This is a genomic window from Meiothermus sp. Pnk-1, from assembly GCF_003226535.1.
In the GTDB taxonomy this organism is placed as follows: domain Bacteria; phylum Deinococcota; class Deinococci; order Deinococcales; family Thermaceae; genus Allomeiothermus.
On sequence record NZ_QKOB01000008.1, the window covers coordinates 53632 to 107097 of the forward strand.

Annotated in this window: 61 protein-coding genes and 1 tRNA gene (2 of these 62 cut by a window edge); 27 read left to right on the top strand and 35 right to left on the bottom strand. The window is 64.9% G+C overall.

Annotated features, from left to right (window positions below):
* A protein-coding gene (locus DNA98_RS12000) for an MFS transporter (RefSeq protein ID WP_110531015.1) crosses the window boundary here: on the top strand, positions 1-727 show its 3' portion. The gene continues 503 nt to the left of window position 1, outside the view; 727 of the gene's 1230 nt are visible here — the last part of the coding sequence; its start codon lies beyond the left edge, outside the window; it ends in the stop codon at positions 725-727.
* Positions 727-1131, top strand: coding sequence for a DUF2089 domain-containing protein (locus DNA98_RS12005; protein WP_174720020.1), 405 nt, complete (start codon positions 727-729; stop codon positions 1129-1131). Before DNA98_RS12000 ends, DNA98_RS12005 begins: the two co-directional genes overlap by 1 nt.
* Before the next feature lie 5 nt (positions 1132-1136).
* Here the strand turns inward: DNA98_RS12005 and DNA98_RS12010 are convergent, their stop codons facing one another.
* The 7 genes from DNA98_RS12010 to DNA98_RS12040 form a co-directional block, all read right to left on the bottom strand.
* Positions 1137-2564, bottom strand: a complete 1428-nt coding sequence (locus tag DNA98_RS12010) for a cell wall metabolism sensor histidine kinase WalK (RefSeq protein WP_110531017.1) — start codon at positions 2562-2564, stop codon at positions 1137-1139.
* 34 nt (positions 2565-2598) lie between these two features.
* A complete protein-coding gene (locus DNA98_RS12015) occupies positions 2599-3273 on the bottom strand; it encodes a response regulator transcription factor (protein ID WP_110531019.1) in 675 nt (224 codons plus the stop codon).
* A gap of 204 nt (positions 3274-3477) precedes the next feature.
* The gene (locus DNA98_RS12020; protein ID WP_110531021.1) at positions 3478-4104 is read right to left on the bottom strand and encodes a hemolysin III family protein; all 627 of its coding nucleotides are present in this window, start codon (positions 4102-4104) and stop codon (positions 3478-3480) included.
* Between the two features lie 58 nt (positions 4105-4162).
* Complete coding sequence (locus DNA98_RS12025; protein ID WP_110531023.1) at positions 4163-4411, bottom strand: metal-sensitive transcriptional regulator; 249 nt, start codon at positions 4409-4411, stop codon at positions 4163-4165.
* Positions 4408-5223: a TlpA disulfide reductase family protein gene (locus DNA98_RS12030; protein ID WP_110531024.1), complete on the bottom strand. Its 816-nt coding sequence runs from the start codon at positions 5221-5223 to the stop codon at positions 4408-4410. The genes DNA98_RS12025 and DNA98_RS12030 overlap by 4 nt, the downstream gene beginning before the upstream one ends.
* Complete coding sequence (locus DNA98_RS12035; RefSeq protein ID WP_110531026.1) at positions 5220-5591, bottom strand: rhodanese-like domain-containing protein; 372 nt, start codon at positions 5589-5591, stop codon at positions 5220-5222. The genes DNA98_RS12030 and DNA98_RS12035 overlap by 4 nt, the downstream gene beginning before the upstream one ends.
* Positions 5588-6271, bottom strand: a complete 684-nt coding sequence (locus DNA98_RS12040; RefSeq protein WP_110531028.1) for a thioredoxin family protein — start codon at positions 6269-6271, stop codon at positions 5588-5590. Before DNA98_RS12040 ends, DNA98_RS12035 begins: the two co-directional genes overlap by 4 nt.
* A gap of 79 nt (positions 6272-6350) precedes the next feature.
* On the opposite strand from DNA98_RS12040, the gene DNA98_RS12045 reads away from it, so the two are divergent.
* The 7 genes from DNA98_RS12045 to DNA98_RS12075 are packed head-to-tail and all read left to right on the top strand — an operon-like array spanning position 6351 to position 11412.
* On the top strand, positions 6351-7793 hold the full coding sequence (locus DNA98_RS12045) for an MBL fold metallo-hydrolase (RefSeq protein WP_110531030.1): 1443 nt from the start codon (positions 6351-6353) through the stop codon (positions 7791-7793).
* Positions 7794-7823: 30 nt separating this feature from the next.
* Positions 7824-8138 carry a rhodanese-like domain-containing protein gene (locus tag DNA98_RS12050; RefSeq protein ID WP_110531032.1) on the top strand — a complete coding sequence of 105 codons (315 nt, stop codon included), beginning with the start codon at positions 7824-7826 and terminating at the stop codon, positions 8136-8138.
* 13 nt (positions 8139-8151) lie between these two features.
* Positions 8152-8814, top strand: coding sequence for a rhodanese-like domain-containing protein (locus DNA98_RS12055; RefSeq protein WP_110531033.1), 663 nt, complete (start codon positions 8152-8154; stop codon positions 8812-8814).
* Complete coding sequence (locus tag DNA98_RS12060) at positions 8811-9152, top strand: rhodanese-like domain-containing protein (RefSeq protein ID WP_110531035.1); 342 nt, start codon at positions 8811-8813, stop codon at positions 9150-9152. The genes DNA98_RS12055 and DNA98_RS12060 overlap by 4 nt, the downstream gene beginning before the upstream one ends.
* 20 nt (positions 9153-9172) lie before the next feature.
* The gene (locus tag DNA98_RS12065; protein ID WP_110531138.1) at positions 9173-9943 is read left to right on the top strand and encodes a sulfite exporter TauE/SafE family protein; all 771 of its coding nucleotides are present in this window, start codon (positions 9173-9175) and stop codon (positions 9941-9943) included.
* A gap of 32 nt (positions 9944-9975) precedes the next feature.
* Positions 9976-10782 carry a polyphosphate kinase 2 family protein gene (locus DNA98_RS12070; RefSeq protein ID WP_110531038.1) on the top strand — a complete coding sequence of 269 codons (807 nt, stop codon included), beginning with the start codon at positions 9976-9978 and terminating at the stop codon, positions 10780-10782.
* Positions 10783-10788: 6 nt separating this feature from the next.
* On the top strand, positions 10789-11412 hold the full coding sequence (locus DNA98_RS12075; RefSeq protein ID WP_110531040.1) for a GNAT family N-acetyltransferase: 624 nt from the start codon (positions 10789-10791) through the stop codon (positions 11410-11412).
* Here DNA98_RS12075 and DNA98_RS12080 read toward each other — a convergent pair.
* Positions 11325-12227 (bottom strand): DUF1517 domain-containing protein, encoded by a 903-nt coding sequence (locus tag DNA98_RS12080; protein ID WP_110531042.1) that lies wholly within the window; start codon positions 12225-12227, stop codon positions 11325-11327. The two genes, DNA98_RS12075 and DNA98_RS12080, sit on opposite strands and share 88 nt — an antisense overlap.
* 349 nt (positions 12228-12576) lie before the next feature.
* Between DNA98_RS12080 and lon the strand changes: the two genes are divergently transcribed.
* From lon to hisH, 8 genes are all read left to right on the top strand, one after another.
* Positions 12577-14943: an endopeptidase La gene (lon, locus tag DNA98_RS12085; protein ID WP_370444449.1), complete on the top strand. Its 2367-nt coding sequence runs from the start codon at positions 12577-12579 to the stop codon at positions 14941-14943.
* Positions 14944-14983: 40 nt separating this feature from the next.
* Entirely contained in the window at positions 14984-16069 is a 1086-nt protein-coding gene (locus DNA98_RS12090; protein WP_233493202.1) for a tetratricopeptide repeat protein, read from the top strand.
* Between the two features lie 71 nt (positions 16070-16140).
* Positions 16141-16632 (top strand): DUF4384 domain-containing protein, encoded by a 492-nt coding sequence (locus DNA98_RS12095; protein WP_110531044.1) that lies wholly within the window; start codon positions 16141-16143, stop codon positions 16630-16632.
* Complete coding sequence (locus DNA98_RS12100; protein ID WP_110531046.1) at positions 16629-17843, top strand: hypothetical protein; 1215 nt, start codon at positions 16629-16631, stop codon at positions 17841-17843. Before DNA98_RS12095 ends, DNA98_RS12100 begins: the two co-directional genes overlap by 4 nt.
* A 25-nt stretch (positions 17844-17868) precedes the next feature.
* Positions 17869-18927 carry a histidinol-phosphate transaminase gene (gene hisC / locus DNA98_RS12105; RefSeq protein ID WP_110531048.1) on the top strand — a complete coding sequence of 353 codons (1059 nt, stop codon included), beginning with the start codon at positions 17869-17871 and terminating at the stop codon, positions 18925-18927.
* The gene (gene hisB / locus DNA98_RS12110; protein WP_110531050.1) at positions 18920-19504 is read left to right on the top strand and encodes an imidazoleglycerol-phosphate dehydratase HisB; all 585 of its coding nucleotides are present in this window, start codon (positions 18920-18922) and stop codon (positions 19502-19504) included. The genes hisC and hisB overlap by 8 nt, the downstream gene beginning before the upstream one ends.
* A 56-nt stretch (positions 19505-19560) precedes the next feature.
* The gene (locus DNA98_RS12115; protein WP_129865654.1) at positions 19561-20394 is read left to right on the top strand and encodes a hypothetical protein; all 834 of its coding nucleotides are present in this window, start codon (positions 19561-19563) and stop codon (positions 20392-20394) included.
* An 88-nt stretch (positions 20395-20482) separates the two neighbouring features.
* Entirely contained in the window at positions 20483-21079 is a 597-nt protein-coding gene (gene hisH, locus DNA98_RS12120) for an imidazole glycerol phosphate synthase subunit HisH (protein ID WP_110531054.1), read from the top strand.
* Here hisH and DNA98_RS12125 read toward each other — a convergent pair.
* From DNA98_RS12125 to DNA98_RS12145, 5 genes are all read right to left on the bottom strand, one after another.
* Positions 21076-22002: a carbohydrate kinase family protein gene (locus DNA98_RS12125; RefSeq protein WP_110531056.1), complete on the bottom strand. Its 927-nt coding sequence runs from the start codon at positions 22000-22002 to the stop codon at positions 21076-21078. The genes hisH and DNA98_RS12125 overlap by 4 nt on opposite strands.
* Before the next feature lie 264 nt (positions 22003-22266).
* The gene (gene rsmA, locus DNA98_RS12130; RefSeq protein WP_110531058.1) at positions 22267-23097 is read right to left on the bottom strand and encodes a 16S rRNA (adenine(1518)-N(6)/adenine(1519)-N(6))-dimethyltransferase RsmA; all 831 of its coding nucleotides are present in this window, start codon (positions 23095-23097) and stop codon (positions 22267-22269) included.
* A 2-nt stretch (positions 23098-23099) separates the two neighbouring features.
* Positions 23100-23591, bottom strand: a complete 492-nt coding sequence (locus DNA98_RS12135) for a CarD family transcriptional regulator (protein WP_110531060.1) — start codon at positions 23589-23591, stop codon at positions 23100-23102.
* An 8-nt stretch (positions 23592-23599) separates the two neighbouring features.
* Positions 23600-24358 (bottom strand): metallophosphoesterase, encoded by a 759-nt coding sequence (locus DNA98_RS12140; protein WP_110531062.1) that lies wholly within the window; start codon positions 24356-24358, stop codon positions 23600-23602.
* Positions 24355-25011 (bottom strand): Rad52/Rad22 family DNA repair protein, encoded by a 657-nt coding sequence (locus DNA98_RS12145; protein WP_110531064.1) that lies wholly within the window; start codon positions 25009-25011, stop codon positions 24355-24357. The genes DNA98_RS12140 and DNA98_RS12145 overlap by 4 nt, the downstream gene beginning before the upstream one ends.
* A 163-nt stretch (positions 25012-25174) precedes the next feature.
* Between DNA98_RS12145 and DNA98_RS12150 the strand changes: the two genes are divergently transcribed.
* Both DNA98_RS12150 and DNA98_RS12155 read left to right on the top strand, forming a co-directional pair.
* Positions 25175-25558 (top strand): hypothetical protein, encoded by a 384-nt coding sequence (locus DNA98_RS12150; protein WP_233493203.1) that lies wholly within the window; start codon positions 25175-25177, stop codon positions 25556-25558.
* A 46-nt stretch (positions 25559-25604) separates the two neighbouring features.
* A tRNA-Ala gene (locus DNA98_RS12155) sits at positions 25605-25680 on the top strand.
* A 152-nt stretch (positions 25681-25832) separates the two neighbouring features.
* Here the strand turns inward: DNA98_RS12155 and DNA98_RS12160 are convergent.
* Positions 25833-26162, bottom strand: a complete 330-nt coding sequence (locus DNA98_RS12160; RefSeq protein ID WP_110531068.1) for a tRNA-binding protein — start codon at positions 26160-26162, stop codon at positions 25833-25835.
* 66 nt (positions 26163-26228) lie between these two features.
* Here DNA98_RS12160 and DNA98_RS12165 point away from each other — a divergent pair, with 66 nt between their 5' ends.
* On the top strand, positions 26229-26528 hold the full coding sequence (locus DNA98_RS12165) for a hypothetical protein (RefSeq protein WP_110531070.1): 300 nt from the start codon (positions 26229-26231) through the stop codon (positions 26526-26528).
* A 15-nt stretch (positions 26529-26543) separates the two neighbouring features.
* Positions 26544-26981 (top strand): DUF420 domain-containing protein, encoded by a 438-nt coding sequence (locus DNA98_RS12170; protein WP_110531072.1) that lies wholly within the window; start codon positions 26544-26546, stop codon positions 26979-26981.
* Positions 26982-27047: 66 nt separating this feature from the next.
* Here DNA98_RS12170 and minC read toward each other — a convergent pair whose 3' ends face one another.
* Entirely contained in the window at positions 27048-27593 is a 546-nt protein-coding gene (gene minC / locus DNA98_RS12175; RefSeq protein ID WP_110531074.1) for a septum site-determining protein MinC, read from the bottom strand.
* Positions 27594-27682: 89 nt separating this feature from the next.
* Between minC and DNA98_RS17830 the strand changes: the two genes are divergently transcribed.
* Positions 27683-27820, top strand: a complete 138-nt coding sequence (locus DNA98_RS17830; protein WP_158531647.1) for a hypothetical protein — start codon at positions 27683-27685, stop codon at positions 27818-27820.
* A gap of 4 nt (positions 27821-27824) precedes the next feature.
* Here the strand turns inward: DNA98_RS17830 and DNA98_RS12180 are convergent, their stop codons facing one another.
* The 6 genes from DNA98_RS12180 to deoC all read right to left on the bottom strand — a co-directional run bounded on the left by DNA98_RS12180 (position 27825) and on the right by deoC (position 33420).
* Complete coding sequence (locus DNA98_RS12180) at positions 27825-29621, bottom strand: penicillin-binding transpeptidase domain-containing protein (RefSeq protein ID WP_110531076.1); 1797 nt, start codon at positions 29619-29621, stop codon at positions 27825-27827.
* Positions 29614-30093, bottom strand: coding sequence for a rod shape-determining protein MreD (gene mreD / locus DNA98_RS12185; RefSeq protein ID WP_110531078.1), 480 nt, complete (start codon positions 30091-30093; stop codon positions 29614-29616). The genes DNA98_RS12180 and mreD overlap by 8 nt, the downstream gene beginning before the upstream one ends.
* Positions 30090-30881: a rod shape-determining protein MreC gene (mreC, locus tag DNA98_RS12190; protein WP_110531080.1), complete on the bottom strand. Its 792-nt coding sequence runs from the start codon at positions 30879-30881 to the stop codon at positions 30090-30092. Before mreC ends, mreD begins: the two co-directional genes overlap by 4 nt.
* Positions 30874-31488 carry a nucleoside triphosphate pyrophosphatase gene (locus DNA98_RS12195; protein WP_110531082.1) on the bottom strand — a complete coding sequence of 205 codons (615 nt, stop codon included), beginning with the start codon at positions 31486-31488 and terminating at the stop codon, positions 30874-30876. Before DNA98_RS12195 ends, mreC begins: the two co-directional genes overlap by 8 nt.
* Before the next feature lie 106 nt (positions 31489-31594).
* Entirely contained in the window at positions 31595-32761 is a 1167-nt protein-coding gene (locus DNA98_RS12200) for a phospholipase D-like domain-containing protein (RefSeq protein WP_110531084.1), read from the bottom strand.
* The gene (deoC, locus tag DNA98_RS12205; protein WP_110531086.1) at positions 32761-33420 is read right to left on the bottom strand and encodes a deoxyribose-phosphate aldolase; all 660 of its coding nucleotides are present in this window, start codon (positions 33418-33420) and stop codon (positions 32761-32763) included. The genes DNA98_RS12200 and deoC overlap by 1 nt, the downstream gene beginning before the upstream one ends.
* Before the next feature lie 82 nt (positions 33421-33502).
* On the opposite strand from deoC, the gene DNA98_RS12210 reads away from it, so the two are divergent.
* Positions 33503-34465, top strand: coding sequence for a GNAT family N-acetyltransferase (locus DNA98_RS12210; protein ID WP_110531088.1), 963 nt, complete (start codon positions 33503-33505; stop codon positions 34463-34465).
* Positions 34462-35340, top strand: coding sequence for a BadF/BadG/BcrA/BcrD ATPase family protein (locus DNA98_RS12215; protein WP_110531090.1), 879 nt, complete (start codon positions 34462-34464; stop codon positions 35338-35340). Before DNA98_RS12210 ends, DNA98_RS12215 begins: the two co-directional genes overlap by 4 nt.
* On the opposite strand, the gene DNA98_RS12220 is transcribed toward DNA98_RS12215, so the two are convergent.
* From DNA98_RS12220 to DNA98_RS12265, 10 genes are all read right to left on the bottom strand, one after another.
* Positions 35311-36405 (bottom strand): exo-beta-N-acetylmuramidase NamZ domain-containing protein, encoded by a 1095-nt coding sequence (locus DNA98_RS12220; RefSeq protein ID WP_110531092.1) that lies wholly within the window; start codon positions 36403-36405, stop codon positions 35311-35313. The genes DNA98_RS12215 and DNA98_RS12220 overlap by 30 nt on opposite strands.
* On the bottom strand, positions 36402-38171 hold the full coding sequence (locus DNA98_RS12225; RefSeq protein ID WP_110531094.1) for an ABC transporter substrate-binding protein: 1770 nt from the start codon (positions 38169-38171) through the stop codon (positions 36402-36404). The genes DNA98_RS12220 and DNA98_RS12225 overlap by 4 nt, the downstream gene beginning before the upstream one ends.
* 11 nt (positions 38172-38182) lie before the next feature.
* A complete protein-coding gene (locus DNA98_RS12230; RefSeq protein WP_110531096.1) occupies positions 38183-39274 on the bottom strand; it encodes an ABC transporter permease in 1092 nt (363 codons plus the stop codon).
* Positions 39267-40235, bottom strand: coding sequence for an ABC transporter permease (locus tag DNA98_RS12235; RefSeq protein WP_110531098.1), 969 nt, complete (start codon positions 40233-40235; stop codon positions 39267-39269). The genes DNA98_RS12230 and DNA98_RS12235 overlap by 8 nt, the downstream gene beginning before the upstream one ends.
* Positions 40236-40308: 73 nt before the next feature.
* Complete coding sequence (locus DNA98_RS12240; RefSeq protein ID WP_110531100.1) at positions 40309-42030, bottom strand: ABC transporter substrate-binding protein; 1722 nt, start codon at positions 42028-42030, stop codon at positions 40309-40311.
* Positions 42031-42192: 162 nt separating this feature from the next.
* Positions 42193-43065, bottom strand: coding sequence for an N-acetylmuramic acid 6-phosphate etherase (locus DNA98_RS12245; protein ID WP_110531102.1), 873 nt, complete (start codon positions 43063-43065; stop codon positions 42193-42195).
* Positions 43062-44072, bottom strand: coding sequence for a serine hydrolase (locus tag DNA98_RS12250; protein ID WP_110531104.1), 1011 nt, complete (start codon positions 44070-44072; stop codon positions 43062-43064). The genes DNA98_RS12245 and DNA98_RS12250 overlap by 4 nt, the downstream gene beginning before the upstream one ends.
* 134 nt (positions 44073-44206) lie before the next feature.
* Positions 44207-45049 (bottom strand): ABC transporter permease, encoded by an 843-nt coding sequence (locus DNA98_RS12255; RefSeq protein WP_110531106.1) that lies wholly within the window; start codon positions 45047-45049, stop codon positions 44207-44209.
* Complete coding sequence (locus DNA98_RS12260; protein WP_110531108.1) at positions 45046-45996, bottom strand: ABC transporter permease; 951 nt, start codon at positions 45994-45996, stop codon at positions 45046-45048. Before DNA98_RS12260 ends, DNA98_RS12255 begins: the two co-directional genes overlap by 4 nt.
* 71 nt (positions 45997-46067) lie before the next feature.
* Positions 46068-47576, bottom strand: coding sequence for an ABC transporter substrate-binding protein (locus tag DNA98_RS12265; RefSeq protein ID WP_110531110.1), 1509 nt, complete (start codon positions 47574-47576; stop codon positions 46068-46070).
* Positions 47577-47733: 157 nt separating this feature from the next.
* Between DNA98_RS12265 and DNA98_RS12270 the strand changes: the two genes are divergently transcribed.
* From DNA98_RS12270 to DNA98_RS12280, 3 genes are read left to right on the top strand one after another with little or no spacing between them, the layout of a single operon-like run.
* On the top strand, positions 47734-48459 hold the full coding sequence (locus tag DNA98_RS12270; RefSeq protein ID WP_110531112.1) for a GntR family transcriptional regulator: 726 nt from the start codon (positions 47734-47736) through the stop codon (positions 48457-48459).
* 2 nt (positions 48460-48461) lie between these two features.
* Positions 48462-49541, top strand: a complete 1080-nt coding sequence (locus DNA98_RS12275; protein ID WP_110531114.1) for an anhydro-N-acetylmuramic acid kinase — start codon at positions 48462-48464, stop codon at positions 49539-49541.
* A gap of 43 nt (positions 49542-49584) precedes the next feature.
* Positions 49585-50181: a TetR/AcrR family transcriptional regulator gene (locus DNA98_RS12280; protein ID WP_110531116.1), complete on the top strand. Its 597-nt coding sequence runs from the start codon at positions 49585-49587 to the stop codon at positions 50179-50181.
* Here DNA98_RS12280 and DNA98_RS12285 read toward each other — a convergent pair.
* The 4 genes in view from DNA98_RS12285 to DNA98_RS12300 are tightly spaced (at most 30 nt apart) and all read right to left on the bottom strand, a layout consistent with a single transcriptional unit that may run on beyond the window.
* Positions 50178-51080, bottom strand: coding sequence for a branched-chain amino acid ABC transporter permease (locus DNA98_RS12285; RefSeq protein WP_110531118.1), 903 nt, complete (start codon positions 51078-51080; stop codon positions 50178-50180). The two genes, DNA98_RS12280 and DNA98_RS12285, sit on opposite strands and share 4 nt — an antisense overlap.
* A complete protein-coding gene (locus tag DNA98_RS12290) occupies positions 51080-51955 on the bottom strand; it encodes a branched-chain amino acid ABC transporter permease (RefSeq protein WP_110531120.1) in 876 nt (291 codons plus the stop codon). Before DNA98_RS12290 ends, DNA98_RS12285 begins: the two co-directional genes overlap by 1 nt.
* Before the next feature lie 30 nt (positions 51956-51985).
* Entirely contained in the window at positions 51986-53218 is a 1233-nt protein-coding gene (locus tag DNA98_RS12295; protein ID WP_110531122.1) for an ABC transporter substrate-binding protein, read from the bottom strand.
* 10 nt (positions 53219-53228) lie between these two features.
* Positions 53229-53466: the end of an ABC transporter ATP-binding protein gene (locus tag DNA98_RS12300; protein WP_110531124.1), read on the bottom strand. 455 nt of this gene lie beyond the right edge of the window; only the last 238 of its 693 coding nucleotides appear in the window; the start codon falls outside the window, past its right edge — the gene reads right to left on this strand; the stop codon is at positions 53229-53231.

Sequence of the window (53466 nt, forward strand, 5' to 3'; positions counted from 1 at the left end):
AGCCTTGTGGGTCGGGCTGGGCTTGGTGGTGCTGGCGGCGTTGCTGCTCATCCCCATCCGGGAGCCCCAAGTGCTCTCGCACACCGCGCATCAACAGCCTGCCAGGGCCATGCTCGAGGGGTTGCGCTTTATTCGGCGGACTCCGGTGGTGTTTTGGATCGTTGTGATCGCCATGCTCATCAACCTGATCCTAGCCCCCTTCGGAGCGCTGGCCGCCCCTTATGCCAAGGGACTGGGGGGTGGGGCCGCCGATTACGGACTGCTCACCGCGGCCTTGATGGTAGGGCAACTCGCCGGGCTGGTGATGATGAACTTCATTCGGATGAGAAACCCCTTCCTCACCTTTTTGCTCGGCACCTGGGGGCTGGCCGGAGGGGTGGGGCTGCTCGCCGTGGCGCCCCACCTGATCGTAGCGCTGGCGCTGTTGGCTCTGTTCGGCGTGGCGGCTTCCTTCATGAACGTGCAGGCCATGACCTTGGCCCAGCAGGCCATCCCCAAGGAGATGATGGGACGGGTGTTCGGGGTGTTGCAGGGGCTCAACATGGGGGTGCAGCCGCTGGGCTTGGCGACCACTTCGGGCCTGCTGGCGGTAATGGGGGTGCGGTCTATTTTCGCCGCGATGGGCGCTTTGATGCTGCTGGCCTCGCTGGCCTGGTTCCAGCGCCCGGTGCGCTCGGCCCTTAAGATTGCGGGTGCTTGGCCCGAAAGGGCGTTAGGAGGTAACTGATGCGAATCTATCCCATGCCCACTTCTTGCCCCGCTTGCCGCAGCCGGTTGCGGGTGAGCAGGCTGGTCTGCTCCAACCCCGATTGCCGTAGCGAAATCAGGGGCGAGTTCGAGGTCAACGAGTTTGCCTTGTTGCCTCCCGAACCGCTCGAGTTCCTGCGGCTTTATATCAAGAGCGGGGGTAACCTGAAAAAAGTCGAGAGCATCCTGGGGGTTTCGTACCCCACCGTACGGGCTCGCTTCAAAGATATGCTGTACGCCCTAGGCTACGAGATGCCTGACGAGCCCGAGCCCCCCCAGCCCGACCTGGCCAAGGAGCGCTCGGATATCCTCTCTGCGCTCGAGAGGGGAGAGATCACCCCTGAGGAGGCCAACCTCCGGCTACGGGCGCTCAGGCGCAGATGAGGCGTTTAGGCCAGGGTGGGCAGCGGTTTTTCCGCCCGCCGCAGGGAGACGCTGAAGGTCGAGCCCTTGCCGAGTTCGCTCTCCACCCAGACCGCCCCCCCGTGGGCCTCTACGATGGCCTTCACGATGGAAAGCCCCAGCCCGCTGCCTCCACGTTCGCGGTCGCGGGCCTTGTCCACCCGGTAAAAGCGCTCGAAGAGGTGGGGGAGGTGCTCGGGGGGGATGCCCTCCCCGTTATCCTCGACGCGGATCACCACCCGTTCCCGCAGGTCGCGGGCCACCAGGCGGATCTCGCTGGCCTGGGCTTTCTGGGCGTTAGAGACCATGTTGGCGAAGACCTGGTGCAACCTTTCCACGTCTCCTAGCACCCACAGGTCCTCGGAGACCTCGAGCTGAATCCTCCCCCCCCGGGGGAAGCTCTGCCCGTACTCCTCAGCGATTTCGGCCAGTAGGGTGTGCAGGTGCACCGGGGAAAGCTCCACCCGCCAGGTCCCGCCCGTCTTGGAAAGCTCGAGCAGATCCCCCACCAGCTTTTTCATCCGCTCGCCCTCGCGCCTGACGATCTCCAGGCTCTCCCGCTGCTGCTCGGTAAGCGGGGTACGTCGCAGCAGGTAGCTCACGTGGCCCAGAATCGCCGTGACCGGGGTGCGCAGCTCGTGCGAAGCGTCGGCCAGGAAGCGGGTCTGGGTTTCCCAGGATTCCTCCAAGCGGGCCAACATCCCGTTCAAGGCCCGTACCAGGGCGGCCACTTCGTTGTTGCCCTCGAGCTCGGGCAGCTTGGTGGGGCGTTCGCTCATCTGTTCTGCTCGCCTAGCCACCCACTCGAGGGGCGCGAGGGTGCGGCTCATCAAGCGATAGGCCATCCACGCTCCCAGTACCAAAACGATCAGCGCGGTGGCGGTATAGATGCGGGCCAGTTGGTCCAGGGTGAAGTCTATAGATTCGGTGGGGCGGCCCACCGTCGAGATGACGAAATCGCCCCCGCTTCCCTGGAGCAGCACCGCGTTGACCAGCAGGTTGATCCGCCCGCCCTGCTCGAGGGGCAGCGACAAGGTGGTCCAGGTCTCTCCTTTGGAGAGTAACTCCTCATACGCCCGCTTGGGCAGCACCAAGCGCTGGTTGGGTTGCAACAAGGGGCCCTTGACCACCTCAACTGCCGAGAGCAGGTCGGGCAGGGTGGGTTTGCCGCTGCGGATGAAGCCGTAGTCAATCTGCGAGTAGACGTTAGCGGGCAGGGCCAATTTGAGAATATCCACCACCTGAACCTGCTCCCCGATGAGGCGGATGACCTGCTGGGTGGAAGCCTGGATCTCGCTGCGCAGGTTGCGGTAGAGGAAGCCTTGCAGCAGCCCGTACACCACCGCGCCGATCAGGGCCAGCGAGGCCATCAGCAAGGCCACGGTGAGCAGGGTGACACGGGTGCGCAGGGTCATGGGGCAGCTAAACGCCTAACGCAGGCAAAGGGCCTTAGTCCTCTCGAAGAACGTAGCCCACCCCGCGCACGGTATGGATCAGGCGGCGCTCGCCGACGCCCTCGAGCTTCTTGCGCAGGTAACCGATGTACACGTCCACCACGTTGCTGCCGCCTTGGTAACCGGGCCAGACCTTCTCCTCGATCTCGAAGCGGCTGAAAACTTTGCCCGGGCTTTTGGCGAGGAGTTCCAACAGCTCGAACTCCTTGTTGGAAAGCTCGATGCGGCGGCCTGCACGGTAGACCTCGCGGCCCTCGAGGTTGATGATGAGGTCGGCGACCCGGATCTCCCCGGTGATGGCCGGGGTCACCCGGCGCAGGTGGGCGCGGATACGGGCCAGGAGTTCCTCGATGGAGAAGGGCTTGACCAGGTAGTCGTCGGCTCCGGCGTCGAGGCCTTCCACCTTGTCTTCTACGCGGTCTTTGGCGGTAAGGATCAGGATCGGCACGTTAGAGGTCTTGCGGATACGCCGCGCCACTTCGATGCCGTCCATTACCGGCAACATTAGATCTAGGACCACCAGGTTGGGATTGGTCTCGCGAAATCGGGAAAGCCCGGTGATGCCGTCGTAGGCTACCTCGGTCCGGTAGCCCTCGGCTTGCAGCTCGAGTTCTATAAACCGAGCGATGTCTTTCTCGTCTTCGACGATGAGGATCAAGGGCTGTTCCATAGACTCCATGCTAGCAGGGTAGGCGACATTCTCATGAGAAGTGGCCCAGAGGGTTAAGGAACCCCTCAATTTATGGGCCAAACCATTCTAATCTCATATTCTCCGGTAGAAATCCAAGGCCGAGCTTGCCCGCGCCGGGGCTGATGAATCAAAAAACCCTTGTAATGCAAAAGTTAGATTTTACTGAATATAATCCAATGAAGATTATTTGCAATACAACGCCAGCACCGCCAGGTACATGAAGATGCTCCCGGCCAGCACGAAGAGGTGCCATAGGCCATGGAAGCCGACTGCTTGAGGCCAAGGATCAGGCCACTTGGTGGCGTAATTGATCGCACCCAAGGTATACGCCAGACCTCCAGCGATCAGCCAGACCAGGGCCCAGAGGTTGAGGTCGAGCCTGGGCCAGAAAAACACCACCAACCAACCCAGACCTACGTAACTCAGCGTGTAGAGCCAGCGTGGAGCTTTGAGCACGAGCACCCGGAAGAGCACCCCGAATATCGCCAGCCCCCATACGATGCCCAGAGCCCAGGGCCTCCAGGAAGGCTCGAGCCCCTGCAGCACCACCGGGGTGTAGGTTCCTGCGATGAACAAGAATATAGCCGCGTGATCCAGGCGGCGCAGGCCCTGTAAGGCTTTCTCCGAGACCTTAAGGGCATGGTACAGAGAGGAGGAAGCGTACATCACGGTCATGGAGACCCCGAACACCAAGGCCCCCACCCACTTGGCGGTATCTCCCTGCGAGAGCAAAAGCAAGACGATGGTACCTATCAGGGCCAACACCGCACCGGTGAGGTGAGAGTAGGTATTGAAGGGTTCCCGAACCATTTGCAAATCTTATAGCAAGCTTTGTTAAACTGAATGTGAAAAACGGCAAAGCTGTATTTCAGCGCAGGAGCCGCACGGCCTCGAGGACCGTCTTGGGGTCTTGCTGCCCGCGCGAGCGGCACTCTTCCAGGAAGTTTTCCAGCACCAGATCGCCGATCCCGTCCAGTGCGCCGCGAATTCCTGCCAGCAAGGTGAGGATCTCGGTGCAGGGGCGATCCTCCTCGACCATCTTGCTAAGCCCCCGTACTTGACCCTCCAGACGGCGCAAGCGGTTCAAAATCTTCTGTTTGTCCGCAGTTGGGGTCATGGTGGGGGTACCTCCGCTAGAAGCTCGACCAACTGGACTCGATTCAAGCCGCCCAGGTGGCGGGTTTTCACGCTCCCATCGGCCCCAATGAGCAAGGTCGTGGGCAGGCCCGAGACCTCGAGCCTTCTTTGCACCTCCCCGGCGTCCAGGTAGGCGGTGCCGATGCCGACCCCGTCGAGGTATGCGCGCACGGTGGGAGCGTCTTCGCCGGAGTTGAGGAATACGATGGGGTAGCCCTGCTTGGCGTACTCCGCCAATAGCGGCATCTCTGCACGGCACGGTGGGCACCAGCTAGCCCAGACGTTGATCAATAGCGGCTTAGGCAGATCCTTCCAAGCTACCAGCTGTACGCTACCGTCGGGGGCTAGGCGTTCCAGCTTGAAGTCTGGGGGTAGAGCCTGGGCCGCTCGGCCGGGTACGGGCTTGAGCAGCTGAGGGATCAAGGCGATGCCCACCGCCAGGGCCCCGGCGGGTAGAAGCCGGGGGGATTCTCCCCGCAAACGCCACCAGGCGACTAGACCTGCCCCAAGAAGCCCCCACCCCCAGGCGAAGCCCCCGCTGCGCATGTCTACTAAGGTGACCAACGCCGGGAAGAGGCCACCGTGCAAAAAGGCCTGAGGATGCTCGAGGGCGTACCCTAGCCGGGCTGCCAGTACCCCAGCTAACGCCGTTTGCCAGGCGGCGGCCTCCAGCCTGGGCTGCCGTAGCCGACCCGCCAGGATCAGGAAGACCAGCAAGCCCAAGATCAGCGAGAAGCGGCTCCACTCGATGACCAGTGGCCCTAGCCGTAGCGCGTCAGGGGTAAGGTTCATCGCCTAACCGGATACCCGGCCGCCTGCCAAGCCAGCAGGCCACCCTGGACGTTGTGAATATTGCTAAAGCCCTTGCTTACCAAAATCTGACTGGCTTGGGCGGAGCGGTTCCCGCTGCGACAGATCACGTAGACCGGGAGGTTTCTGGGGATTTCGGCAGCGCGCTGGGCAAGCTGTCCCAAGGGGATCAGCTTGGCTCCTGCGACGTGCCCGGCGGCGAACTCGTAAGGCTCCCGCACATCCAGGATGAATTTGGGAGAGCGGGCCTGGTAGAGTTGCTGTACGCTCACGTTTTGATAGCCAGCCTGGGCCATCGCGCCCACCAGCCCCAGCAGGACCAAGACGAGCGGAGAAAGCTTCAGCTTCACGCTCCGACCCCTACTCCGGCAGCCTTGAGGGCGCCCTCCAGGAACACCCGCTCGGGCTGAGCCCCCAGCACCCGCTCCGTCCCCTGCCCGAGGATGACGGTGTCGGGCACCCCGGAGATACGGTACTGCTGCGAAAGCCGCGGGAACTCGTTGGCCTCGATGCCTTCGGCCACTACGTGGGGGTTGTGGAAGGCGAAGCGGAAAGCGGTGAGCACGGCGCGGGGGCAGTAGGGGCAGGTGGGGGTGACGAAGCTTTGCATCCGCACCGGCTGGGTAATCTTTTGCAGCTCGCCCTGGCTCTTCTCGCCCAGGCCGCTCTGCCCAGTACCCAGCATGAGCAAGGTCTCGATCAGGGTGCTGAACTCGTACCCGGCAGGTAAGCCGATAAAGCGGATATTGCTGCGGCTCGAGCCCGCCTCCCGCAGCAGGATGGTGGGGGCCAGCTTCAGGCCCAGGGCCTGGGCTTCGGGGTCGGAGAGGGGCTTCTCCACCACCGCGAGGTGCTCGTTGAGGGCCGCCACTTCCTTTAAAAGACCCAGGGTCTCCTCTTGCATTCCCGGTTCGTCTTGGCCCGGCAGGATAAGGCCGCTCCCTTTGAAAACCACTAGCTCTACTGGATTTTGGATGGGGGCTAAGGCCTGGCGCACTTGGGCTTGGGTTTTCTCGTCTAAGAAGTTCATGTAAGCTCCTTGGGTTTCCTGGGTATATACCCCCCAGGGATATTTGACAGTATACCCCCTATGGGTATAACATGCAACCATGTTGTTCAAACAGATCTACGAGGAAGGATTGGCCCAGGCCAGCTACCTGATCGGCTGCCAGGCCAGTGGCGAGGCGGTGGTGGTAGACCCAAGGCGGGATGTCCAGGTTTATCTCGAGGAGGCCCAGAAAAACGGCCTGAAGATCGTGGCCATCACCGAGACCCACATCCATGCCGACTACCTCTCGGGAGCCCGTGAGCTGGCCAAAGCCACCGGCGCTAGGCTGTATCTCTCCGACGAGGGCGACGAGAACTGGAAGTACAGGGGCCTGGAGGGCTTCGACCACCAACCCCTCAAGGACGGTGACCAGATTCGGGTGGGCAACGTCACCCTCACCGCCGTCCACACCCCGGGCCATACCCCCGAGCACCTGGGCTTTTTGGTGCAGGACGGGGCTGCGGCCAGCGAGCCCGGCTTCTTGCTGAGTGGCGACTTCGTGTTCGTGGGGGATATCGGCCGCCCCGACCTGCTGGAAGAGGCCGCCGGCATTCTGGGCACCGCCGAGCCGGGGGCCAGGCGGATGTTCAAGAGCCTGAAGGAGAAGTTCCTCACCCTGCCCGACTACGTGCAGGTCTGGCCCGGCCACGGCGCGGGCTCGGCCTGCGGCAAGGCCTTGGGTGCGGTGCCCTCCAGCACCGTCGGTTACGAGCGGCGCTTCGCTTGGTGGGCCGACTATCTGGCCAGGGACGACGAGGCGGGTTTTGTGAAGGCCCTCCTCTCTGGCCAGCCCGAGGCCCCCAGCTACTTTGCCGAGATGAAGCGCCTCAACCGCGACGGGATGCCGATTCTGGGCGGGTTGCCCAAACCCCAGCCGCTCACCCCGGAAGCCTTCCAGAAGAGGCTGGCCGAAGGGGCGCTGCTGGTGGATACCCGCGACAAGCTGGCCTTCGCCGGGGGGCACCTCAAGGGGGCCATCAACATTCCCGCGGGCAATAACTTCTCCACCTGGGCGGGCTGGCTCTTGCCCTACGAGCGCGACCTCGTGCTCTTGGCCAGCCCCGAGCGGGTGGAGGAGTTGGTGAAGCAGCTCATCCGCATCGGGCTCGACCGGGTGGTGGGGTTCATTCCGGGCCTCGAGGGTTACGCCCAGGGCGAGCTCGAGACCGTTCCCCAGCTCACCGCCGCCGAAGCCAAAGCCCTGTGGGAAAAGGGCGAGGCCGTCATCCTAGATGTGCGCGGGGCCGATGAATACATAGCCGGACACATCCCCGGCGCACAAAACCTCCACGCCGGGCGGGTGATGAGGAGGCTGAGCCAGATCCCCAAGGACAGACCGGTGGTGGTGCATTGCCTGGGTGGGGATCGCTCCTCCACCGCCATCAGCGCCCTGCTGGCCGCCGGCTTCACCAACGTCATCAACCTCACCGGGGGGATCAGGGCCTGGCGGGAGCACGGCTTCCCCACCGAGAAGGGGGAGGCGCGCCAGGCGGTGGGGGCCTGACCGACTCGGAGCCTCCCAAAAGGACGTACCATGACCCGAAACCTCGACCCCAAGACGGCTTACCGCACCCTAGAGCGCTACCAGGTGGTGGATGTGCGTGAGCCCTACGAGTGGGCCGAGGGGGTTTTGCCGGGAGCGCTGCGGCTACCTCTCGGCACCCTCGGGACCCTAGCCCCGCTCCACCTCGAGCGCGAACGTCCGGTGCTGCTCTACTGCCGCAGCGGAAACCGCTCGCAGGAAGCCCTCAAAACCCTACAGAAGCTGGGCTACAAGAAGGTCTGGCAGCTCGAGGGCGGCCTCAAGGCCTGGCGCGAGGCGGGAATCCCCTGCGCCAGCCCGATCTAGACGAAGGAGAACCATGTTGACCGTGCCCTACAAAGACATCACCCCCCAACAGGCGCAGAAGCTGCTCGAGGACAAGGTCCTCTTCGTGGACGTGCGCGAGGCCGAGGAGTTTGCCGACTCCCGCATCCCCGGCGCCAAGCTGGTGCCGCTGTCGGAGTTCGCCGGGCGGGCCGCCGAGCTGAGCAAGGACCAGCCGGTGGTGCTCTACTGCCGCAGCGGGGGCCGAAGCGCGCAGGCGGCGGCCTGGCTGGCGGCCAAGGGCTACACCAAGGTGCTCAACCTCGAGGGGGGCATCCTGGCCTGGTACCGCGCCGGGCTGCCTTTGGACAGCGCCCCGGTGGAGGTAACCTACCGCGAGACCGCCTTCGCCGAGCTCACCCCGCACGAGGCCAAGGCTTGGGTGGACGCGGGGGCCTACGTGGTGGACGTGCGCGAGCCCTACGAGTATGCCATGGGGCACCTGCCGGGAGCGGTGAACATCCCCCTGGGCCGCTTTGTGTCCGAGGTCAGCAGGCTACCCAAAGACCGCAAACTGCTCCTGGTCTGCGCCTCGGGCAACCGCTCCTCCCAGGCCGCGGCCTACCTGGCGGGCCAGGGGTTCGACAAGGAGCTCGTGGGCAACCTCGAGGGCGGCACCTACGGCTGGATGAGCGCGGGCTTCGAGGTGGAGCGTTGATTGGCTGGCTGAGAAATCTGTTCGGCGCAGGGGCTTCGGTGGGCCGCCTGAGCCCGCTCGAGGCCCACGAGAAAGCCAAAGCCGGAGCCATCATCCTGGACGTACGCACCCCATACGAGCGCCAGGAGGCTAAAATCCCTGGCTCCCAAGCCCTCCCGTTGGACAGGCTAGCCCAGGAGTGGGAAAAGCTCCCAAAGGACAAGGAGATCATCTGCCAGTGCAGAAGTGGGGCCCGGAGCGCCCAGGCGGCTCGCTTCCTGGCTGAGAAGGGCTTCAAGGTCTACAACCTGGCGGGCGGTATAGAAGCCTGGAAACGGCACAAACTTCCGGTGAAGTGATGGCCGCTGCGGAAAGCCACATGCTCCTAGCCTGGGTCGGTGCGCTGCTGATCGGGCTTGTCCTGGGTATGCTGGGCTCGGGCGGCTCTATCCTCACCGTGCCCATCCTGGTCTACCTGGTGGGCGAGCCCGAAAAGCTGGCCGTTGCCGAATCCCTGGCCATCGTAGGGACAATCGCCTTGGTGGGATCCCTTCCCTATGCGCTCCGCGCTTTGGTGGACTGGAAAAGCGGGGTGGTGTTCGGTATACCCGGCACAATCGGTACCTACGCCGGAGCCTGGCTTTCACAGTTCGTAAGCGGAGGGGTGCAGCTAGGCTTATTCGCGGTGGTGATGCTCCTGGCGGCGTTTATAATGGCTCGCCCCAAAGGACTCCGCGCTCCCCGTACCTCGGGAGTCATCTGGAAGACCGGGCTTGGGGGAGGGGGGGTGGGGACTGTTGTTGGGCTGGTGGGGGTAGGTGGCGGTTTCCTCATCGTTCCGGCGCTGGTGTTGTTGGGGGGCTTGCCCATGCACCTGGCGGTAGGGACTAGCCTGCTCGTCATCGCGCTCAACTCGGCAGTTGGTTTTTACAAGTACCTGCACCTGCTTCCCGCGCTGGGGCTGACGGTGCACTGGGATTTGGTCTTCTTGTTCAGTGTCCTGGGGATCGCCGGGAGCTTTCTAGGAGGGCGGATCGGGGTTCGTCTCCCACAGGAGGCGCTGCGCCGGGGTTTTGCCGGATTTTTGGTGTGGATGGGGCTTTACATCTTCTGGCAGAGCCTTTCCAGGCTCCTCACGGGTTCCGGTTGAGAGAAGGGAGCGATACACTTGAGCCACCCTCTATGGCCAAGACCACCCAGACCCGCTGGAACCTCCAGGATATCGACCCCCGCAGCACCCCCGGCTTCGATGGAGGGAAAGCAAAGGCCTTAGCCGAACTCGAGCGTCTCTCGACCCGCTTGGGCCAACTGCAGGAGCAGCTTTACGCTGAACGCCAGCACCGGGTGCTGGTGATCTTGCAGGGGATGGATACCTCCGGCAAGGACGGCACCATCCGCCACGTGTTCAAGCACATAGATCCTCTAGGGGTAAGGGCGGTGGCCTTTAAGGCCCCTACCCCGCCTGAGTTGGAGCGCGACTACCTGTGGCGGGTGCACCCTCACGTCCCGGCCAATGGCGAGCTGGTGATCTTCAACCGCAGCCACTACGAGGACGTGCTGGTGGTGCGGGTGCATGGCCTGGTGCCCAAGGCGGTGTGGTCGCGGCGCTACGAACACATCAACGCCTTCGAGAAGATGCTGGTGGATGAGGGAACCACCGTGCTCAAGTTCTTTTTGCATATCAGCAAGCAGGAGCAGAAAAAGCGCCTCCTCGAGCGTTTGAAAGAGCCTGACAAGCGCTGGAAGTTCAACCCCCAAGACCTGGTGGAGCGGGGTTATTGGGAAGACTATATGCAAGCCTACCAGGACGTACTGGACAAGACCCATACCCCATACGCCCCCTGGCACGTGATTCCCGCGGACCGCAAGTGGTACCGCAACCTGCGGGTCTGCCAACGGTTGGTCGAGGTGCTGGAGGGCCTGGGGATGAAGTATCCTCAGCCCGAGCTGGACATCTCTGGGCTCGAGGGCGAGCTGGAGAAGACGTGAGGAAGCATGGACGTCTTCCCCTGCCTGGAGTCCCTCCGGCTCCGCTTGCGGGAGATCCGCGAGGAGGATGCCTGGGCTCTCTACCGTATCTATACCGACCCCCTGGTGGTGCGCTACCACAACCTCGAGCGCTTGGAAGGCCTCGAGGCAGCCCTCAGCTTTGCCGCCTGGATGCACAGCCTCTATCCCGAGGGGCGGGGGTTGCGCTGGGGGATCGAGGGGCGGGGGTCGCCAGGCCTCATCGGCACCATCGGCTATGAGTACCTCGACGCCCGCCAGCAGGGGGCCGAAATCAGCTACGACCTGCTCCCGGCGCATTGGGGCCAAGGGCTCATGCAGGAGGCCGTGGAGGCGGTGCTGGAGTATGTGCGGGGAACTTCCCTGCTCTACCTGGAGGCCAACGTGGTTTCGGAGAACCAGGCCTCGGCGCGGGTACTCGAGAAGGCCGGGTTCATTCCTCGAGGGGAACCCTACGCCCAGGGATTGCCCGGTGGGGCCACCTACCGGGTGCAGCGGTATCGGCTCGAGGTAGACCGGGCCCCTCACAACAGCTCGAGCCCCGGCCAGCCGGCGAGCAGGTCTTGCTCGTTGAGGGCCTCGCCCTCTACCTCCGGCGTCCAGGAGAGGTAGGCTGCGAGCGTGGTGAGGGGGGTGGAGGAGGAGAGCGCGAGCAAGGCCTGCCGGGCTCCGGCAGCGCGGAGCGGCCTGGGCACTGCGGGCAGCGGGCCGCGGTGGGCCAGCAACAAGGAGACCAGCAGGTAACGCTTGTCGGGCTCGAGGCGGGGGGTGTACTCGGCTTCATGGGTCTCCACCTTGCCCTCAAATTTGCGATAAGTTTCGATATAGCTGCTGCGGTCCTCGGTCATCCAGCGGTCGAACTGGCCTTCGGCCTCTTCGAGGCGGCCCTGCCAGTTTTCGTAGCTGCCAAACTTCCAGCTGCTCTGCTCGCGTAAGAGGAGGGCGGCGGCATTGTCCACCAGGTCGGCCAGCCCTTGGGGGGTCTCGGTATCGGCCTCTTCGGCGAGGCGGCGCAGCGCCCGCTGAAGCTCGGGAGAGTAGAGGAGGGCCAGCCGCAGCCGGGCCACCTCCGCCTCCGCTGACCCGGCTCCCGGCGAACCCCCACTGCCCCGGGCCGCGCTGCTCAGACCCCGCACCACCGCGTAGGCGATGAGGCCCAGCACCAGGAGGGTGATGATGGAGGCCACGCCGATACCCCCACCCCCTATACCTGGGGTCACGTACACCGGCGGAGCCGGGTAGGCCGGGTATACCGGCGGGGTGCTGTAAGGCCGGCTGGGGGTAGGTAACGGGAAGGAAGGGGCCGGAGAAGGGTTCACCCGCGGCACCGAGGGGGTGCGGAACCCCCCGCGTCCACCCGCTCCACCCCCCGAGCGCTGGGCAAACCCGACGGCCAGAAGCACCGGCCCCAGCAGGGCCAATAGCATCAGCAACCCTACCGCGAATCTACGCACGCTTACACGATACCGTAGGAAGGGTTGGTAGAACGAAGGAGCGGTCAAAGCCGCCCGCCTCCCCTCCAACCGCTGGCAAAGATCCCATGGGGAGGGGCTACGATGGAAGATCCCCGAACCCGCAAAGTGTGAGGGCGGCTGGGATTGTAGCAAATAATGTTAGTAAACTTGATACGAGGAGACTGAAGTCTTGGCGCTTACAATGGCCGAGGTTCTGCCTGGAGGAGAACCGCAAATGAGCGAACGGAGCGAGAACAAAACCCTTCCCCCTACGCTGCCTATCTGTCCGGTGCGGGGTTCGGTCATCTACCCTACCATGGTCATGCCCATCGATGCTGGGCGGCCTATCTCGATCAAGGCCATAGATGCGGCCTTGGCCCAGGAGCGGGTCATCCTGATCGTGAGCCAGCGCGACAAGGACCTCGAGGCCCCCGGCCCACAGGATCTCTACGAGGTCGGCACGGCTTGCAATATCCTCAGGATGCGCAAAAACCCCGATGGCTCGATACAGATGCTGGTGCAGGCTTTCGCCCGGGTAAAGGTGACCCAAGTCACCCAGCAGGACGGCTACTTGCTGGCCCAGGCCGAGATCATCTCCGAGAGCGTGGGGAACGCCGTCGAGGTCAAGGCCCTCTTTCGCGAGGTGCGCGAGAAGTTCCAAGCGGTGCTCAAGGAGGGGCGCTACCTGAGCCCCGAAGTGACCCAGTTCGTGCTGAACCTGGAAGACCCCTCGCAATTGGCCGACTACATCGCTTTCCACATGGATTTCCGCCTCGAGGATAAACAGAAGATCCTCGAGACCGCTTCGGCTTCCGAGCGGCTCAAGCAGGTGTTGGTGTTGCTGGATGCTGAGCTCGAGCTCATCGAGACGCAAAAGCGCATCCAGCAGCAGGTCAAGGAGGAAATCGACAGAAACCAGCGCGAGTACTTCCTGCGCGAGCAGATGAAGGCCATTCAGAAAGAGCTGCACGGCGAGGAGGGGGAAGAGGAGGTGGAGGAGTACCGCCAGCGGATCGCCGCCCTCTCTCTTCCTGAGGCGGTAAAAAGCGAGGCCGAGCGTGAACTCTCCCGCTTTGCCCGCATGCACCCCGACTCCGCCGAGGCCAGCGTAATCCGCACCTACCTGGATTGGATCGTCAACCTCCCCTGGAATACCCGCACCGAAGACTATGTGGACCTCAAACAGGCCAAGGAGATCCTCGAGGAGGACCACTATGGCCTGGAGAAGGTCAAGGACCGGGTCTTGGAGTACCTGGCGGTGAGGAAGCTCAAGCTCGAGCGGGCCAAGCGGGGGGAGATCCCCGAGGAGGAAGTGGCCAAAGGCCCCATTTTGCTCTTCGTGGGGCCGCCGGGGGTGGGTAAAACCTCCATCGCCAAGAGCATCGCCAAGAGCCTGGGCCGCAAGTACGTGCGGATCAGCCTGGGCGGCGTGCGCGACGAGTCCGATATCCGCGGCCATCGCCGCACCTACATCGGGGCTATGCCAGGGCGGATCATTCAGGCTTTGCGCCAGGCCGGGAGCAAGAACCCGGTGTTGCTGCTCGACGAGGTGGATAAGCTGGGCTCGAGCTATCAGGGCGACCCGGCGGCGGCTTTGCTCGAGCTGTTGGACCCGGCGCAGAACAAGGAGTTCACCGACCATTACCTGGGCGTGCCCTTCGACATGAGCGAGACGCTCTTCATCTGTACCGCCAACTTCCCTGGGAATATCCCCGCTCCCTTGATGGACCGCATGGAGCTGATCGAGTTCACCAGCTACATCGAGCAGGAGAAGCTGGAAATCGCCAAGCGCTACCTGCTCCCGCGGCAGATGCTGGAGAACGGACTCAAGGAAAACCAAGTGGTCATTACCGAAGCTGCGCTCTCGCGGCTTATCACCCACTACACCCGCGAGGCCGGGGTGAGGAACCTCGAGCGCGAGATCGGCAGCCTCCTGCGCAAAGCTGCGCGGAGCATCCTCGAGACGGGGCGAAAGCGGGTGCGCATCACCGAGGGCGACCTCGAGAAGTACCTGGGCCCGGCCCGCTTCATGCCCGAGTCCGAGGCCCGTGAGCCGCAGGTGGGGGTGGCGACCGGGATGTACTACTCGCCGGTGGGCGGGGACATCATGTTCATCGAGGTCTCGGCCATGCCCGGCAAGGGCAACCTGATCCTCACCGGTCAGCTGGGCGACGTGATGAAGGAGTCCGCTCGAGCGGCGCTCTCCTACGCCAAAAAGAACGCCCAGCGCTTCGGCATCTCGCTCGAGCGCTTTGACGGTTCAGACATCCACATCCACGTCCCAGCAGGCGCAGTGCCCAAAGAGGGCCCCTCGGCGGGGATCGCCATTACCGCCGCTATGGTTTCGGCCTTGGCCGAGGTACCGGTGCGCCACGACGTGGCCATGACCGGCGAGATCACCCTCACCGGGCGGGTCTTGCCCATCGGCGGGGTCAAGGAGAAGGTGTTGGGGGCGCGCCGGGCAGGGATCCGCCAGGTGATCTTGCCCAAGCAGAACCAGTCGGATCTGGTCGATGTCCCGGCCTACTTGCGCCAGAACCTCACCTTTCACTTTGCCGAGAACCTCGACCAAGCCCTCGACTGGGCCTTGGTGGGTGGGTTGAAGGGGCTCGAGGCGAGAGGTGCCTCCAAACCCAGCAAGCCCAAGGTGAGCCGCAAACCCAAGGCTCCCCCCGCCGCGCGCGCGTGAGCTTCACCTGGGCGTCATCGGGCAGCGCTATACTTAGCCCATGCGGGGCGCTCGGCAAATCGTCGGCGGGGTGGTGCTGCTGGTGGGGTTGGGGGCGGGGGTCTGGTCGGCCCACCTGCACCCTTCCCCGCCCGGGCCGACCCAGCCGATCGTGGTGGTTCAGACCCGGGCGGATGAGCGGTATCCTTACCGCTCGGCGGTCTTCGACGCCTTTGTGGAGGACTCCTACCGAGAGGTTGCGTCGCGGGTGGAGCCGTTTTACGCCTGGTGGGAGGGGGCTTACGCGAGGCACCCGCAGCTCTGGCTGGAGGGGCATAAGGCCCTGATCGCCGCCATGGAGGCCCGGAAGAAGGAGCTGGCCGCGGCCCAGGGCGAGGCCAAGACCCGGCTCGAGCTAGAAACCGCCCGGTGGTTGCACAAGCTGGTCAAGACCCTGATTCCTAAATTCAGCCTCGAGCGGGGCTTTGAGTTTGTGTATACCGTGGAGCGGGGAGAGCGCCAGTGCTTGCTGCAATCGGTGCTGATCGCCGGGATGCTGCAAAAGATGGGCCTGGATGCGGGAGTGGCGATGGTTTGGAAGAATCCCCAGGCGCAAGAGAGCAACAACGGCCATGCGGTCACCGTGCTGCGCCTGCCGGGTGGGCGCGATGTGCTGGTGGATGCCTCCGACCCCGAGCCTTTCATCCGCCACCAGGGCCTGTTTGTCTACGACCCCGCGAGCCGTAGTTACCGCTTCGTCGAGCCGGTCTATTCCCAGGACTTTATCACCGCTTACCGCTTGCACGGGAGCGGCGAGGAGGTGAACCCAAACCAACTTCGCCCGCTCAGCGCTCGCTTTCTACGTTCGCAGTTTTATTACTATCGAGGGGAGCGGGCTCCGGGCGGGTTCATGGGCCCCTCCAACCCCCGGGGCCTGGCAGCTTCGGCCCGCTTCCTCGAGCAGGCCATCCGCTACGATCCCTACAACCCCCTTCCGGTCTACGTGCTGGGGCACGTCTACGCCAAAGAGGGCAAAAAGGAAGCTGCCCGCGAGCAGTATCTCCAAGGGTACCGGCTCTATAGGGCCTTTGGCTACGTCCCATCCGGTCCCCAGGCGGCCTACAGCCGAGCGGGCTGGGGCTATTAGCCTCCGGCATTAAGGCTACCCTAACGCCGTTCTTGCTCAGCCTGCTCCCCGGGAGGCTAGACTTGGGTAGCATGAAGCTTTACCGGATTCTCCTACCGCTGGCCTTCGGGGTAGCCCTGACCGGATGCCTGCCCAGGGTCAGCCCGCTCCTGGGCACTACCCCGGTGGTCACCGACTTCCACCCCGACCGCGGAGCCGGCGCCGCCTACAAGCTCGACGAGGCGATAAGCTTTAGCTTCACCCTGACCCAGCCGGGCTACGTCACCCTGGTGGCCATTGACCCCGACCTCAACGTCTACGAGATCGGGCGGCGCGGGGTGCAGTACCCGGCGGGTAACCATACCTTCCCCCCTCCCGGTGCCGACTTCCGCCTCGAGGCCAGCCCCCCGCTGGGCCTTCAGCGGGTGCGGCTGATCTTTACCGATACCCCGGCCCCTGCGGTGCGCTTCCGGGGCCGAATGAACGGCGGCGAGCTGGAGCGGACTACCCGCGCCTACCTCGAGGCTTCCGGGGCTAAGGTGCGCGACGTGGCGGAGACCACGCTGAGGGTGGTGAACCCGTGAGGCTTGCCAAGATGGGGCTGCTCGGGCTGTTGGGCCTGGGTTTGCTCGGTTGCCAGACGCAGCAGGCCGCACCCGAGGGGTGCCAGGCGGTGGCCTACCAGCCGGGTGGGGTGAGCGGGAGTTTTGTACCTGCTGACAACTTTCGCCGGGTAGAGGCGGACAGCATCAGCGGGGTCGAGGCCAGCCGCCTCCAAGTCGCCGAAGACCCCGACCATCCCTTCAAGGCTGGGCAGCTTATCGCGAGCAACTGCAACGACGGGTTAGTGCGCCGGGTAACCGAGGTTCAGGCTGCTACGGCTTCGGATAAGGTCTCGCCGCAGGGGATTCGCACCGTCTGGCTGAATACGCAAGACGCTGCGCTCGAGGACGCCATAGCCTCCGGTGAGGCCAGCATCAATTTCGGACAGTTGGAACTCCAGAGCCTCGAGCAGGCCCTACCGGGGGTCGAACTCCAGCAGGTCACCGGCAAGATTACCCTCAAAAACCTCACCCTCAACCCGGTTGCCGGGGTGACGGTGGTGCTCAACGGCTCGCTCGAGCAGACCCTCAACCCGCGCTTCCGCCTGGTGTTCAACAGCGGCAGCGTGGACGTGTTTGAGGCCGGGTTGGGCGGAGAGTTCAAGTCTGAGATCAAGGCCAAGATCACCGTCAGCAAAGCCATCCCGAGCTGGAATAAGGAGCAGCCTATCGCTCAGGCCGCCCCGATCCGGCGGGCCTTCCTGGTGGGCGCCGTACCGGTGGTGGTGGTCGTCACCCCCAAGCTGGTGGTGGGGGCCAGCGGCGGAGCGGAAAACAACGTCACCGTAGAGGCGGGTATTGCCCCCACGCTGGACTTCGACGCTGGGATCAAGTACGACCGCGACGGGGCGCAAAAGTGGGTTCCTCTCTGGAAAGACCCCACCTTCGCCCTCAACCCCACCTTCAGCTACACGGTTCCGGCCAAGGCCACCGGCAGGGTCTATGCCAAGATGGTCATGGAGGTGAAGTTCTATGGGCTGGCCGGGCCGACCCTGGAGGCCGGGCCGCAGATGAACCTCACCCTGAACCCCACCGGCTCGAGCCCCTTGGCGAAACTGGCGGCGGGGGCCGGGGCTAGCGGTAGCGTTTCCGCCGGGTTCAGCGTGCTCGGTAAGGGCTTATCGGTGGGGACCGCGCCCATCACCCGCGAGAAGACGATCGAGCTGTCTTGCTCGGACAGCGGCTGCAGCTAGCCGACCGCCGCGGTAGACTGACAGCGTGAAAGGCCTCAAGCCCCACCTGCTTCTATTGCCTCGCTACCCCTACCATAAGGTCGAGGCCCCCATCAAGCTCGACCAGAACGAGTCGGCCCACGACCTGCCGCCCCATCTCAAGGAGCGGGCGCTAAAACGCCTGGCCGCTCTTTCCTGGAACCGCTACCCCTCCCTCCACGCCGAGGAGGTGCGCGAGGCCCTGGCCCGCCACACCGGCTGGGATCCCGAAGGGGTGGTGGTGAGCCCGGGCTCGAACCTCCTCATCCAGTGCTTGGCCCAAGCGGCTACCCGAGTCCTCGACACCGCACCTGCCTTCCCGCACTACGCCATCTCGGCCAGGCTGGCCGGCACCCCCTACCAGGCGATTCCCTTACACACGGACTTTCGCTTGCCGCTAGCGGAGCTTCTGGAGGCCATGTCGGGCGAGGCGGGGGTGCTCTTTCTGCCTAACCCCCACGCCCCCACGGGGGTCCTTTTCCCCGAAGCCGAAATCCAGGCCTTAGCCCGCCGGGCGGGAGAGACCGGCTGGCTGTTGGTGATTGACGAGGCCTACCAGCAGTTTTCCGGCTCCGACTTCCGCGACCTGGCCCGGGGGCACCCCCACCTAGCCCTTTTGCGCACCTTCTCCAAAGCCTGGGGGTTGGGCGGAATCCGGGCCGGGTATCTGCTCGCAAGCCCCACCGTGGCGGGCGTGATCCAAAACCTCTTGCCGCCGTTTGGGCTGCCCGCCCACACCGCGGCGATCCTGCTCACCGTTCTGGAGGACCCCAGCTACATCCAAGCGCGGGTGCGGGAAGTAGAGGCGGAGCGCGAGCGGCTATACCGCGCTTTGAGGCAGCACCCCACCTGGCGGGTTTACCCCAGCCACACCAACTTTTTGCTGGTGCGCACCCCCGACGCTGCCCAGGCTTACCGGGCTCTCCTCGAGCGCGGCATCCTGGTGCGGCGGCAAGACCACTACGCCGGGCTCGAGGGGTGCATTCGCCTTTCGGTAGGGACCCCCGCCGAGAACGACCGCCTCCTGGAGGCGGCTTTTGAAATAACCAGGGTGGGCCATGCGTAAGGCCAGCCTCGAGCGCAACACCGCCGAGACCCAGATTCGCCTTGCTCTGGGCCTGGACGGGCCGATTGGAGGGCAGATCGCTACCGGGCTGGGTTTCCTCGACCACCTCCTGGCTGCCTTCCAGCGGCACGGACGGTTTTTTCTCGAGGTCGAAGCCCAGGGGGACCTCGAGGTGGACGTCCACCACCTGGTCGAGGACGTGGGCATCACCCTGGGGATGGCCCTCCGGCAGGCTCTGGGCGACTTCAAGGGAATCGAGCGTTACGGCGAGGCCACCGTGCCGATGGACGAGACCTTGGTGCAGGCCGCCCTCGACCTGTCGGGGCGGCCTTTGCTGGTGTTTCCGGTGGAAGAACTCTCCATCGCGGGCAGCGCGGGCGGGGTCAGCGCTTACCACCTGCGGGAGTTCTTGCGCGGGCTGGCTAATCACGCCGGGATGACCCTCCACGTGCGGCTTTTGGCGGGGCGGGAAGCTCACCATGTGATGGAGGCGGCGGTGAAAGCGCTGGCTCGAGCCCTTTACGCCGCCACCCGCCATACCCGGGAGGATCTGCCTAGTACCAAAGGTACCCTCTGATGGGCTTTATCCCTTTCTCAAAAGGGCTTCATCGGGGGATGCGAGGCTTTAATTCGATGCGATGGAGACACTTTTGGTTTGGGATTTTGGCTTGTATAGCCTTCGCCCAGGCTCAGCCGCTTGGCGATTCCCAGCCTATCGGCAAGGAGGGCCCTGCTGTTGCCAAGGCGATCTGCGCGGTGAAGGGTATCCTGGTAGCCGGACAGGCCTGCACGGTGGCGGCAGACCGTCTGGGGACCTCGCTCCTCTTTGGCGAGGGGCCAAGGCAGCGGGAGTACGTGCTCGAGCACTTTATCTCCGGCAGCTTCACCCAAAAGGGGGCCCGGCAGGCTTTGGTGGGGATGTGCCAGGCCAGCGGGGATATCTGCTCGGGAGAGATCGTGCTGCTCGAGCGGGCTGCTTCGGGCTGGCGGGCGGTGCGGGCCTACACCAACGCGCCCTTCGACTTCTACTTGGGGGCGTGCTTCAAGTTTCCCGGTAGCGACGGGCGGGATCGTCTGGCCTGCCGCTCGGATGGGTACCTGGACCCCCAGGGGTTGCAGTACCTCTTCAACCTGACCGCCGCCGAGTTCGGCAGCAAGTTGACCGCGACCCGGCTCCTCAGCTACGGCACCGCCAGCGCCTGCTCGGACAAGCCCCAGCGGGTGGTGCGGTTTTCTAGCTGGGCCCGCAAAGACCTCAACGGGGACCGCCGGGCAGACCTTGAGCTAACCCTGAACGAAAGCCCCCAGGCCAAGGTCGTCTGTAACCCTACCTCTTTGGCCAAGTACGAAACCGGACAGACCACCCCGGTTCGGCTGGCCTTTATCTTTGACGGCCAAACCTTCAAGCCCACCGCCCAGACTGCGGCCAAGCTCAAGACCCTTCCCGCCCCCCCAGCCTCGAGGTAAGGCGGGGTAGATCCCGCGTTGGCCAGGCGAGGCGGAAAGTAACCCTAGGCTGCCCCGTTCCGGGATTCATTTGTATGATCGGATGCGGATGCGCACGCTGCTGATTGACTACGGCTCGGGGAACCTGCGGAGTGCGGCCAAGGCTTTGGAAGCGAGCGGGCTCGAGGTGAGTGTCTCCGCTGACCCCAAAGATGTGGCCAAGGCGGACTTGCTGGTGCTCCCCGGTCAGGGGCACTTCGGGCAGGTGATGGGGGCGTTTTTGGCCTCGGGGTTCGAGGAAGGGGTGCGGGGCCATATTACGGCGGGCAAGCCTTTCCTGGGTATCTGCGTGGGAATGCAGATCCTCTACGAAGCTTCAGAGGAAGCCCCCCGGGTCCGGGGGCTGGGCCTGATCCCCGGCACGGTCCGCCGTTTCCGGGCCAAGCATGTACCCCAGATGGGCTGGAACGCGGTGCGCTTCGCCCCTGGGGCCTTCGAGATCCTGAGCGGGCGCTATTTCTACTATGCCAACTCCTACTACGGGCCGCTGGTAGAAGGCTCGGCGGGGGTCAGCGAGTTTGCAGGAACCGAGTTCACCGCGGTGTACGCCAAAGACAACGTAGTGGCCCCCCAGTTCCACCCGGAGAAAAGCGGGCAGAGCGGGCAGGCCTTCTTGCAAGCCCTGCGCCGCTACTTCGGCGGCTAGGCGGTGGATTTGGCCTGGAGCAAGTCCTCTGGCCTGATCAACCGGCCTTGGGCTCCCACCGCGGTCGCCGCGAGCGCCCCGGCCCAGTTGCCCAGCCGTGCGGCGGTGAGGAGGTCACGTCCGTCCATCACCGCGTGGGCGAAGGCGGCGGTATAGGCGTCGCCCGAGCCGGTGGTATCCACGATGTCCTCCACCGGGAAGGGCTCCACCAATTCCTGTTGGTTAGGGGTGACCACGATCGAGCCCAGCGGCCCCACCTTCACGATCACGGTGTCGAGGCCGTAAGTGTGGAGTTCGGCGAGGCCCTCGGTGATGGTGCTAGCCCCGGTGAGATCGAGGAGTTCCTGCTGGTTCATCAGCAAGTAGGGGACCCCCCGCACATACTCGAGGATCTCCCGGCCCACCGCTCGCACCGCCCCGGTGCCCATATCCACGAAGATCGGCAGCCCACGCTTCTTGGCCGCGTCCAGCACCTTTACCGCATACTCGCGCTGAGGGCCACCCACCAGGGCATAGGCCGACATCACCACCGCATCCACCTGGTCTAGGCTGCGCGGTTTGAATTCGGCGGCATCCAAATAGCGGCTTGCTCCGCCCGCGCTGACCATCGAGCGCTCCCCGCCGGGGACCAACAAGATCAGGACGCTCGAGGTGGTATTCGTCGGGTCTTCTTGGAGATACCGGAGGTCTACCCCAGCTTTGCTTACCTCGCTAAGGGCTACCTCACGAAAGGGGTCTTGGCCCACCCGGCCCGCCAGATAGACCTTATGCCCCAGGCTGGCGAGCTGGGCGGCCAGGGTGGCCCCAGCCCCCCCCGGCTTCATCAGGGCCCGCTTGGCTTCCACCTCTTCGCCCGGTTCGGGGATGTGCTCGAGGAAATAGATGAGGTCAACTGATATATCACCCAGAACGAAACAACGCATCCGCTACCTGCTCCTTTGGGCCGTTTGATCTACGGCCTCTTTGCGCTATCGGCCCGTGAACTGACTACGATTTTACCCCAGGGCCGCGCTGGCTACGTCATAGGAGTGTAACACCCCAGGCATGAGAAGGAGGTATTAACCCGTCGATTGAGGCTAGCGGGTTGCGTCATCTATAGAGGGAACCCAACGCAGCCTCCTGGCCGCTTGAGAGATGCTGGCCTGACGTACGCGATGACGGAATTAGCCGTAGCAGATGGCGTTACACTACCAGGGCAGTAATGAATGCAGCATCCGGAACTGTTCCAAAGACAGGGCTTCGCCGCGTATCTGGGGGGACAAGCCCATCTGTGCCAAGGCCGCGGTGACCGCCTGGGGTGAGTATCCTCCGGCTTTGAGCGCGTTGGCGAGGGTTTTGCGCCGCTGGGCGAAGGCGGCCTCGATCAACCGGAAGAGCTCCGGATCGTCGGGGTTGGCGTTGGGCTCGAGCCGAACCAGCGAACTGGTGACTTTGGGCGGGGGGAGAAAGGCCCCCGGCGGCAGGTCAAAAAGCCGTTTGGCCTGGCTGTGGTGCTGTACCCGCAGGCTGAGCACTCCGTACTGGGGTGTGCCGGGGGTGGCGACCATGCGCAAGGCCACCTCTTTTTGCACCAACACCACGATGCGGCGGAAGCGCCTCGAGAGCAGCAGCTTGGTGATGAGCGGCGTGGCGATGTTGTACGGTAGGTTTCCGGCAAAAAGGCTTTGCGAGGGAAGGGCTTCCCAGTCGAACTCGAGCGCATCGCCCCACATCACCTCCACCGGTAGGTGGGCCAGGCTCTCGGCGTGCACCGGTTGGAGGCGGCGGTCCATCTCCACGGCGGTAACTTTCGCCCCCGCCTCGGCCAAGGCTCGGGTCAGCGTGCCCAGGCCCGGCCCCACCTCGTAGACCCGCTCGCCCGGCTTGAACCCTACGGCGGCTACGATCCGCTGCAGGTATCCGGCCTCGACCAGAAAGTTCTGTCCGAAGCGCTTATCTGCGCTCAGCCTGTAGCGCTCGAGCAGTTCGCGCACCACGCGGGGCGAGGCGAGGTCTTGCCAGCGCGAGATGAGGGTCACGGTTAGGCCAGCACCGCTTCTTGGCCTTCTAAACGGGCCAGCACCCGGGCTTTGGCCTCATCCAAGCTCACCTCCCAGATCAGGGCCAGCTCTGAGGCCAACATCCCTAAAGCTTTCTCAAACACCCCGCGCTCGGAAAGCGAGAGGGTTTTACCCCGCTGGTAGCGGAACAACGTGCCCACCAGCGCGGCCACCTGGTAAGGATCGCCCGAGGCCAAGATTCTTTCTTCCTCACGGTGGCGTTGCATCCAGATGGTGGGTAGCTTCAACTCGGTCTCGAGTGCATCCAGAAGGCGCTCGACTGCCGCTCCCGCAAGGGGCGGGCGTAAGCACGTCCGGGCGACTCCCACCGGGACCATCACGGTGTGGGCCTGGCCCAATAGCTCGAGGACATAGTAGACTTTCTTTTCACCGAGCACGCTGCGCTCGTCCAACCCCACGATTCGCCCCGCGCCGTGCGCGGGGTAAACCACGGCTTCACCGATGGAAAACATACCGCTCTCTATTGTACTCGAGCCTGCGGAACCTCCGAGATGCGCCACTCGAGCATATCCTCATCCAGCAGCATTTCGAAGTATTGATCGCGGTCGAGGGCATCGATGAGGGCTAGCTGATCCTTGACCAAGATGCCCTCTTTCATCACCGTGTGTCCGTAGACCCCAAAGCGATAGCCCATGCGGGTCACGTAGTCAGGGTTGGTGAACCACCACTCCTTGGGTTCGCGGCTGTTGTAGAACAGGTCGTCGTAACTTTGCAGCCAGGGGACCGGTCCCACGTGGGCGAAGTTGACCCCGAAGATGTTGACCTCGGGAGGGAAACCTGCGAGCCAGGCTTTGAGGTCTTTGGGAAGTTCCAGGCCGCCGTGCTCGGGGTGGAATTCGTGGTGCTCGAGGTACTTGTTTCCCAGTACGTAGCTGCCGGTGAGCACGGCGTGATCGTGATTGCCCATCAGGATGTGGACGTGGCCGGGGGCGGCTTCCTGGTAGCGCTTGATGCGGTAAAGCTCGCGGATCTGGGCTTTGGCGGCCAGGCGCAGGTGCTGGGGGTTGGTGGGGTCGTAGTCCTCCAGGCCGGTGAGCTTGCGGTACTCGGCCAGGGTCTTGGGGTGCATCAGATCGCCGATGAGGATGACCCGGTAATCGCCCTCGAGCACCGGGCGAGTAGGCATGAGCTGCTCGTCGGCGGCGTAGGAGGCCTTTAGCGCTCGCCACAGCTTGGGGAACTCGGCGTGTAGATCTCCGATGGCGATGACCTTGATCACGTTTTTCCCTTCAGGAGGGCGCGCAGTTCGCCATAAAGCCGCTTGGTCTCCTCGGGGGAGGAGCCATAGCCCTGGTACTTCATCACGATGCGGGCCACCTCTTTGCCCATGCCTTGCTCCTTGAGCCGGTCGATGAGCCGGTGGATCAATTCTTGGGGCTCGGGTTTGGCCGGTGGGGCTTCGGCCGCACCTTCACCGGGAGAGGGTTCTTCCAGCCCGGCGGGATGGGGTTCGGGGGGGGTGGCTTCGACCTCGAGCTGAGGAGCTTCAAAGCGCCCTGTGGCGGGATCGTGGTCTACCCACTGCTTCTCCAGCCGGTACAGGTACCGCCCTACCCCGAACTTCACCGCCGCGCGCTTTAGGGCATCGGAGAAAGCGGCTTTGAGGCTATCGCCCTCGCCCACGTCTTCCTTGCTCACCTCGAGCAAGGTAAGGCGGCATTTGACCGCATAGTTCCCCTCTTTCTCCACCAACACCTCGTAGTGATCCTGCCAACCCTCCGGCCCCACCACCTCATCGAGCCGGTCGAGCACGGTGCGAGCATCTACATAGGGCACTACCATGGCCCGGCGTTTGTCCTTCGACAAAGCTTCCACCCGCCACTGCACCTCGCTGGCCGGGAAAGGCTCGCTAAGCTTGCGCCAGTCGCTCATTTGGCTCATTGTATCCGCACGAAACGCTCTGGCATACACCTGAGTGGGGGATCGAGCAGGCCAAACGCTGAACGCGCAAACGCACCTCTTGTCGCCAGACCATTAAGGCCGCGTTGAAAATACCCACATCAGGATTAACCGCCGTTTCCTCTAGCCTACGTGTATGCGACGAATTTCAATGCGGGTTGGACTGATCGTCGTGTTGTTGTGGAGTTCGTTAGCCCTGGCGCAGATCCGGGTGGATGTTCAGCTTCCCTTGCCGGTGATCGTGGTGACCGGGGAGTTGCGGGTGGGCCTAGTGCCGAACGTGGTAGTGGTCGAGCAGGTGCGCGAGCCCCAGGGAATCGTGGTGGTCTACCGCTCGAGCCAGCCTTACAACACCTTTGTCTATCATGACCGCGACCTGCGCGATAGGGGATGGACACGGGTCAAGTACCAGGCCAAAGGGGGCCACTACCGCGCTGAGTATCGCCGCGGACGGACCAAGGCTAAGCTCGAGGTGCAAGACCGCAAGGGCCGGGTCGAGGTGCGTATACGCGAGGGTTAGGGAGGCTAGACAGTTCTGCGGCACCTCGCTAAGATAGGGAGCGCTTGGGGCTGTAGCGCAGCTGGGAGCGCGTCGCAATCGCACTGCGAAGGTCAGGGGTTCGAATCCCCTCAGCTCCACCAGAAGCAGTCCGGGGCTTAGCCCCGGATCCTTTGTTGGCTACGGTACCTTAAGCGCTCCTTCAAGCCAGCTTCGGGGGCTTTCCCGCCTTCGTGACTAGCTTCGGACGTAGGTCGGCGGCCCTGGGCGTGTACATCGGTAAGGCTCGCCGCGCTTAGTAGACCTTACCCCCCAGCGGCACTTCGCGCTCGGGGGTCAGCAGCACCACCCGGTTCTCCTGGTCCGGCAGGCCCAGCACCAGCACCTCACTAGGGAATCCGGCCACCTTGCGCACTCCCAGGTTGACTGCACAGACCACCTGTCGGCCTACCAAGGTTTCGGGGGTGTAGAGATCGGTGAGCTGGGCGCTGCTGGTCTTGATGCCCAGCGGTCCGAAGTCGATCCAAAGCTTATAGGCGGGTTTGCGGGCGGCCTGGTTGGGCTCGGCCCGTATGACGCGCCCGACCCGCAGCTCGAGGCTTTCAAAGGCTTCTAGGGGGTTCATGACGGTTTTCCTCAAGGTATCGGGTGATGCAAATGTCCCGCTTAAGAGTATCGTATACTTCCCAGCGTGCAACGCTTGCTTGACCAAGCGGCCCACTTGATCCGCGAGGCCCGCGACTTGGGCCCGGCGGAGATGGTGCTTCGTTTGAAGGAGGCGCTCGAGATTCTAGAAGCCGTGCGCCCCAGCCCCGAGCGAGACGGCATGATGGGGCTGGCCTACTTGCGCCTGGCTCAAGCCCAGAAAAACCTAGGTCAGCCACGCGAGGCAGAGCGGGCTTTCATGCTCGGTTACAGCTATGCCCGTACCTCGCGCGAGGACCGGGTGCGGCGCTTCGCCGAAAAGCTCAAAGAGGAGTTCGGCGCTTAGGGAGGAGAACTACCGGTGGGACAGACCTTGGGGGATATTGCTGCGACCTTGATCCTGCTTTCAGGGTTGGCGGTGATCGTGGGGGTGGTACTCATACGGCGCGGAGACCGGGTGTGGCACCCCCGGGTGATGCTCACCGCCACCGTGCTGGCCGCGTTGTTTCTGGTGTTTTACCTGCTCAAGTGGGGCTTGTACGGCACCACCCGCTACGTAGGGCCGGAGGAGTGGCGCGGGGCCTATTACGCGCTGCTGTTTAGCCATACCCTGTTGGCCGCCCTCAACGGCCCTTTGGTGATTTGGCTTATCTACAACGCCCTCAAGGGGCGTTTTGCCATCCACAGGGCCTGGGCTCGCTGGACGGTGCCGATCTGGCTCTACGTGGCCGCGACCGGCTGGGTGATTGACCTTATCCTCAAACGTTACGGTGAAAGCGCCGGCGGTATTCGTTTTTAGCGCCTACGGCCTCGGGGGCCGCCGGAGAGGGCGGCCCGCTGCGAGTGCGCTGACGGACGCCAGGCATCAGGATTTTTTGCGGCCCCACGGCTCGAGGACGATAGCCCCCTCTACCACTCGAGCCCGCTCGGGACCGCGCGACGTGCTGCCTGCGGGGGCCTGGGCAAAGTGTTGGGCGATGCGAATTTGCTTTGCCTCGAGGCTCATGGCCCAGATGGTGGCCTCTTCCTGGCCGGTGGCCCCGGCGTGGGCTAACCCGCGCAGCTTTCCCACCACGATCACATCCCCTCCGGCGATCACTTCTGCCCCAGCATTTACGTCGCCCAGCACCACCACCGTACCCGGGCTTTCGATGCGGGTACCCGCCCGGAGGGTGTGGTCTACCACCTCGGTGTAGGGGATCGACCGCTCGCCCCGCGGGGGGCGCAGCGTGATGCCCCGTTCTTGGCCGATCTCTGCCAGGGCTTGTAGTAGCTCAACCCCTACCGTTCCGCAGACTTCGACCTCGAGCGGCAGGTTTGGAACATCGGCCAGGGCTTTGCGCAGCGCCTCGGGGGTTTCGCCTCCATCGAGCCGTACCGCCAAGGCGTGGAGGGTAGCGCGGATTCGCATCGGGATTGTTATACCATTGCCGAAGGCCACAGAAGGAGGCTCGTGGCGTGAGGGGATGAGTTCCCGGCTACAGGCGGTAAGCTATCCCCGTGAGCAGCAAAGCTGAGGCCGAACACTACACCTGGGGGCAGAACTGCGACGGCTGGCATCTGGTCCGGCGACCCACGGCCAAGAAGACCTCGAGTTTCCGGTGGTCTCCCAGCCCCACGCCCACCGGGACCGAGTAGTCCTCTAGGGACGAGCCGCGCTGGGCGTAGGGTTCGGCTGGGCGGGGGACCCGGTATTCACCTTCCAGAAAGCGCTCATGACCTTTTTTGCCGCAGGCAAGGCGACCCCGCTACCCTCTCCGCCGTTCTCAAAGAAGGCCACCACCACTAGGGGAGGGCGAGGATCGTTAGGATCCACTGGGCCGTAGCCCATGTACCAGGCGTGGGATAGCCCCATGCGTTTTCCGGGGATCTCGGCGGTGCCGGTCTTGCCCGCAGTGGGTACCGGGAAATCCTTTAGCTGGAAGCTTGCCGTGCCCTCGGTAACGGTCTGGCGCAGGCCCTGCTGGAGATCGGACCAGTGGGTGCCGGGCACCTGGGTGATGTGCGGGGAAACCGGAGTGTTGCCGATGCGCCTGACCAGGTGGAGCTCCGGCCGTCGGCCCGACATAGCGATAGTCGAGAGCATCCGGGCGATCTCCGCCGGGGTGGCCAGCACCGGCCCCTGCCCGATGGCCACGCTCAGGGTCTCGCCGGGGTACCAGGGCTCGTCGAAGGTCGCGCGCTTCCAAGCTCGCGTGGGCAGAAAGCCCAAGCGTTCGGGGATCTCGAGCCCGGTGGGTTGGCCGATGCCTAACTCCTTGGCCCTAGCGGCGATCTCGTCCACCAGGGGGGCCGAGCCAGGAGGGGAGTTCCACGCCGCTTGGAAGTACCAGGTGTTGCAGCTGTTGGCGATGGCTCCCTTGACGGTCATGGGGCCCATGTTGTAATGGGCCCAGTTGCGCATGGTGAAGCGGCCCACCGTGAAGGCGGCGGTGCAGGGATAGGTGGTTGTGGGGCTGACGTACCCCTTTTCCAGCAATACGCTGCTGGTCACCAGCTTGAAGGTCGAGCCCGGTGCGTAGGGCAGTACGGCCCGGTTGAAGAGGGGTTTGTCGGGGTCTTGGATGAGCCGCTGGATTTCCTCCCGGGGGGTGGGGCGACGGGCGAAAAGGTTGGGGTCGAAAGTAGGGGCGGTGGCCATGGCCAGCACCTCGCCGTTGCGCGGATCCACCGCGATAATGGCCCCTTTGGGTTTTTGGTCGAGGGGCAGGCCGTAGCGCTTGCGGCCCTTGTGGAGATCCTCGAGCGCATCAGCCAAAGCCTTTTCGGCCGCTTTTTGCAAATCGTAGTCGATGGTCAGGTAGACGTCCTTGCCGGGGATGGGCGGGCGGATCACCTGGCTGCGGATGCGTTCGCCGCGGGCGTTCACCTCTACCAGTCGGGCCCCGCGGGTACCGCGCAGGGTGTCCTCCAAACCGCCCTCGAGGCCCGAAACCCCCACCAGCTCGTCGGGGTCGTAGCCCTGTTTGACCTGAAGGGCGTTGGCGAGCTGCACGTAACCTAACACCGCGCCGGAGATGGGGCGGGGGTAGGTGCGCTCGAGGCGTTCCACCAGCTTCAGGTTTTTCTGCCCCGCGGTGAGTTCGGCCAAGGTGGGGATGAGGCCTTCCGGAAGGTTGGCCCGGACGACGACCTCTTGAGCGCGTTCGGGTTTAGGTAGCTCGGAGAGGCCCAGTAAGGCCAGGATGCGCTCCTTGAACTCCACTTCACCGCCCGTGTAGACCAGGTCCACCGCCATGCGGTTGTCGGCGATGAGCTTGCCGTTGCGGTCGAAGATGCGTCCTCGAGGAGCGGTGATGGGTTCAGTGCGCACGTAGTTGCCCCGGCTCTGGGTGGCGTACCGTTCATACTCCACCACCTGTAGCTGCCACAGCCGCAGGCCGTACAATCCCAACACCGCGTAGACCGAAAGCAGTAGCAGCAGCAGGCGGCTATTCATAGCGGGGGCTTTCCAGGCTGCCTCTCGCTAGCCTCAGGAAGAATGGAGCCACCAGCAGGGTCAGGATGCCCTCAGAGGCAAAGACGGAGGCGATGCTTAAAAAGCCGAAGGGTTCTCCTCGCAGCCAGTAGACCATCAGCAGATACCCCAGCCACTTGGTGAGCAGGCTCCCGATGAGCACCGCATACTGCCCTAGCGGCTCGTCCCAGTGGAAGGTGCGCGAGAGCCGATAGAACACGTAGGTTCCCAGCAGGTAACCCATCGGGCCAAACCCCGGATAGCCTGCTGCCGAGAGATCCATCAGCAGGCCCACCGCGAAGGCGAGGATCAGTCCGGTATAGGGCGAAACCCTAGCCGCGATGGCCAGCACGGCCAGAAAGGGTAGGTCGGGGGGAGAGAGCCAGTCCGGCAGCAATCCCGAGATCAGGCTTTGCAGCAAGAAGGTGAGGGCCAGCAGCAAAATCGGTCTCATAGAGGGCGGAGGACCACCACCTCCTCCAGTAAAGAAAGCGACACCGCCGGCTTCACCACCGCCTCCTGACGCAAAGCCCCAGGTGGATGAGGGAGCACCTCTTCCACCTGCCCCACCCGGATGCCTGCCGGGAAGAGGCCTTGCAGCGACCCCGAGAGTACCCAGTCGCCGGGCTTGATCTTCGCCTCGACAGAGAACTCCACCCGCAGCTTGCCCGGAGGTTGCCCGGAGGCGATGCCGCGACCCGGGGCATCCATTAGCCGCACCCCTACCCGTGACTCAGGATCGAGGATGGTGCGCACCACCGCAGTGTTGGGGGTGACTTCGGTGATGACGCCTACCAGCCCTTCCGCCGAGGTGACCGGCATTCCCACCCGCAGGCCCTGATGGCTGCCGACGCCCAGAAACAGCCGCCGGTAGAGCCCAGAGGGGTCCTCGCCCACCACCGGGGCCACCGCCACCACCTGGGGAGCCTGCTCAGCTTTTACCCGGAGCGCGGCGGCGAGCTGGCGCAGCTGGACCTTGAGGCGGGTGTTCTCCGCCTCGAGCTCGTTTGCCTTCTCCCGCAGGGCCCGGTTCTCGGCCCGCAGATCCCGGCGGTCTACGAGGGCGGCTACCGCCCCGCGGAGGTTCTGCCCCACCCGGTAGCTCCATCCGAACCACGGAGCAATCCGGGCGGCCAACTCGCCGGGGAGGGCAGGGGCGTAGGAGCGGGTGAGGCTCGAGAGCACCAAAGTCAGAACCAACAGCCCCAGCAGCAGCACTCGCCGCAGCACCCGCTCAGTCATCGGCCCTACCCCATCGCTGATTGCTGGCGGAAGCCAGCGGATAACCCGCCTGCTTCAAACCCTCCCAGACCCGGGCTACCGGTAGCCCCATCACCGCGTAGAAGTCCCCCTCGAGCCGCTCTACCAGCACCATCCCTTTCCCTTGCACCCCGTACCCACCGGCTTTGTCCATTCCCTCGCCAGAGGCCACGTACCACTCGATCTCCCAGTCTGCCAGCTCGCGGAAAAACACCCGGGTGGCCTCCACCCCCGTGTACTCCGCCCCCTCGGGGGTGCGCAAGGCAAATCCGGTGAAGACGGTGTGGTCCCGTCCTGAGAGCAGGCGGATAAAGCGGCGGTACTCGCCCTGGTCGGCAGGCTTGCCCAAGACCTGTTTTCCCAGCGCCACCAGGGTGTCGGCGGCCAACACCCACTCGCCGGGTTGCCAAACGGTCCGGGCCTTGCGCTGGGCTAGCTCACCGGCCTGCTGTAGGGGAGAGAGGTGCTCGAGCCCCGCCTCATCCGCCCCGGAGACCCGTACCACAAAAGGCAGGCCCAGCCGAGAGAGCAGCTCCGCCCGGCGGGGGCTTCCTGAAGCCAGCACGATCAAGGGTCTCGAGTCTGACATGGTTGTATCTTTACCCGATTGGGCCTGCCCTGGGGGCCTCAAACTGCCCCAGATTACCAGATATCCCCTAACCCCTCCTGATATGGATGAGACCGAGAGAAGCCTTTCAGTCCAGCGGTTTGCCCACTTTCCAGATAGCCTCCACTTCGCGGGCGTATCGCTGGGCCAGGGGTTGGCTTTGGAGGATGAGCAGGTTTTCGTTGTTGTCGCGGAACGCGTTGTTGGAGAAGTTATAGCTTCCGGTGATCACCCATTCCCGGTCGAGCACCATCACCTTGTCGTGCAGGGTATAGGGGTTGGCGTCCCGGCGCACCTCCACCCCGGCCTTTTGCATCTCCCGATCTTTGGAGGCCACGAGGTTGCGGGTCTCGAGCACCGCGCGCACCTTCACCTCGCGCCGCACCGCCTCTTCCAGCAGGCGTACTATCTCGTTGTCGGTGAGGACGAAAGCCGCGATCCAGATCTCCCGTCTGGCCTCGCGCAAGCGCTTCAGAATCGCCTGCCGCCCGCTTCGGCCCCCTTCGGGGCTAAAGTAGACGGTGCCGTTCAGGTCTGGGAAGGCGAAGCGGGCTGGCTGCCCCCGCCCGGTCTCGAGCCCGCCCCACAGGGCGTCAAACTCGGCCCGGTAAGCTTTGGCCAGCGCGGCCGAGGGCAGCCAGAGGCTATTCTCGTTGTTGCGGGCGAAGGCGTTCCAGGTGAGGTTGGTGCTGCCGGTCCAGACCCCCAGTTCATCGGGGATTACGAACTTGTGATGCATGAAGGCCTCGCGGCGGTCGTAGCAGACCTGGAGGGTTACCACCCGCTCGCAGCGTTGGTCGATGGGCTGGATCTGGGCCTGCCCCACCCCGCTTCGCGGCGAAAGGAGCGTCTCCTGGTGGGTCAGCCTCGGCTCGTCGTCGCGCTGGCCCTTGGCCGCCCTCACGATGTACTCGCGGGTCTCGCGCTGGTAGTCGCGGTCGCTGTAGAGCCGCACCGCTACCCCCCGGCGCGCGGCGTCGAGCAGGGCGCGGGCGATCTCGAGGTCGCGGAACTCGAAGGCCGCCACGTCCAGTTGGGCCTTGGCCTGAGACATCAGGGCGATCAGCCGGGCCTTGGCCTTTTTCCCGTCCTCGGGCATGAAGTAACTCTCGACGCCCCCGGCAGCTACGGGAGTGGGTTGGGGCCGGTTCTGCCACCACTCGAAAAACAGGAACAGCCCCAACAGCAGCAACAAGAGCAACAGGCTAGCCCCGTTCAAGGGTGGGGATGGGCGGCGCGACCGGCGACGGGCCATCAGTAGCCCTCTGCAGCTTGACCTTGAAGCAAAGCGACCCCGCTGCTGGTGCCGAGGCGGGTGGCTCCGGCTGCGATCATGGCGAGGGCGGTTTCGCGGTCGCGGATACCCCCCGCGGCCTTGACCTGGGCTTTGCCCCTGGCCACTTCGGCCAGGATCTGCACGTCTTCGAGGCTGGCCCCCCGCGGCCCGAATCCGGTGGAGGTCTTGAGGAAGTCGGCCCCTGCGGTCACGGCGGCCTTGGCGGCTTTCTTGATCTCGGCAGGGGTGAGGTATCCGGTCTCGAGGATGGCTTTGAGCACCTGGCGCGGCACCGCCTGGCGCACGGCTCGGATATCGGCCTCCACGGCCTTCCAGTCCCCGGCCTTGGCCGCCCCCAGGTGGATCACCATGTCCACCTCGTCGGCCCCCAAGGCGACGGTCTGGGCGGCCTCGAGGGCTTTGGTTTCGCTCAGGGCAGCCCCCAGCGGGAAGCCGACCACGGTGACAACCTTGACCTCGCTGCCAAGGAGAAGCTCTTTGGCCAGTTGCACGTAGCAAGGCTGCACGCAGACCCCGAAAAACTTGTGTTTGCGGGCCTCTGCACACAAAGTCTCGATCTGGCTGGGGGTGGCGGTGGGCTTGAGCAGGGTGTGGTCGATGAAAGGGGCTAAATCCACCCCTCTATCCTAAAGCCCTTTTCTCTCCTGGGTAAGGTCGGCCCGGGGGTAGTGGTCGGTTATTGGTATATGCTTGGTATGCATGCTGCGTGTGCTTGAACCCTCCGACCTCCCGGCGTTGCTCGAGCTATGGAACCGCCGCTGGGGGAGGCAGTTTCCGTTGGATGCGGCCCTTTGGCATCAGCAGACCGCAGGCGACCCGCGGCACTTCCGGGCGGACCTGGCGCGGGTGCTCGAGGAAGGGGGCCGGGTGGTGGGGGCGGTGAGCCTCAAGACGCCGCCCTCGCCGCCCTCCTGGGCCAACCAGAACCCGCACAACGCCTGGATCAGCTTCCTGCTCGTCGAGCCGGGGCGGGAGGGGGATGTGGGGCGGGCATTGCTCGAGTACGCCCAGGGCGCCCTCCGCGCCCTGGGCTTCGCCCGGGTGCAGTACGGCGGCGACCCCAGCCACTTCTTCCCCGGCGTGCCGCTCGAGGATGTGGCGCTCGCCGAACTGTTGCAGGCTTCCGGCTTCGAAGCGGGGGGCCTCGAGCAAGACTTCATCCGCGACTTGGCCGATTACGCCTTGCCCGCCGCCGCGCGGGAGGCGCTCGAGGCCAGCGGGTTCAGGATCGGCCCCTGCCGGCCGGAGCAGGTACCGGCCCTGCTGGGCTTTCTCGAGAGCACCTTTCCGGGGCGCTGGCTGTACGAGACGGTGGAGCGCTTGAAGGTCGAGCCCAGCCCGGCGGATGTGCTGGTGCTGGAGGGCGAGGGGCAGGTGTGGGGCTTCGCCCACCTATACCACCGGGGCTCGAGGCGCATCGGGCCGGGGATCTACTGGCGGGAGGCGCTGGGAGGCGCCTACGGTGGCCTCGGCCCCATCGGGGTTTCCGGGGCCTTGCGGGGGCGGGGGCTGGGTTTCGCGCTGCTGTGCTACGGGGTAGAGCACCTCAAGGGGCTGGGCGTGGAGCGCATGGTGATCGACTGGACCACCCTGGAGGGCTTCTACGGCAAGATCGGCTTCGTGCCCTGGCGTGGCTACCGCCCGCACCGCCGCGGGCTATGAGCCTGTACCGGGTGGGGGTGGACGCCGGGGGGACCGCGGTCCGGGCGGTGCTGGCCCGGAAGGGGCCGGAGGGCCTCGAGGTGCTGGGCCGGGGCACGGCGGGGAGCGCCAATCCGCGGCAGGTGGGCCTCGAGGCCGCCCACCGCGAGCTGCGCGCGGCCATCGAGGCCGCCTTCCGGGAGGCCGGGCTCGAGCCCGAGCTGGCGGGTTGCGCCGTTCACGCTGGGGTGGCGGGGCTGGCCACACCCGAGGACCTGTGGGCCTTCGAGGGCTTTCCCCACCCCTACGCCCGGCTTGAGGCCCAGAGCGACGCCACCCTCACCCTGAGCGCCTACTTTGCCGGGGAACCGGGGGTGCTGCTGGTGGTGGGCACCGGCTGCATCGCCTTGGCCCGGGGGCCGGACGGGCGGCTATACCGCCGCATGGGCTGGGGCTTTCCCCTGGAGCAGGGCGGGGGAAGCTGGCTGGGGCTCGAGGTGCTGCGGCTGGCCCTGTCCGACTGGGAGAACGCCCAGCCGAGCCCGCTGGCCGAGAAGGCCCGGGAGCACTTCTCGAGCGTGCGCGAGGCCATCGAGTGGGCGCGGGGGCAGGGCGCGGGTGGCTACGGGCAGTTCGCGCCCTGGGTCTTCGCCGCCGCCGCCACCGACCCGCGGGCCGCGAGGCTCCTGCGGGAATGGCACGACCTCGGGTTGCGGCTCGTCCGCGAGCTTCAGGCCGAGAGCGGGGCCGGGAGCGCCGGGGTCTGGGGCGGGCTGGGCGAGCGCTTCTTGCGGCTGGGGCAACCCGCGCACTACCGGCCGCCCCGGAGGGGGCCGCTCGAGCAGGCCCTGTTGCTGGCCGATCGCCTAGCCGCGCGGGTAGAGCCAGGCGGTTGAAAGCCGCTCCTGGGCGTAGCGCCGGGCCTCGAGCTCCCAGGCGTGGCAGCGCTCCTGGGCCTGCTCCGGCGCGAAGAGCTCGGGCGCGAAGGGAACTCCTAACAGCTTCTGCAGCCAGTCGGGGTTGAGCTCGAGGCCCTGCTCGGCCAGGGCGCCCACCAGGGCCATTCCGACGGGGAGGGCGCGGGCGAGGGGCTCGAGGACGTGGATCTGCACCCCCGCGCAGGGCTGCCCGGCGTGTTTGGAGAAGGCGGGGGTGAAGTAGGCCGGGCGGAAGCGCACCGGGCCGAGGTCGAGGCCGTTGAGCCGCCTGGCCAGCGCCACCGCGTCGATCCCGGGGGCCCCCACGAGGCGGAAGGGCAGGGCCGTGCCGCGCCCCTCCGAGGCCGCGCTGCCCTCGACCAGGCCGGTGCCCACGTAGAGGCGGGCGGTCTCGAGGTCGGGGAGGTTGGGCGAGGGGGGAACCCAGGGCAGGCCCCCGTAGCCGAAGGGCTCGAGCGGGTCGCAGGGGATGACCTCCACCCCGGGCTCCACCAGGCGGGCGCACTCCCCCAGGGTCAGGCCGTGGCGCAGGGGGAGCTCGAGCGCCCCCACGAAGGAGCGGAAGCGCGGCTCGAGCACCGGGCCCTCCACCGGGAAGCCCAGCGGGTTGGGCCGGTCCAGCACCACCACCCGGGTGCCGCTTTGCCGGGCGGCCTCGAGCACCTGCACCAGTGTGGAGACGTAGGTGTAGAAGCGCACCCCCACATCCTGCACATCGACCAACAGGGTGTCCACCTGGGCGATGCGCTCGGCGATTTCGGAGGGGCTCTTGTGGTAGAGGCTGTGGGTGGGCAGGCCGGTCTGGCGGTCGGCGGTGACCTCGGGGGCCTCCCCGGCCTGCCCGGAGCCGTCGATGCCGTGCTCGGGGCCATAGAGCCGCTCGAGCCGCACCCCCGCCCGCAGGAGCGCCACCGCCGAGGGGATCAGGTCGCGGGTCACCCCGGCGGGATGGGTGAGTAAGCCGATCCTCCCCGCCCCTTGCAGCGGGGAAGGATCCAGGAGAAGGCGCTCGAGGCCGGTCATCGCTCGAACATGCTGAAGTTGGTGTAGACGATCCGGTTGTCCTTGACGAAGAAGTTGCCCAGCCGGGCCTGGCCGGCGGCCACCGCGTCGGGCTTGACGATCATGATGACGGGGAGGTTCTGGGCGAAGAGCAGTTGCCAGCGGTCGTAGAGGCGCTTGCGCTCGGCTTGGTCGCCCAGTTGCTCGGCCTGGCGGAAGATCTCCCAGATGTTCTTCTCCCAGCCGAACATCTGGTCGAATTTGGGATCTTGCTCTCCTTTATCCGGCCACACCGAGCGGTGCCAGTAGTTGAGCTGGCCGCCGGGCTGCCAGATGTCCTTGCGCAGCTGGGGGTCGGGCTGGTCGCCGAAGGCCACGATGATGCTCTCGAAGTTGCCGCCGGTGGCGGTGGCGAGCACGGTGCTCTGCTGGATGCCTTGCAGGTTGAGCTTGACCCCGATCTGGCGCAGGTCGTTTTGCAGGATGGCCGCGATGGCTGCGATGGGGATGGAGTCGGAGGCGTAGGTGAGGGTGAACTCCAGCGGCCTGCCGCTCTTCAGCCGCCGCACCCCGTCGGGGCCGCGCTTGAGGCCGAGGCCCTCGAGCAGGCCCGCCGCCTTTTGGAGGTCGTACTTCCCGAGGTAGGCGCGGGTGTCGTAGTACCAGAAGGTGCCCGGGGCCACCCCGTGCCCGGGCAGGCTGGCCAGGCCGTTGTACACGTCCTCGATGATGCGATTCCGGTTGAGGGCGGCCTGCATGGCCTGGCGGAAGGTGAGGTTGCGGAACAGCTCGGCCAGCTCGGGGTTCTTGGCGTCGAAGTTGAAGCCCCAGTGCGGCGGGGAGGTGTAGATGGTGGCACCCTTGAGCACCCGGATTTTTCCCGTCGCCACCTCCTGGCGCTTGAGGTCGGGGAACTGCGCGCCGGTGATGGGAACCTGATCAAGGGCCCCAGCTTGGAACTGGGCCACTTGCAGGTTGGGGTCGCGGATGATGAGGTACTCGAGGCGGTCGAAGTAGGGCAGCGGGTTGCCCTGAGGGTCGCGCCGCCAGGAGTTGGGGTTCCTGACCAGCGTGACCTTCTGGTCCACGGTGTAGCTCCCGATCACGAAGGGGCCGGTGCCCACGATCTCCTTGGGGTCGGTGTTGGTGGCCCAGGCCCGCGAAAAGCCCTGCGGGTCCTGCAGGGGCTTGAACTGGGCCAGCTTGTGCCGCGGCAGGATGGGCGAGAAGGTCAGGGCCTGGAGCACCGCCCCGTAGGGCTTGGTGGAGATCACCCGGAAGGTCAGGTCGTCGACCTTCTCGAACCGGAGCGGCACCCCGGCTACGGTCAGGGTGGCGGCCTGGTTGCCGCGCAGGTTGGGGTTCGCGGCCACCTCGGTAAAGGTGAAGATGACGTCGTCGGCGGTGAAGGGGGTGCCGTCCGACCATTTCACCCCCCGCCGCAGCTTGACCGTGACCGTGCGGGCGTCGCGGGAAAAGCTCCAGGATTCGGCCAGCACGCCGCTGAGCTCGAAGGTCAGGGGATCGAGCTGCATCAGCCGGTCGAGCACGTTGTTGAGCACGGTGTAGGCGAAGTTGTCGATGACTGAGAAGTAGTTGAAGCTCTGCGGGCTCGCGCCCAAAGGTAGCGTCAAGGTACCGCCTTTTTTGCCGATTTCCTGGAACAGGGAAAGGGGCACGTTGGCCTGGGTTCCCGGCTGGGCCAGGGCTTTATTGAGTAGCTGAGGAGCCAGGACCCCCGCACCTAAGGCCAATGCCGACTGAGAGAGAAACTTTCTGCGATTCATAGTCTCCTCCGCTAATCTATGCTGCGCACGTCTGCCGCGTCGCGCAGCGCGTCGCCAAAGAAGTTGTAGGCCAGTACCGCCACGAAGATCAGGATTCCCGGCGTGAGCAGCCAGGGGTACAGGGACAGGGCTTGGAAGTTCTGCGCATCCTTCAATAACAGGCCCCAGCTCGCCATGGGCTCCTTGATGCCCAAGCCGAGGAACGAAAGTGCCGATTCGCCGATGATATAACCGGGCAGGGCCAGCGTAGCGGTGACGATGAGGTAGGAGGTCAGGTTGGGGGTGATGTGCCTGAGGATGATGCGCAGGTCAGGGGCGCCGATAGCCCGGGCAGCGGTCACGTAGTCCATCTCCCTCACGGCCAGCACCTGCCCCCGCACCACCCGGGCCAGCCCCGCCCAGCCGATGAAGGAGAGCACCGCGATGATCCCCAGATACACATAGGTGCTGGGCCAGGAGGCCGGGATGACGGTGGAGAGGGCCATCAGGATCGGCAGGCGAGGGATCGAGAGCAGGACCTCGGTAGTGCGCTGGATCACGCTATCGATCCAGCCGCCGAAGTAACCCGAGACGCCGCCCATCAGGATGCCGATGGCGAAGGAGATCAGCACCCCGATCACCCCCACGGTGAGCGAGACTTGGGAGCCGACGAGGATCCTTGAGAGCAGGTCCCGCCCGAACTGGTCGGTGCCCAGCGGAAAGAAGTACCCCTCGGAGAGCGGCACGCCGAAGAGGTGCAGGTTGGTTTTGAACCCCAGAAAGCTGTAGGGTTCGCCCTGCCGGATGAAGAAGCGGATGGGCGTGGGGCGGGATTTATCCTCTTGATAGGAGGCGATAAAGGTTACCGGATCGCGTTTTTTCTCTAGCTGGTAGACGAAGGGTCGCACCAGCCGCCCCTCGTGGAAGATATGCACGCGCTGGGGGGGCTGGTACACCGCGTCGGGGTGCTGGGTGGTGAGGTTGTAGGGGGCCAGGAAGCCCGCAAAGAGGGCGAAAAGGTAGAGGATCGCCAGCACCGCCGCGCTTACCACGCCCGGCTTGTTCTTGAGGAAGCGCCGCCAGGCCAGGTACAGCGGGCTGCCAGGGTCGAGGCGGCTACTCATAGCGGATCCTCGGGTCGGCCCAGGCCAGCGCTAAGTCGGCCAGCAGGTTGCCGATCATCAACAAAATGGCGGAGAACATCAACAGCGCCATGACCACGTACTGGTCCTTGTTGAGCAGGGAGTCGTAGAGGAAGGGGCCGATGGTGGGCAGGTTGAGCACGATGGAGGCGATGATGGTGCTCGAGATCAGGTTGGGCAGCGAGAGCCCGGCGATGCTGATGAGGGGGTTGATGGCGTTTCTCACCGCGTGTTTCCACAGCACCACCCGCTCGGCCAGGCCTTTGGAGCGGGCCGTGCGGATGTAGTCTTGGGTCAGTACGTCCAGCATGTTGGCCCGCATCTGCCGCATGATGCTGGCGGTGCCGTCCAGGCCGATCACGATCAGAGGAATCCACAGGTGGGCCAGCATGTCCTTGAACTTTTCCCAGCTCCAAGGGGCGTCGATGTACTGCGGGCTGAAGAGGCCGCCCACGTTGGTCCCTCCGCTGGAGAGCACCGCGTAGATGAGCAGCAAAGCCACCAGGAAGTCCGGGGTAGCCAGCCCGAAGTAGCCGACGAAGTTGGCTACCGTGGCGCCTAGGCCGTGCCGCCTAAGCGCGGTGTAGATACCCAAAGGGATGGCCACCGCCCAGGTCGCCAGGATGGTAAGGAGGGCCAGAAACACCGTCCAGCCCAAGCGCTCCCAAATAAGCCCGGCGACCGGGCGGTTGTTGAGGAAGGAATAGCCGAAGTCACCCTGCGCGAACTTGCCCAGCCAGTTTAGGTACTGAACCCAGGCTGGCTGGTCGAGGCCGTACTGTTTGCGGATGGTCTCGACGGTTTCGCGGGAGACCCTAGGGTCATCCAGCATGTTCTCCAAGAACCCTCCCGGCTGGAGCTGGATCACGCCAAAGATCAACGCCGAGATCAGGAGTAGGGTAGGGATCGCTACCAAAAAGCGCCGGAAAACAAAGCTCCACATAGGAAGTCAGAGAAACTGGAGGCTAACAACCCGTCCTCGCCTTTAGCCTCCAGCGCAGGGCAATTCGCCAGAGCTACTTCTGGTACATGATGGGTACGGGGTTATAGCCGGGGATCACGCCCAGGCTGTAGATGTAGTTGCCGTAGCGGTTTGAGACTGCGCCTACGGCGAACTCCTTGGCGATCATGATGACCATGGCTTCGCGGGCGAAGATGGCCTGCCAGCGGTCGTAGAGGGCTTTGCGCTGGGTAAAGTTGGTGGTGCTGGCGGCTTTCTCCCACAAATCGTAGACCTCTTTCTCCCAGGGTAGGAAGTTGCTGAACTGGGGCTGGCCGCCGGGGGTGATGGGCTGGGTGGATTGATGCCAGTAGTAGAGGTCGCCGCCGGGCTTCCAGATGGGGGTGCGCAACTCGGGGTCGGGCTGGTCGCCAAAACCCAGGAGGATCGCGTCCCAGTCCTTGCCGCGTCCGGTAGAGAGCAAATTGGCCGCGAGGACGCCCTGAAGGTTGGCTTTTACGCCGATCGCCTTGAGGTCGTTTTGGATGATGGTGGCGATGGCCGTGAAGGTCGAGCTATTTGAGCCGTAGGTGAGGGTGAACTCCAGCGGTTTTCCGCTGGGCAAAAGCCGGATGCCGTCCGGCCCTTTCTTCAGGCCCAGCTTGTCGAGGGCGGCGTTAGCGGCGGCCAGGTCGTAGGTGCCGAGGAGTTTGGTGGTGTCGTAGTACCACTCGCTCACCGGCGCCACACCGTTGCCGGGGAGCTCGGCCAAGCCGTTGTACACGTCGTCAATGATGCGCTTGCGGTTGACCGCCGACTGGATGGCCCGACGGAACTCGGTCTTGCGGAAGAGTGCGGCCAGCTCGGGGTTCTTGTCGTCGTAGTTGAAGGCCAGGTGTGGCGGCGAGCCAAAGAGGGCGCGGAACTGCACCACCTTGATGGGAGCCCCCTGCACCTCCCGCTGCTTGAGGCTGGGGAAATCGCTCCCGGTGATGTTGAGCTGCCCGAGGTTGCCAGCCAGGAACTGGGCCACTCGAGCTTGGGAGTCGGGGATGATCAAAAACTCCAGCCGGTCCAGGTAGGGCAAAGGCGTGCCGTCAGCGTCACGTTTCCAGTAGTTGGGGTTCTTGACCAGGGTGACTTTCTGCCCCGGCGTGTAGCTTTGCAGCTTGAAGGGGCCAGTCCCTACCACTTCGTTAGGGTCCACGGTGGTCGGCCAGGCGTTGTTGATATCGCCGGGTTTTTTGCCGCCCTCTTGGCTGAAGGGGAGCAGCTTGTGCTTGGGCATGATCGGCAGGCGCATGTAGTGGATGAAGGCCGGGGCCGGCTTGGGCAGGGTGAAGCGCACCGTGCTCGCGTCTACTTTCTCGATCTTTACGCCGGCGAAGTTTCCGGCATCGCCGCCTTTGGCCTCGGGGTTGGCCACGATCTGGGTGTAGGTGAACACCACGTCATCGGCGGTGAGGTCGCGCCCATCTGACCACTTCACCCCTTTGCGCAGCTTGAAGGTGTAGACCTTGCTCTCGCCGGTGATGGTCCAGGAGGCGGCCAGGGCGGGCTCGATCTGGTAGGTCTTGTAGTTGTATTCGATCAACCCGTCGAACATCTGGTTGGCCAAGGTCTGGATCGCCGAGTCGATGGCCCCGTAGTAGAACATGGTCTGGGGGGCGCTCGCGAGGGCCATGGTCAGGGTGCCCCCCGGCTTGCCGTTCTCGTAGCCCGAGACCACCTTGGGCTGGGCCATGGCCAAGCCCATCGCCATACAACCTAGCAGCCATAAAGCCTTTCGTATCGTCATGGAACTCCTCCTCAGGCGTGCCGCCAAAGCCGATGCAACCCTTCTGGAGGCCTTGGGTGCGGACACGAGCGTTACGCAGACCATTCTAATACCAGTAGCTTACCAAAGAGCAACCCCAATTCCGAGAGCGGGCTGGCCCATTTGCCTTGTCCTTCAAAGGCCCTAGCCCCGCCGCTCGAGCGCGGCCCTGAGGCTCCCTGTTTCGGCAAGGAGGGCTAGGGCTTCCTCGAGCCCTAGCCCCCTCAGCAGCAGCACCGCCAGGCTCACCCGCCCCCCGGCGGCCTCGAGGGCGGCTTCGGCCCGTTCCCGTTCGCTTCCGGTCAGCTCCTGCAGGGTTCTGAGCGCCCGGTTCCACAGCTTTTGGTTGGTGAGCGTGACCTCGACCATGCGGTTGCCGTACACCCGGCCCAGCCGGATCATGGTCAGGGTAGAGAGGAGGTTGAGGGCTGCCTTTTGCGCCGTCCCGGCGGCCATCCGGGTCGAGCCCGCCACCACCTCAGGGCCGGTATCGAGGAAGATGGGGTGTTGGGCCTCCTGCAGCAGCGGGGTGTCGGGGTTGTTGGCGATACCGATGGTGAGGACCCCCCGGGCGCGGGCCTCTCGGAGCGCCGCCACCGTGTAGGGGGTGCGGCCGCTGGCGGCTACCCCCACCAGCACATCCTCCTGGGTGAGCCGCGAAGCTGCTTCCCGCCCCGCCGCCTCGTCGTCTTCGGCCCCTTCTACCGGATGCAGCAGGGCCTCCGGCCCTCCGGCCAGCAGGTAGACCAAGCGTTCTTGGGGCCAGCCGTAGGTGGGGGGAAGTTCGGCCCCATCCTGCACCGCCAGCCGCCCGCTGGTCCCGGCCCCGGCGTAGGCCAGGCGCCCGCCCTGGCGTAGCCGGGTGGCTGCGGCCAAGGCGGCGGCTTCAAGGGAGGCGCGCGCAGCCCTTACCGCGGCGATGGCGGCGAACTGGCGCTCGAGCAGGGCCTCGAGGATCTCCCCCGGCTGCCAGGTATCGAGGTCTTTGTAGCGTGGGCTAGAAACTTCGGTGTTCATAGGTGGCTTCTCCTATAGCTTGCGGCGATGGCGTTGCCGACGGTGCGGCGAAGTTCAATGATGCCGCTCTCCCGGTGGCGGCTGGGGTGGACGCGGTGGGTGAGGAGCGCCCAGGCGTAGCCGCGCTCGAGGTCGATCCACACCCCGGTGCCCGTGAACCCGGTGTGCCCGATGGTGCGCGGGCTGCACAAGCTACCACCGCTGAAGCCCGGCTGCCGTAGGACCCAGCCCAAAGCTCGCTCGGAAGTCTGCGGGCGGGTCATCTCCTCGAGGGCGGCTTGCGAGAGCAGGCTTCCATTCAGGACGGAGCGGGCCCACTCGAGCACGCCCGCCAGGGTGCCAAACAGCCCCGCGTGCCCCGCGCCCCCCAGGGCGAAGGCGTTCTCGTCGTGGATTTCGCCCCGCAGCACCCGCCCCCGCCAGGGGCAGCGCTCGGTGGCAACCGAGTTTTCAGGGTTGGGCTTCCAGGTGAGCCCCGCAGGCAGCGGGAAGTCGCGGAGGGGTTTGCCGCGCAGGCGCTCGAGCAAGAGCCCCAGCAGGATGTACCCGACGTCCGAATACAGCGTGGGGCCTGGCTCTTCCACCTCCCAGCGGTGCTGGAGGAGCTGCTGTTTGAGGAGTTGGGGAGCAGTGCCCCAGGTATAGATGGGTGCCCAGGCGGGAAGCCCCGAGGTGTGGGTCAGGAGCTGGCGCAGGGTACGGCTGGGGAGCGGGCTCCCCTGCATCCAGGCCATCTCGGGGAAGAAGCGCGCCAGGGGGTCGTCGAGGTCGGCCAGCCCGTCCTCGACCAGCCGCAGCACCTCGGGTACGGTGAAGAGGACTTTGGTCAGGCTGGCCAGGTCGAAGAACATGGCCGCCTCGAGCGGGACGGGTTCGGGCTCGAGCTGGGCCTTGCCATAAACCCAGCCCTCAGCCTCCCCCTCGGCCCACACGACCCCCAGGGCCGCGCCGGGGATCTGGCCGGAGTCTATGGCGGATTGCAGGATTCGGATAGCGTTTTGGATCATGGTCTTCCAGTGGTCAAGATTTGCGTACTTTTCGGAACGAGCTCTCCGGGAGCGGTACGCCACAACCTCCGTTTGGCGTACGACGTATGACGTGAGTAAAGCCCAATGTCCCAAAGATCAACATTACCAGAGCATTAGTGCCCCTTCAGACGGGGGTCGAGTGCGTCGCGCAGCACGTCGCCCAACAGGTTGAAGCCCAGCGAGGCCAGCAGGATGGCCAGGCCGGAGAAGACCGAAGTCCAAGGTGAGATCGTGAGGTAAGCCCGCCCCTCCGAGAGCATAAGGCCCAGCGAGGGGGCGGGGGGCTGGGTGCCCAGGCCCAAAAAGGAGAGCGAAGCCTCCACCAGGATGGCCGTCGAGAGCGAGAGCGTCGATTGCACCAGGATCACCGAGGCCAGGTTGGGCAGGAGGTGGCGACCGATCACCCGTACTGCCGAAGCGCCCAGGGCCTGGGCCGCCTGGACAAACTCACTCTCGCGCAGCACCAAGGCCGGCCCCCGCACCAGCCGCGCGAAGATCGGGGTGTAGACGATGCCGATGGCCAGGGCAGTGTTCGACTGGCTGGGCCCTAGCATGGCGATGATGCCGATGGCCAGCAGGATGATGGGGAAGGCCAGGAACACGTCCATCAGCCGCATGACCAGCCGGTCGTAGAGGCCGCCGTAGTAGGCCGCCGAGACACCCAGAAAGCCGCCCACCATCAGCGCCAGGATGACCGAAAGCCCCGCCACGAAGAGCGAGGCCCGAATGCCAAAGAGGATCCTCGAGAGCACGTCGCGCCCGAACTGATCGGTGCCCAGCCAGTGCTGGGCGCTGGGCCCGGCGAGGCGGGCCAGGATGTCCTGGCGCAGGGGGTCGTAGGGCGCGATCAGGGGGGCCAGCAAGCCGCTGAGCACGATCAGCAGGGTCAAACCCAGGCCCAGCGCCCCCAGCGGGTTCTTCAGGAGGCCTCGAGCAAAGCTCCAGGTGCCGCTCATGCGTACTCCACGCGGGGGTCGAGGTAGGCGTAGGCCAGGTCCACCAGCAGGTTGATGAACACGAAGCCCGCCGTGACCAGCAAAATGGTGCCCTGTACCAGCGGGTAGTTGCGCTCGTTGATGGCCCCCACGATCAGGCGGCCCATGCCCGGCAGGGCGAAGACCTGCTCGACCACGATGGCCCCGCCGAAGAGGTAGCCGGCCTGGATACCCACCACCGTGACCAGCGGGATGAGCGCGTTGCGCAGGGCGTGCTTGTACATGACGATCCGCTCGGAGAGCCCTTTGGCCCGGGCGGTGCGGATGTAGTCCTGGCTCAAAATGTCCAGCAGGGTCGAGCGCAACAGCCGCGAGAGCCCCGCCAAAAGCGGCAGGGAGAGGGCCAGCACGGGAAAGAGCAGCCGGGCAAAGTGCCCTGCGGGGTCTTCGGCCAGCGGCACGTAGCCGATGGCGGGAAAGCCGGGCCACAGCTTATAGGAGAGGTAGATGAACAGCGTCCCCAGCCAGAACGACGGCACCGTCACACCCGCGATGGCCACTAACCGCACCACGTACTCCCCCGTGGAGTTGCGCCAGTAAGCGCTCAGAATCCCGATGGGGATGGAGAGGAGCACACCCAAGACCAGGGAGAGAAGGGTGATTTCGAGCGTCAGCGGCAGTCGGGCCAGGATTTCCTCTCGGATGGGCGCCCCCGTCCACACGCTCTGCCCCAGGTCGCCCCGCAGCACCCCGGTGAGCCAGTCCCAGTACTGCACCAGCAGGGGCTTATTCAAGCCCAGCTTCTCGCGCAGGGCCTCGAGGCGGTCCGGGGTGATCTCGGTGTTGGCCCCCAGCATGATCTGCACCGCGTCGCCGGGGATGAGCCGGATCATCAAGAACACCAGCAGCGAGACCCCAAACAGCACCAGCACGAGGTCGAGGAGGCGGCGAAGGGTATAAGCGAGCATGAGCGTCAGGCGTCGTATGGCCAGGGGCGTACGGCGTAAGACGTACGACGTAGGACAACCTTATTCACCATTCACCGGGCCAGCCAGGTGTCGCGCAAGTACAGGAGCGAGCGGGTGGGGACCGGCTTGAAGCCCTGCACGTTCTCCCGCGCCGCCGAGAAGAGGGTGCCGTAGACCAGGTGGGCGATGGGCCCCTGGCAGGCCAGCTTCACCTGCAGCTCGGCGTAGATCTTGCGGCGGACATCCGCCGAGGTAGCGGTGCGGCCTTGGTTGAGCAATTGGTCAACGCGGGCATCGGAGTACTTGAAGACGTTGGTCGAGCCGCCGGTGGAGAAGGTGCGGTAGAGGTAGCCGTCGGGGTCGGCGCTGCCGCCATTGAGGGAGGCGAAGGCGTCGAAGTTGGAGTTGCGCCACTCCTGCACAAACTTGCCGAGCTCGAGGATCTCGATCTTGGCGCGGAAGCCAGCGGCGGCGAGCTGGGCCTGCAAGACCTGGGCGGCGTCCACCACGGTCTTGACCGAGCCCAGGGTCAGGATGGTGAAGTCCACCCCGCCGGGGTAACCGGCCTGGCGCAGCAGCTCCCGGGCTTTGGCCGGGTTGGTGTTGTAGCAGGGGAAAGCCGAGGTGGGCGAAGCCCAGCCCTTGAGGGCCGGCGAGAGCGGCCCGCCGGGGACCCCGTTGCCAAAGTACACCGCCTGCACCAGCGCCTTGCGGTCGATGGCGTAATTGAGGGCCTCGCGTACTTTAGGGTTGTCGAAGGGTTTGCGGGTGACGTTCATCCCCAAGAGGCTGTAGGCCAGGTCCTGGGTCTGGTAGAGCTTGACCCCGGGGGCGTTCCTGAGGGTCACGGCCAGCGAGGGATCGATGTTGGGGAGGAAGTGGTAGGTGCCGCTGGAGATCCCCACCTGGCGGGTGGCCGCGTCGGGGACGATGTTAAACTTGAGGGCATCCAGATAGGGCCGGCCCTGGCGGTAATACCTGGGATTGCGCTCGAGCAGGATGTAGGTGTCGGGCACCCACTCCTTGAACTGGAAGGGCCCGGTGCCCACCGCCCGGCGCTGCAGGTCACCCCCCGAGGCAACGTACTCCGCGGGCACGATGGAAAGCCCGGCCAGCTCGCTGAGGAAGGGGGAGAAAGGCTGGGAGAGTTCGAAGACCACTTCCAGCGGGCCCGTGGCCCGGACCTCCTTGACCAGGTTGAAGCGGCTGGCGACGGGCGAGCCGGTCTTGGGGTCGCGCACGCGGTTGAAGCTCGCCACCACGTCCTTGGCGGAGAAAGCCTGGCCGTTGTGAAAGGTCACCCCGGAGCGCAGCTTGAAGGTGTAGGTCAGCCCGTCGGGGCTCACCTTCCAGGACTCGGCCAAGGCCGGGCGCACCCGCAGACCCTCGTCTACCTCGGTGAGCCCCTCGTAGATGTTGCCGATCACCACGAAGGTGGCGAAGGCCGTGGCCACGTGGGGGTCGAGGCCCGCCGGGGAAGAATCCACCGCGATCTGCAAAGTGCCCCCTCGCACCGGGGTCTGCGCCCAGGCCAGAGATCCGATCAGCGCCGCTAACAAGAGCCATCCCATTCGCCGCATAAGGCCTCCTCTTTACCCATGTACCCCCCGATCTTAACGGCTTGGGGTTTGGTATTCAAGTGGTATTATCCTGGGGGGAGGGTGACCCTAGAACCTAGGGGTCACCACCGCATAAGGTAGGGCAGATTGGTAGTTGGGTGGTATATTCAGACTGAGCATGAAACTGCAACTGGACAGCTCCTCGCACACGCCCCTCTACCTTCAGCTCGAGGCCGCCTTGAGGGCGGTATTGGCGGCGGGCGAATGGCGGCCTGGAGAGGCCTTGCCGCCCGAGCGCGAGCTGGCTGAGCAGCTGGGGGTCTCGCGGATCACCCTGCGCAAAGCCCTCGAGCGCTTGGAAGACGAAGGGTTGCTGCTGCGCCGTCAGGGGAGTGGAACCTATGTGGCCCCGCGGGTGGAGCAGCCGCTTTCGGTGCTTACCGGCTTCAGCCAGGACATGCGCGCCCGGGGGCTCGAGGCCAGCAGCCGCTGGGTGCAGCGGGGGATCTTTCAGGCTACCCCTGAGGAGGCCTTGGCCCTGGGCCTCTCTCCGGGCAGCCAGGTGGCCCGGCTCGAGCGGGTGCGCCTGGCCCAGGGCGAGCCCATGGCGTTGGAGCTGGCGGTGCTTCCTGCCAAGTACCTGCCCGATCCGAAGGCCGTGGCGGAGTCGCTCTACGCCCACCTCGAGGCCCGTTCTTTGCGCCCGGTGCGGGCTTTGCAGCGCTTGCGGGCGGTGGCCGCCGGAGAGCGCGAGGCCGAACTGCTAGGGGTGGCTCCCGGGGCCCCGGTGCTCTACATCGAGCGGCTGGGTTACCTCTCTGACGGCAGCGTGCTCGAGTTCACCCGTAGCCATTACCGCGGCGACCGCTACGACTTCGTGGCCGAGCTGCGCAGCGGAGGTTGAGGGTGCGCGTTTTGGGAATCATGTCAGGTACCTCGGCGGACGGGGCGGATCTGGTGCTGGCTGAGCTCGAGGGGCAACCGCCCAAGCTCGTTTGGAGGGTGCTTGAGCACCGCCCGGTTCCCTTCCCGGGGGAGCTTCGGGAGCGGGTGCTGCTGGCCTTACGCGGGGATATGCACACCCGGGGCCTGGCCCTGCTCCACCACGAGCTGGGCCGCTTCTATGCGGAGGCGGCCGAGCCGCTAGCGGGTCGGGTGGAACTCGCCGCGTTGCACGGGCAGACCATCTGGCATGAACCCCCCCAGGCCACCTTCCAGATTGGGGAGGCTGCCTACCTGGCCGAAGCCCTGGGTTGCCCGGTGGTGGCGGACTTCCGCCCGGCGGACTTGGCTTTGGGGGGTGAGGCGGCTCCCTTGGTCGCCTATCCGGATCTGCTTTTATACGGGGAAGAGGGGGTGCGGCGCGCGATTCACAACATCGGCGGGATCTCCAACCTCACGTATTTGCCGGGGCTTGAGAGAGAAGGCGTTTTGGCCTTTGACACCGGCCCGGGCAACTGTCTCCTCGACGAAGCCGCCGCCCGGCTTGGCCTGACCCACGACCCAGGCGGAAGCCTCGCGCGCAGGGGGCAGGTGGACGTGGAAAAAGCCACCGCCTGGCTCTCCCACCCCTACTTTGCCCGCACCCCCCCCAAGTCCACCGGGCGTGAGCTGTGGCGGCTGGAGGGGCTCGAGACCGAGGGCCTGCGCCCCTATGACCTCCTGGCCACCCTCACTTACTTCACCGCCCGCAGCATCGTCCAGGCTTACCACGACTTCGTGCTGCCACGAGGATTGGATGAGGTCTGGGTAGCCGGCGGCGGGGCCTACAACCAAGCCCTGATGGAGCAGGTGCGTGCCGGGCTACCGGTTCCGGTCTACACCTTTGAAGAGCGGGGCTACGATAGCCGCTTGCGGGAAGCGCTGGCCTTCGCAGTGTTAGGGTATTTGCGGTTTCACGGCCTGCCCAACGTTCTCCCGGCGGTCACCGGGGCGGCCCGGGCGGCGGTGGCAGGCAAGCTTTGCCTGCCCGCGGGGGCCGGATAAAAGGTGATTGCCATTCCCAAGCGGACTCCGGTACAATCAGCCCATGCCTGGCCTGCGTGAACGGCAAAAGCAACGCCGGAGGGAGCGCATTTACCGGACTGCGGTGCAACTTTTTCGCGAGCGGGGTTTTCATCAGACCACCGCCACCGATATCGCCAAGGCTGCGCATGTCTCCAGGGGGACTTTTTTCAACTACTACCCCTACAAGGAGGCCGTGCTGCTCGACTATGGCGCGGAGTTGCTGGGTCAGCTCTCCGAGCAGGCCAGGGCCGAACTCGAGGAAGGCAGCCCGCCGCTGGAAGTGCTCCGGAGGATGTGGGAGCGGCTTTCTGAGGTATCCGAGCGCGAGCGCGAACTGCTCTCACCGCTGGCCTACGAACTGCTCAACCCCGATCCCGAGCGGGCCCGCTCGGCCTTTGAAGCCCTACCCTTAGGAGACTTCGTGGCGGAGGTGCTACGCCCCTTGCGCGAGGCGGGCGAGCTCCGCAAAGACCTCTCCCTCGAGCGCATCGCCCGCTCGCTGGCCGATACTTACCTGCTCTCGGCGCTGCGTTGGGCCGCCTACACCCCCGAGCGTCGCCTCAAGGACGAGATGCTCAAGTTCCTCGATCTGGTGTTGGAGGGGGCGTTGGCCCGCTAGGCCCGCCTGCGCCGCCATTGCCTCAGGCTGCCCCAGATGCCCTGGCGGAACCCCAAAACCGCCAGCGTGAAGATTACGCCGGTGACCACGCCCCAGGCGTCAGTCCAGGTCGAGAGCCAGTCCCGCAGCAACAACACCACCGCCGCGCCCAAGAGCCCGCCCCACAGGGTGCCGATGCCTCCCAGGATGGTCATCATCACCACCAGGCCGGAAGTGGACCAATGGACCACCTCGAGGGCGACAAAGCCATGGTTGAGGGCATACAGACCTCCCGCCAACGCCGACAAGCCTGCGGAGAGCAAGAAGGCCAGGAGCTTGAAACGGGCGGTGGGGTAGCCCAGCGCTTGGGCCCGAGCCTCCTCCTCGCGCACGGCGATGAGTACGTGGCCAAAGGGAGAGCGCACGGTTCGCCAGGCTAAGAAGAACCCCAAGGCCACCAAGGGCAGCGCAGCGTAATAGAACGCCAAGGGGCTCGAGAGGTCCAGCCCCCAAAGGGTGCGAGGAACCCCCTGTACCCCGTTTTCGCCGCCGGTGAGGCCCCTGAGCTCGTTGGCCAGGTAATAGACCATCTGGGCAAAGGCCAGGGTAACCATGGCGAAGTAGATTCCCTGACGACGGATGGAAAGGAAGCCGATGGCCGTGGCGAGCAGGGCGGTGACCCCTACCCCCCCCAGCACCGCCAGCGGGAAAGGCAGACCGGCCTTGGCCAGAAGGGCGCTTGTATAGGCCGAGGTTCCCCAGAAAGCCGCATGCCCAAAGGAAAGCAGCCCCACATAGCCCAAAAGCAGATCCAAAGCCGCGGCAAAAAGGCCCCACAGCAAGAGGTCCAGGGCCAGCACCGGGTAGACCAGGTGGGGCAGGGCCAGGAGCAGCCCGCCAAAGAGAAGCCACAGGGGCATCAGCTGGCCTCCGGATTGCCGAAAAGCCCTGCTGGCCGCAGCAGCAGGACCAAAGCCATGAGGATGAAGACCAAAGTATTGGCCAGCGCGGGGTAAAACAGCGCCCCGAGCGCGGTGACCACCCCTACCAGAAAGCCCGCCACCACCGAGCCCAAAATGGAACCCAGCCCGCCGATGACCACTACCGCGAAGACGGTGATGATGAGGTCGGCCCCCATCAAGGGGGAGACGTTGCGCATGGGGGCGGCCAGGACCCCGGCCAAAGCGGCCAGAGCGGCCCCGAAACCAAACACCGGGGTGACCCATCGGTCCACGTTGATGCCCAGCGCGCGGGTCAGGTCGGGCCGCTCGGTGGCGGCGCGCACCACCATGCCCAGGCGGGTACGCTCGAGGGCATACCAGACCAACAGGCACACCAATAGGGAAAATCCGATGACAAACAAGCGGTAAGTGGGGTAGACCACCACCCCCAGGTCCACAGCGCCCCGCAGCCACCCCGGCGTGCCGTAGGGCTGCCCCTGGATGCCAAAGAATAGCCGCATGCCGTCCTGCAAAAAGAGGGTCAGCCCGAAGGTGAGGAGCAGGTTATACAGAGGGTCCAAGGCGTAAAGGTGGCGCAGGAGGAGGCGCTCCAGGAGCATACCCAATAGGCCCACCAAGAGGGGGGCCAGAAGCAGGGCTAGGCCGAAGCCTATCCCTGCCTCTTGCAGGAGGATATAGGCCCCGAAGGCCCCTAACATGTACAAGGCCCCGTGCATGAAGTTGACCACCCGGAGCATCCCAAAGATGACCGCCAGCCCTAAGGACAACAGGGCATAAAAGGCCCCGTTGACCAGACCGTTGAAGACGTGCAGGAAGAGGACCGAGGGCTCCATCAGCGCTCCGAAAGATCCTTGCCGTAGGGGCTACCAGTCATGCTTGCAAGGGGAGTCGGTAAGGGGGCGGAAGGCCTTGATTGCGGGAATCGTGGAGAGGATCTCCGAGTAGTCCCAAGGTTCCTTGACCTGAGAAGCTGGTTTCACCCGGGCCAGGTAAGCATCGTGGAGCACCCGGTGGTCCTCCGGGCGGATGTAGGCGTTGCGGGCGAAGAAGTCGGAGAAGCGGTACCCCTCGAGGGCCTTCGCCACCGCGTCGGCATCATCGGTGCCGGCGCGGCGTACGGCCTCGAGGTATTGCCAGGCCGCCGAGTAGTTGCCCGCATGAGCAAAAGTAGGCCGGGTCTTGGTGCGCTGGAAGAAGCGGTCAGCCCAGGCGCGGGATTTGGCGTCCAGGTTCCAGTACCAAGCGGTGGTGTAGACCACTCCGGCGTAGGCATCCGGCCCCAGGGCGTGGATATCGGTATCGAAGAGCAGCCCGATGGCCAGCTGAATGCCCTGCTTTTTGAGGCCGAACTCGTTGTACTGCTTAACCAGGTTGACCAAGTCCTGCCCCGCCTGCATAGCCCCTAGCACCTGAGGTTTGCTCGAGGCTGCCTTGAGCAAAAAGCTGGAGAAGTCGTCGTTGGGGAAGGGGGTGGGGTCGCTTTGCAGCACCTTGCCGCCGTTGCGCTCGATGGCCCGGCGGAAGGATTTCTCCATGTCCTGCCCGAAGGCATAGTTGGGGTAGACGATATACCAGCTCTTGCCCCCGCTGTTGGTCACCGCAACCCCGGTGCCGTTGGCCAGCATGTAGGTGTCGTAGGCATAGTGGAAGGTGTACTTGTTGCACTGTGCGCCGGTGAGCTCGGTGGTGGCCGCGGTGATATTGATGTACAGCCGTTTTTTCTGCTTGGCGACCCCGGCTACGGCCAGCGCTGCGGAAGAGGTGGGCACGTCCAAGATTACGTCGGCCCCCTGGCGGTCATAGAATTCCTGGGCCTTGGCGTTGGCCAGATCCGGCTTGTTCTGGTGGTCGGCGCTTACTACCTCGATGGGTCCCCCCAAGGCGTTCTTGCCGTACTTGGCCTCGAAATCCTCCACGGCCATTTTTACTGCTTCGACCGAGTTTTTGCCGGATAGATCGGCGTAGACGCCGGACTGGTCGTTGAGCACGGCCAGCACGATCTTGTTGTCGCTGAGCTTGGCACGCTGTTGGGAAAAGGAGGCCCCCAGGGCCAGAATCCCTACCAAAGCCATGATCGCATAACCCACTCGCCTCATCGTCTACCTCCTAGATACCCAAGTGCTGCAAGAGTTCTCGCTCTTTGAGCGCTATTTGGCTATTGTCCAAAACCTCCACTACCTGTCCTTGGGCGAGCAGGTAGTGCCGGTCAGCCACCTGAGAGGCAAAGCGCAGGTTCTGCTCTACCAGCAGGATGGAGATCCCGTGGGCTTTTACTTCGCCCAATACCGCTCCGATCTGCTGAACCAAGAGCGGGGCTAACCCCTCGGTGGGCTCGTCTAGGAGC

Coding starts and splice junctions, on each gene's coding strand:
- DNA98_RS12295 (WP_110531122.1), bottom strand. CDS start 53,218: ATGAGGCGAGTGGGTTATGCGATCATGGCTTTGGTAGGGATTCTGGCC.
- DNA98_RS12195 (WP_110531082.1), bottom strand. CDS start 31,488: ATGTCAGACTCGAGACCCTTGATCGTGCTGGCTTCAGGAAGCCCCCGC.
- DNA98_RS12095 (WP_110531044.1), top strand. CDS start 16,141: ATGAAGCTTTACCGGATTCTCCTACCGCTGGCCTTCGGGGTAGCCCTG.
- DNA98_RS12220 (WP_110531092.1), bottom strand. CDS start 36,405: ATGACCGGCCTCGAGCGCCTTCTCCTGGATCCTTCCCCGCTGCAAGGG.
- DNA98_RS12290 (WP_110531120.1), bottom strand. CDS start 51,955: ATGGAGCCCTCGGTCCTCTTCCTGCACGTCTTCAACGGTCTGGTCAAC.
- DNA98_RS12230 (WP_110531096.1), bottom strand. CDS start 39,274: ATGAGTAGCCGCCTCGACCCTGGCAGCCCGCTGTACCTGGCCTGGCGG.
- DNA98_RS12080 (WP_110531042.1), bottom strand. CDS start 12,227: ATGCTATTGGCCCTGCTGGGGCCGGTGCTTCTGGCCGTCGGGTTTGCC.
- DNA98_RS12160 (WP_110531068.1), bottom strand. CDS start 26,162: ATGAACCCCCTAGAAGCCTTTGAAAGCCTCGAGCTGCGGGTCGGGCGC.
- DNA98_RS12135 (WP_110531060.1), bottom strand. CDS start 23,591: ATGTTTTCCATCGGTGAAGCCGTGGTTTACCCCGCGCACGGCGCGGGG.
- DNA98_RS12045 (WP_110531030.1), top strand. CDS start 6,351: ATGTTGTTCAAACAGATCTACGAGGAAGGATTGGCCCAGGCCAGCTAC.
- DNA98_RS12115 (WP_129865654.1), top strand. CDS start 19,561: ATGCGATGGAGACACTTTTGGTTTGGGATTTTGGCTTGTATAGCCTTC.
- DNA98_RS12065 (WP_110531138.1), top strand. CDS start 9,173: ATGCTCCTAGCCTGGGTCGGTGCGCTGCTGATCGGGCTTGTCCTGGGT.
- DNA98_RS12180 (WP_110531076.1), bottom strand. CDS start 29,621: ATGAATAGCCGCCTGCTGCTGCTACTGCTTTCGGTCTACGCGGTGTTG.
- DNA98_RS12260 (WP_110531108.1), bottom strand. CDS start 45,996: ATGCTCGCTTATACCCTTCGCCGCCTCCTCGACCTCGTGCTGGTGCTG.
- DNA98_RS12025 (WP_110531023.1), bottom strand. CDS start 4,411: ATGACCCCAACTGCGGACAAACAGAAGATTTTGAACCGCTTGCGCCGT.
- DNA98_RS12215 (WP_110531090.1), top strand. CDS start 34,462: ATGAGCCTGTACCGGGTGGGGGTGGACGCCGGGGGGACCGCGGTCCGG.
- DNA98_RS12050 (WP_110531032.1), top strand. CDS start 7,824: ATGACCCGAAACCTCGACCCCAAGACGGCTTACCGCACCCTAGAGCGC.
- DNA98_RS12145 (WP_110531064.1), bottom strand. CDS start 25,011: ATGAGCGACTGGCGCAAGCTTAGCGAGCCTTTCCCGGCCAGCGAGGTG.
- lon (WP_370444449.1), top strand. CDS start 12,577: ATGCCCATCGATGCTGGGCGGCCTATCTCGATCAAGGCCATAGATGCG.
- mreC (WP_110531080.1), bottom strand. CDS start 30,881: ATGACTGAGCGGGTGCTGCGGCGAGTGCTGCTGCTGGGGCTGTTGGTT.
- DNA98_RS12235 (WP_110531098.1), bottom strand. CDS start 40,235: ATGTGGAGCTTTGTTTTCCGGCGCTTTTTGGTAGCGATCCCTACCCTA.
- DNA98_RS12030 (WP_110531024.1), bottom strand. CDS start 5,223: ATGAACCTTACCCCTGACGCGCTACGGCTAGGGCCACTGGTCATCGAG.
- DNA98_RS12225 (WP_110531094.1), bottom strand. CDS start 38,171: ATGAATCGCAGAAAGTTTCTCTCTCAGTCGGCATTGGCCTTAGGTGCG.
- DNA98_RS12055 (WP_110531033.1), top strand. CDS start 8,152: ATGTTGACCGTGCCCTACAAAGACATCACCCCCCAACAGGCGCAGAAG.
- minC (WP_110531074.1), bottom strand. CDS start 27,593: ATGCGAATCCGCGCTACCCTCCACGCCTTGGCGGTACGGCTCGATGGA.
- DNA98_RS12265 (WP_110531110.1), bottom strand. CDS start 47,576: ATGCGGCGAATGGGATGGCTCTTGTTAGCGGCGCTGATCGGATCTCTG.
- DNA98_RS12010 (WP_110531017.1), bottom strand. CDS start 2,564: ATGACCCTGCGCACCCGTGTCACCCTGCTCACCGTGGCCTTGCTGATG.
- hisB (WP_110531050.1), top strand. CDS start 18,920: ATGCGTAAGGCCAGCCTCGAGCGCAACACCGCCGAGACCCAGATTCGC.
- hisH (WP_110531054.1), top strand. CDS start 20,483: ATGCGCACGCTGCTGATTGACTACGGCTCGGGGAACCTGCGGAGTGCG.
- DNA98_RS12005 (WP_174720020.1), top strand. CDS start 727: ATGCGAATCTATCCCATGCCCACTTCTTGCCCCGCTTGCCGCAGCCGG.
- DNA98_RS12200 (WP_110531084.1), bottom strand. CDS start 32,761: ATGGCCCGTCGCCGGTCGCGCCGCCCATCCCCACCCTTGAACGGGGCT.
- DNA98_RS12210 (WP_110531088.1), top strand. CDS start 33,503: ATGCTGCGTGTGCTTGAACCCTCCGACCTCCCGGCGTTGCTCGAGCTA.
- DNA98_RS12280 (WP_110531116.1), top strand. CDS start 49,585: ATGCCTGGCCTGCGTGAACGGCAAAAGCAACGCCGGAGGGAGCGCATT.
- DNA98_RS12285 (WP_110531118.1), bottom strand. CDS start 51,080: ATGCCCCTGTGGCTTCTCTTTGGCGGGCTGCTCCTGGCCCTGCCCCAC.
- DNA98_RS12270 (WP_110531112.1), top strand. CDS start 47,734: ATGAAACTGCAACTGGACAGCTCCTCGCACACGCCCCTCTACCTTCAG.
- DNA98_RS12255 (WP_110531106.1), bottom strand. CDS start 45,049: ATGAGCGGCACCTGGAGCTTTGCTCGAGGCCTCCTGAAGAACCCGCTG.
- DNA98_RS12125 (WP_110531056.1), bottom strand. CDS start 22,002: ATGCGTTGTTTCGTTCTGGGTGATATATCAGTTGACCTCATCTATTTC.
- DNA98_RS12040 (WP_110531028.1), bottom strand. CDS start 6,271: ATGAACTTCTTAGACGAGAAAACCCAAGCCCAAGTGCGCCAGGCCTTA.
- DNA98_RS12020 (WP_110531021.1), bottom strand. CDS start 4,104: ATGGTTCGGGAACCCTTCAATACCTACTCTCACCTCACCGGTGCGGTG.
- mreD (WP_110531078.1), bottom strand. CDS start 30,093: ATGAGACCGATTTTGCTGCTGGCCCTCACCTTCTTGCTGCAAAGCCTG.
- DNA98_RS12150 (WP_233493203.1), top strand. CDS start 25,175: ATGCGACGAATTTCAATGCGGGTTGGACTGATCGTCGTGTTGTTGTGG.
- DNA98_RS12240 (WP_110531100.1), bottom strand. CDS start 42,030: ATGACGATACGAAAGGCTTTATGGCTGCTAGGTTGTATGGCGATGGGC.
- DNA98_RS12070 (WP_110531038.1), top strand. CDS start 9,976: ATGGCCAAGACCACCCAGACCCGCTGGAACCTCCAGGATATCGACCCC.
- DNA98_RS12090 (WP_233493202.1), top strand. CDS start 14,984: ATGCGGGGCGCTCGGCAAATCGTCGGCGGGGTGGTGCTGCTGGTGGGG.
- DNA98_RS12015 (WP_110531019.1), bottom strand. CDS start 3,273: ATGGAACAGCCCTTGATCCTCATCGTCGAAGACGAGAAAGACATCGCT.
- DNA98_RS12075 (WP_110531040.1), top strand. CDS start 10,789: ATGGACGTCTTCCCCTGCCTGGAGTCCCTCCGGCTCCGCTTGCGGGAG.
- DNA98_RS12245 (WP_110531102.1), bottom strand. CDS start 43,065: ATGAACACCGAAGTTTCTAGCCCACGCTACAAAGACCTCGATACCTGG.
- DNA98_RS12250 (WP_110531104.1), bottom strand. CDS start 44,072: ATGATCCAAAACGCTATCCGAATCCTGCAATCCGCCATAGACTCCGGC.